Annotated in this window: 40 protein-coding genes and 1 pseudogene; 18 read left to right on the top strand and 23 right to left on the bottom strand. The window is 60.8% G+C overall.

All coding sequences use genetic code 11. The annotated features are described in order from the left end of the window. Positions 1 to 306: 306 nt before the first annotated feature. The 3 genes from ACIP8I_RS25395 to ACIP8I_RS25405 all read right to left on the bottom strand — a co-directional run bounded on the left by ACIP8I_RS25395 (position 307) and on the right by ACIP8I_RS25405 (position 6,294). Entirely contained in the window at positions 307 to 5,109 is a 4,803-nt protein-coding gene (locus ACIP8I_RS25395) for an Ig-like domain repeat protein (protein WP_400764648.1), read from the bottom strand. A gap of 191 nt (positions 5,110 to 5,300) precedes the next feature. Further along, entirely contained in the window at positions 5,301 to 5,696 is a 396-nt protein-coding gene (locus tag ACIP8I_RS25400) for a YbaN family protein (RefSeq protein WP_400764649.1), read from the bottom strand. Between the two features lie 10 nt (positions 5,697 to 5,706). Beyond that, on the bottom strand, positions 5,707 to 6,294 hold the full coding sequence (locus ACIP8I_RS25405; protein WP_007962155.1) for a YecA family protein: 588 nt from the start codon (positions 6,292 to 6,294) through the stop codon (positions 5,707 to 5,709). Between the two features lie 420 nt (positions 6,295 to 6,714). Between ACIP8I_RS25405 and recQ the strand changes: the two genes are divergently transcribed. The 3 genes from recQ to ACIP8I_RS25420 all read left to right on the top strand — a co-directional run bounded on the left by recQ (position 6,715) and on the right by ACIP8I_RS25420 (position 11,309). Continuing rightward, on the top strand, positions 6,715 to 8,844 hold the full coding sequence (recQ, locus tag ACIP8I_RS25410) for a DNA helicase RecQ (protein WP_400764650.1): 2,130 nt from the start codon (positions 6,715 to 6,717) through the stop codon (positions 8,842 to 8,844). 133 nt (positions 8,845 to 8,977) lie between these two features. Next, a complete protein-coding gene (locus tag ACIP8I_RS25415; protein ID WP_007962151.1) occupies positions 8,978 to 9,412 on the top strand; it encodes a MarR family transcriptional regulator in 435 nt (144 codons plus the stop codon). A gap of 127 nt (positions 9,413 to 9,539) precedes the next feature. Continuing rightward, positions 9,540 to 11,309, top strand: coding sequence for a FimV/HubP family polar landmark protein (locus ACIP8I_RS25420; RefSeq protein ID WP_400764653.1), 1,770 nt, complete (start codon positions 9,540 to 9,542; stop codon positions 11,307 to 11,309). A gap of 141 nt (positions 11,310 to 11,450) precedes the next feature. Here the strand turns inward: ACIP8I_RS25420 and ACIP8I_RS25425 are convergent, their stop codons facing one another. Next, the gene (locus tag ACIP8I_RS25425) at positions 11,451 to 13,652 is read right to left on the bottom strand and encodes a patatin-like phospholipase family protein (RefSeq protein ID WP_400764654.1); all 2,202 of its coding nucleotides are present in this window, start codon (positions 13,650 to 13,652) and stop codon (positions 11,451 to 11,453) included. A gap of 71 nt (positions 13,653 to 13,723) precedes the next feature. Between ACIP8I_RS25425 and ACIP8I_RS25430 the strand changes: the two genes are divergently transcribed. Beyond that, positions 13,724 to 14,011 carry a SelT/SelW/SelH family protein gene (locus ACIP8I_RS25430; RefSeq protein ID WP_367083761.1) on the top strand — a complete coding sequence of 96 codons (288 nt, stop codon included), beginning with the start codon at positions 13,724 to 13,726 and terminating at the stop codon, positions 14,009 to 14,011. Here ACIP8I_RS25430 and ACIP8I_RS25435 read toward each other — a convergent pair. Beyond that, complete coding sequence (locus tag ACIP8I_RS25435; RefSeq protein WP_400764656.1) at positions 14,005 to 14,898, bottom strand: DMT family transporter; 894 nt, start codon at positions 14,896 to 14,898, stop codon at positions 14,005 to 14,007. The genes ACIP8I_RS25430 and ACIP8I_RS25435 overlap by 7 nt on opposite strands. A 157-nt stretch (positions 14,899 to 15,055) precedes the next feature. Next, positions 15,056 to 15,820 carry an AraC family transcriptional regulator gene (locus ACIP8I_RS25440; protein ID WP_400764658.1) on the bottom strand — a complete coding sequence of 255 codons (765 nt, stop codon included), beginning with the start codon at positions 15,818 to 15,820 and terminating at the stop codon, positions 15,056 to 15,058. A 136-nt stretch (positions 15,821 to 15,956) separates the two neighbouring features. Between ACIP8I_RS25440 and ACIP8I_RS25445 the strand changes: the two genes are divergently transcribed. Then, positions 15,957 to 16,772, top strand: a complete 816-nt coding sequence (locus ACIP8I_RS25445) for a UDP-2,3-diacylglucosamine diphosphatase (RefSeq protein WP_041073087.1) — start codon at positions 15,957 to 15,959, stop codon at positions 16,770 to 16,772. 110 nt (positions 16,773 to 16,882) lie between these two features. Here the strand turns inward: ACIP8I_RS25445 and ACIP8I_RS25450 are convergent, their stop codons facing one another. Together ACIP8I_RS25450 and ACIP8I_RS25455 are read right to left on the bottom strand one after the other, a co-directional pair. Continuing rightward, the gene (locus tag ACIP8I_RS25450; protein WP_400764660.1) at positions 16,883 to 17,473 is read right to left on the bottom strand and encodes an HD domain-containing protein; all 591 of its coding nucleotides are present in this window, start codon (positions 17,471 to 17,473) and stop codon (positions 16,883 to 16,885) included. 26 nt (positions 17,474 to 17,499) lie between these two features. Further along, positions 17,500 to 17,811: an Mpo1-like protein gene (locus ACIP8I_RS25455; protein WP_400764662.1), complete on the bottom strand. Its 312-nt coding sequence runs from the start codon at positions 17,809 to 17,811 to the stop codon at positions 17,500 to 17,502. A 164-nt stretch (positions 17,812 to 17,975) separates the two neighbouring features. Here ACIP8I_RS25455 and ACIP8I_RS25460 point away from each other — a divergent pair, with 164 nt between their 5' ends. Beyond that, positions 17,976 to 19,031, top strand: a complete 1,056-nt coding sequence (locus ACIP8I_RS25460) for an AraC family transcriptional regulator (RefSeq protein ID WP_202962693.1) — start codon at positions 17,976 to 17,978, stop codon at positions 19,029 to 19,031. Here the strand turns inward: ACIP8I_RS25460 and ACIP8I_RS25465 are convergent. Further along, entirely contained in the window at positions 18,988 to 20,442 is a 1,455-nt protein-coding gene (locus ACIP8I_RS25465; protein WP_400764663.1) for a TrkH family potassium uptake protein, read from the bottom strand. The two genes, ACIP8I_RS25460 and ACIP8I_RS25465, sit on opposite strands and share 44 nt — an antisense overlap. A 121-nt stretch (positions 20,443 to 20,563) precedes the next feature. On the opposite strand from ACIP8I_RS25465, the gene ACIP8I_RS25470 reads away from it, so the two are divergent. Continuing rightward, positions 20,564 to 21,130 (top strand): nitroreductase family protein, encoded by a 567-nt coding sequence (locus ACIP8I_RS25470; RefSeq protein WP_400764664.1) that lies wholly within the window; start codon positions 20,564 to 20,566, stop codon positions 21,128 to 21,130. A 191-nt stretch (positions 21,131 to 21,321) separates the two neighbouring features. Here the strand turns inward: ACIP8I_RS25470 and ACIP8I_RS25475 are convergent, their stop codons facing one another. The 6 genes from ACIP8I_RS25475 to ACIP8I_RS25500 form a co-directional block, all read right to left on the bottom strand. After that, positions 21,322 to 22,662, bottom strand: coding sequence for an ATP-binding protein (locus ACIP8I_RS25475; RefSeq protein ID WP_400764666.1), 1,341 nt, complete (start codon positions 22,660 to 22,662; stop codon positions 21,322 to 21,324). Between the two features lie 170 nt (positions 22,663 to 22,832). After that, positions 22,833 to 23,282, bottom strand: a complete 450-nt coding sequence (locus tag ACIP8I_RS25480) for a Spy/CpxP family protein refolding chaperone (protein WP_400764668.1) — start codon at positions 23,280 to 23,282, stop codon at positions 22,833 to 22,835. Between the two features lie 276 nt (positions 23,283 to 23,558). Continuing rightward, positions 23,559 to 24,236, bottom strand: coding sequence for a response regulator transcription factor (locus tag ACIP8I_RS25485; RefSeq protein WP_108591185.1), 678 nt, complete (start codon positions 24,234 to 24,236; stop codon positions 23,559 to 23,561). A gap of 7 nt (positions 24,237 to 24,243) precedes the next feature. Beyond that, on the bottom strand, positions 24,244 to 24,654 hold the full coding sequence (locus ACIP8I_RS25490; protein ID WP_086794537.1) for a translation initiation factor 2: 411 nt from the start codon (positions 24,652 to 24,654) through the stop codon (positions 24,244 to 24,246). 279 nt (positions 24,655 to 24,933) lie between these two features. Beyond that, positions 24,934 to 25,233 carry a YciI family protein gene (locus ACIP8I_RS25495; protein ID WP_127652342.1) on the bottom strand — a complete coding sequence of 100 codons (300 nt, stop codon included), beginning with the start codon at positions 25,231 to 25,233 and terminating at the stop codon, positions 24,934 to 24,936. 1 nt (position 25,234) lies between these two features. Then, entirely contained in the window at positions 25,235 to 25,831 is a 597-nt protein-coding gene (locus tag ACIP8I_RS25500) for a septation protein A (RefSeq protein WP_007966018.1), read from the bottom strand. A gap of 87 nt (positions 25,832 to 25,918) precedes the next feature. On the opposite strand from ACIP8I_RS25500, the gene ACIP8I_RS25505 reads away from it, so the two are divergent. The 6 genes from ACIP8I_RS25505 to rluB all read left to right on the top strand — a co-directional run bounded on the left by ACIP8I_RS25505 (position 25,919) and on the right by rluB (position 30,936). Continuing rightward, positions 25,919 to 26,782, top strand: a complete 864-nt coding sequence (locus tag ACIP8I_RS25505; protein ID WP_400764670.1) for a PHP domain-containing protein — start codon at positions 25,919 to 25,921, stop codon at positions 26,780 to 26,782. Positions 26,783 to 26,795: 13 nt separating this feature from the next. Continuing rightward, positions 26,796 to 27,425, top strand: a complete 630-nt coding sequence (locus ACIP8I_RS25510; protein ID WP_007966016.1) for an L-threonylcarbamoyladenylate synthase — start codon at positions 26,796 to 26,798, stop codon at positions 27,423 to 27,425. A gap of 123 nt (positions 27,426 to 27,548) precedes the next feature. Next, positions 27,549 to 28,247 (top strand): ScpA family protein, encoded by a 699-nt coding sequence (locus ACIP8I_RS25515; RefSeq protein WP_171061841.1) that lies wholly within the window; start codon positions 27,549 to 27,551, stop codon positions 28,245 to 28,247. Between the two features lie 11 nt (positions 28,248 to 28,258). Continuing rightward, complete coding sequence (scpB, locus tag ACIP8I_RS25520; protein ID WP_400764671.1) at positions 28,259 to 29,236, top strand: SMC-Scp complex subunit ScpB; 978 nt, start codon at positions 28,259 to 28,261, stop codon at positions 29,234 to 29,236. Positions 29,237 to 29,381: 145 nt separating this feature from the next. Next, positions 29,382 to 29,573: a DUF1289 domain-containing protein gene (locus ACIP8I_RS25525; protein ID WP_003222773.1), complete on the top strand. Its 192-nt coding sequence runs from the start codon at positions 29,382 to 29,384 to the stop codon at positions 29,571 to 29,573. 142 nt (positions 29,574 to 29,715) lie between these two features. Then, positions 29,716 to 30,936 carry a 23S rRNA pseudouridine(2605) synthase RluB gene (rluB, locus tag ACIP8I_RS25530; RefSeq protein WP_095139335.1) on the top strand — a complete coding sequence of 407 codons (1,221 nt, stop codon included), beginning with the start codon at positions 29,716 to 29,718 and terminating at the stop codon, positions 30,934 to 30,936. A gap of 232 nt (positions 30,937 to 31,168) precedes the next feature. On the opposite strand, the gene ACIP8I_RS25535 is transcribed toward rluB, so the two are convergent. Continuing rightward, the gene (locus tag ACIP8I_RS25535; protein WP_027613969.1) at positions 31,169 to 32,134 is read right to left on the bottom strand and encodes a leucyl aminopeptidase (aminopeptidase T); all 966 of its coding nucleotides are present in this window, start codon (positions 32,132 to 32,134) and stop codon (positions 31,169 to 31,171) included. A gap of 71 nt (positions 32,135 to 32,205) precedes the next feature. After that, complete coding sequence (locus ACIP8I_RS25540; protein ID WP_003222780.1) at positions 32,206 to 32,343, bottom strand: hypothetical protein; 138 nt, start codon at positions 32,341 to 32,343, stop codon at positions 32,206 to 32,208. An 893-nt stretch (positions 32,344 to 33,236) separates the two neighbouring features. On the opposite strand from ACIP8I_RS25540, the gene ACIP8I_RS25545 reads away from it, so the two are divergent. Together ACIP8I_RS25545 and arfB are read left to right on the top strand one after the other, a co-directional pair. Next, the gene (locus tag ACIP8I_RS25545) at positions 33,237 to 34,655 is read left to right on the top strand and encodes an amino acid permease (RefSeq protein ID WP_400764672.1); all 1,419 of its coding nucleotides are present in this window, start codon (positions 33,237 to 33,239) and stop codon (positions 34,653 to 34,655) included. A gap of 183 nt (positions 34,656 to 34,838) precedes the next feature. After that, the gene (arfB, locus tag ACIP8I_RS25550) at positions 34,839 to 35,252 is read left to right on the top strand and encodes an alternative ribosome rescue aminoacyl-tRNA hydrolase ArfB (protein ID WP_007965520.1); all 414 of its coding nucleotides are present in this window, start codon (positions 34,839 to 34,841) and stop codon (positions 35,250 to 35,252) included. On the opposite strand, the gene ACIP8I_RS25555 is transcribed toward arfB, so the two are convergent. From ACIP8I_RS25555 to phhA, 6 genes are all read right to left on the bottom strand, one after another. After that, a complete protein-coding gene (locus tag ACIP8I_RS25555; RefSeq protein WP_400764679.1) occupies positions 35,249 to 36,436 on the bottom strand; it encodes an MFS transporter in 1,188 nt (395 codons plus the stop codon). The genes arfB and ACIP8I_RS25555 overlap by 4 nt on opposite strands. A 115-nt stretch (positions 36,437 to 36,551) precedes the next feature. Further along, positions 36,552 to 36,734, bottom strand: a complete 183-nt coding sequence (locus ACIP8I_RS25560; RefSeq protein WP_400764674.1) for a hypothetical protein — start codon at positions 36,732 to 36,734, stop codon at positions 36,552 to 36,554. A 69-nt stretch (positions 36,735 to 36,803) separates the two neighbouring features. Beyond that, positions 36,804 to 36,935, bottom strand: a complete 132-nt coding sequence (locus tag ACIP8I_RS25565; RefSeq protein ID WP_400764675.1) for a hypothetical protein — start codon at positions 36,933 to 36,935, stop codon at positions 36,804 to 36,806. Between the two features lie 269 nt (positions 36,936 to 37,204). After that, positions 37,205 to 38,398, bottom strand: a complete 1,194-nt coding sequence (locus ACIP8I_RS25570) for an amino acid aminotransferase (protein WP_400764676.1) — start codon at positions 38,396 to 38,398, stop codon at positions 37,205 to 37,207. Continuing rightward, positions 38,398 to 38,754 carry a 4a-hydroxytetrahydrobiopterin dehydratase gene (locus ACIP8I_RS25575; RefSeq protein WP_003222798.1) on the bottom strand — a complete coding sequence of 119 codons (357 nt, stop codon included), beginning with the start codon at positions 38,752 to 38,754 and terminating at the stop codon, positions 38,398 to 38,400. The genes ACIP8I_RS25570 and ACIP8I_RS25575 overlap by 1 nt, the downstream gene beginning before the upstream one ends. Before the next feature lie 118 nt (positions 38,755 to 38,872). Then, on the bottom strand, positions 38,873 to 39,664 hold the full coding sequence (gene phhA / locus ACIP8I_RS25580) for a phenylalanine 4-monooxygenase (protein ID WP_007965510.1): 792 nt from the start codon (positions 39,662 to 39,664) through the stop codon (positions 38,873 to 38,875). 389 nt (positions 39,665 to 40,053) lie between these two features. On the opposite strand from phhA, the gene ACIP8I_RS25585 reads away from it, so the two are divergent. The 3 genes and pseudogenes from ACIP8I_RS25585 to flgG form a co-directional block, all read left to right on the top strand. Further along, positions 40,054 to 41,616: a sigma-54-dependent transcriptional regulator gene (locus tag ACIP8I_RS25585; RefSeq protein ID WP_367083798.1), complete on the top strand. Its 1,563-nt coding sequence runs from the start codon at positions 40,054 to 40,056 to the stop codon at positions 41,614 to 41,616. Positions 41,617 to 41,968: 352 nt separating this feature from the next. Continuing rightward, positions 41,969 to 42,709, top strand: a complete 741-nt coding sequence (locus tag ACIP8I_RS25590; RefSeq protein WP_007965507.1) for a flagellar basal body rod protein FlgF — start codon at positions 41,969 to 41,971, stop codon at positions 42,707 to 42,709. 45 nt (positions 42,710 to 42,754) lie between these two features. Then, positions 42,755 to 42,898, top strand: a pseudogene (gene flgG, locus ACIP8I_RS25595) (flagellar basal body rod protein FlgG); the annotation flags it as partial. Positions 42,899 to 42,928 lie beyond the last annotated feature (30 nt).

Raw genomic sequence — 42,928 nt, forward strand, 5'->3', positions numbered from 1 at the left:
AAAATTGAGCAGTGCGGCGGCGCGGTTGATGGCCCACTTGCCGTCCGGTAGCAACTTGGCGCCGGGGATTTCGGGGTCGAGCAGCGCGCGTGTACTGATGGCCTTTTTGGGTTGGACGAGCATGACGGGAACTCCTGCCGAACGGTGTGGGCGGTGGAGTGATTGAGCGATCAGACGGGGGATTTGGCTACTGTCAGATCTGACAGGTGAGTAGGGATTTTCGACCAGCGGTCACACCCTTGGATTCGCTTTACGGTGTTTCTCAGCCAAAAAGACAACGGCCAGCGAAGGCCGTTGTCCCCTTCATCAGCGAATGCCTACAACGTTAGAATAACCACCCCCTGTTGTGGCGGATCCTTCACCTCCTGAAACCAGATACCTGGTTTTTTTTGCCGGATATGGCCACCAATAGTTACTGTCATCGGTTGACCAGTAATGATGATTTCCCATGGGCCACCGACTTCCATAAGCCACATGTATTTCGTACAACTCCGCCATGCTGGGGATCCGAGCGCCTGCCGACGCGGCCGATGAGTTGGCTTGCCCCCAGGTTGCATTCCCTAAGCCTATGCAGTGGATTACGTTCGTCACCGTCACGTTGTAGCTCTTGGACTGGTTGGCGCTGTCTCGGGCGGTGATGGTCGCTACCCCCCTGCCGCGCACGGTCACTAACCCGGTTCCATCGACTACCGCTACTCCCGTGTTGCTTGAGACATAGGTATAACCTGGCAGGCCACCGGAGGCCTGATGTCGCACCGAGTTACCAGAGTCGAAAGCAGGAAGAACTTCGGGGTTGCCCGGAATGATGTAAGTCTTGCCACCCAACGTGACCGGGCTGGTATTGAAGTTCAACGGTGCCAACGGATTTTCCCGAATAAAACTGCGCGATGCGGTCTGTTGATTGTTGGCTACCGACTTCGCGTACACCGTGTTCGAGCCCAGATGAATGCCGAGGCTGAGTGACCAGTCACCGCTGCCGTTGGCAGGCACGATTTGCCCCGCCACGTTGTTGAGAAAAACCTGCACGCTGTACAGCGGCGTTGCTGCTCCGCTCACGACCACCGAGGTATCGGTGGTTGTCCCGTCCGGGCCCAGTTCGCCGCCTGAATGCCGGACCGAAGTCAGCGTAGTGGTGCGGTGGGCCCTGACGGTAAATGAGTGAAGGGGTGACTCAAGCTGACCTCCATAGAGTGCTTTGGCTTTGAGGGTGTAGGTGGTGTTCTGACTGAGGCTGGCAAGTCGAATGCTGCCGCTGCCATTGAGGCCCAGTGGTATCGGCGCACCAATGGGTGCTGCACCGTTGTATAGCTGGACACGCTGATTGCTGTCCGCACTGACGGTTACCGTGACCTCGCTTTCGTAAGTCGTGCCATTGTGGCCAATGGGGCCTTTGACGTCGGTGACGGAAACGATACGAGGAGTCGTAGAAACTGCCACGGTAAAGGCACGAGTCGCAGATTCCGGTTGCGTACCGTACAAAGCCCTGGCCTTGATGGTATGGGTGATGGCGCTCAGACCGGTCAGTGTTTTGGTCCAATTACCACTGGAATCTACAGGTGTGACGGGAGCGATAGCCGTGTTGTTATCGTAGATTTGCACGCTCTGGCCGTTACTCGCAGTGCCGGTAACCGTCACCGTGGCGTCGAACGTTGTGCCATTGGGAGGGATTTCTCCCTTTGAATCACTGATCAGGGAAATGATTGGAGCCAACGCTTCCAGCACAGTGAAAACTCTAACCGCAGATTCTGGCTGACTACCGTACAGTCCCTTTGCCAGGATTCGGTAGACGGACGGGGTCAGGTTGGTCAGCGTCTTGGTCCAGTCCCGATTGTTGTCGACGGGTGTGTCGGGTGCAATGGGCGTCGTGCCGTTGTAAATCTGGATACGCTGGTTGGCGACGGCAGTGCCTATGATGGTCACGCCGGTTTCGAACGTCGTGCCATTGTTGCTGATATCACCTTTTGAGTCGCGCACCCAAGATATGGCTGGCGCCGTAGCTTGCGCCACTTTAAATGTCCGGACTGTCGACTCCAGTTGATCGCCATAGGTTGCCTTGGCTTTGATCGGGTAAGTCCTTGGCGTCAGATTCTGCAGCCGGGTGCTTCCTTCGCCATTGCCGCCAAGTGTTATCGGGTTTCCGATTGCCGTTGCCCCGTCGTAAAGCTGCACCACCTGATGACTGTCCGCGTGAACCGATACGGTGACCTCAGTGAAATAGGTCGTGTCGTTGTCATCAACGGGACCGTTGGCGTCCGTAACGGCGGTAATGCTTGGCTTCGTAGCGACAGCAATCGTGAAGGTTCGCGGCTCGCTGATTTTGTCATCGACGTCGTATAGGGCAATTGCCTCCACCCGTTGCAAACCCTCAATCAAATCCACCGTCAATGTCCATTTGCTGCTGGCATCCACGCTTGGCATGCCTTTGGATACGCCATTGATCTGGACATCGACTTCTTCGGCCCGCGTGGCTGTCCCTTCGATCGTCACACGTTTGTCATAGGTCTGGCCCGCTTCGGGAATGACCGTGCCTTGTGCCGTCTTCACGGTGGTGATGACGGGTGTGACGTACTCGTAGTGCTGGTGAATGATCAGCGGCAGTTTCGGGAAAACGATCGCGGCATCTTCATCCGTGCCGTTATCGAAAATGACTTTGCAAACCACGATGGCGTTGGAGCCGTGAAGCAATTTCAGCAGTTCCGTCTTGAGCAGGGTTTCATTCAGACCTTGAGTGAGTTGCGTTGAGTTCACTTCATGCGCGCTGAGCAGATCGATTCGATAAGCGCCCGTGCTGGCCAGGCCCTCGATGTACAGCCAGACCCGTTGCTTCAAGGTAATAAACGGCCATGCCTTGACCAGTACGTTCGCGTTCCCGCTGAGCTCCATTACCAGTAACTCACCTGCGGTCGACTGTGGAACCTCGGGTCTTGGCAGCTCCGTTTCAGGGTCTTGAAAAGTGAGAACTTTCAGCGGGAGGGTTTCCGAAGCGGTCCACAAGCCATAGCGCTGGACGTCGTAATTGACCGCAACCTCGCGATTGATATTGGCGCCGACAAACGAAGGTGGCAGGTGGAACCTCACGGTGCCGGTGGCCTCGGCGGGTTTCTCCAGGTCTTCCGAGGTCCCGGCGCCTGGCGTGCCCCGCCATTTCAATCCGAGTGTGTCGAGCAAGGTGTCCATGGTCGCGTAGCTGCAATCGATGTCCACGCCATTACGTGCGTCCATCGGATTCAGCATGCCGCCGGGGGCCTGGACAACCGTAGGTGGCGGTAATTTGCCCAGAGGGATGCCGACCATCACCTCCAGAGGCGCGGAATAGCTGTATTCCCCGGAGGCAGCGTGCAGCAACGTGTAGATGACGGTCACGTAGTAGCCGATATTGGCCGAGACATAGCGTTTGTCCACGCGGAACCTTACGGGTTGGCCGACTGTTGCCAGGGTGATCGGCACGCTTGCGGTGGTGCTGCCGTAAAGGGTGACCCCGATCCAGTGGTAAGTCAGCGTATCGCCCTTGACCCAGTCCACCGGTCTGACCAGCACATGCACCAGTTTGTCTGTTTGAGACGGATCGAGAATGTCATCCGGTGCTTCTTCGACCTTGGGCGCTGGAAGCGTTGCTTGCCATGTGCCCACGCTGACCCGCAGAAACTCGGACTCACTGGTTCCATACTGGCCGGTAGCATCGTTGAATACCCGGTATTGCAGTTTGAGGCTGCCGTTGTCCAGCGCTAAAACGTGCTCGCTGCTGACGTAAATCGTCACCTCGCCGGCTTTCTGCTCTTCACCTGAGACGGTGTGCTCTTCTTCGTGCAGGTAGGCATCGTCGTTGGACTTTTTGCCCAGCCAGATCAACGTCAGGTGATCGCCATTGCGGATACCCGGGTACCTGACCACCACGGATGCCGCCATTACCGTGACCGGCAAAATGTTCCCGACCACCTCGTTGATGGTCGGAGCCGGCAGCAAAGACGGATTACCGATCACGGTAGCGAAGGTGCGCCTGGAATAAAGCGTCGGGCTGCCATCCTGCTTGCGCAATGCATAGGAGGCGTCGAGGGTGCCTTGGGCAAAGAGTTTCACGAACTCGTAGGCAACCGGGATTTCATGCAAATAGGGCGGGTTGCGGACGATGGCTTCAACGCTGAATGTCTGAGGTGGTCTGCCGGGAATCGGCGTGCCGACTACAGTGATCACGAGCGTGTCACCGGCAGTGAAGACGTCGTTGGGTTTGATCAGGATCTGCAGGGTGACCGGGTTGGCATCCAGGTCCGCAAGGATGATTTTCCCGTCATCCGCTTCCTTGATGATGAGCGCATCGAGACGTGATACCCCGGCATCAACTTGCACGAAGGTAGCTTCTGACCACTTCACACTCCAGTTGTAAACCACATCGCAAACATCGTAGTGGATCTTCATTGCCGCACTGTCACCGGCCGTGAGGATATCTTCGGGCCGGGCCATGACGACAATGTCGACGGTGCCTTCCACTTCTGCCTCTGTCAGCACATGTGGCAGAAGAAAAACGCTACCCCACATTGCGAGAATGATGTCGCCCTCCGCGATATTCGGATAGCGCGTGATGGTCATTGGCACGCCCGTGTCGAGCCACGGCTTGGTCACACCGTTATCGATGACATCCTGCGGTAACCCGACCATCTTCAGCTCCGAATGCCAAGGCTCGAAGGGACGCTTGTCGTCACCGGCCGGGTCGTCGATTTCCAGCAACAGCGTCAATGTGGCCGATGGATAGTCGGGCACGGTTTCGCCGGCGCGGGTCAACAGGTAGTGGCAGGTGAATAATCCCGGTAGCAACCCGTCCTTGGGAGCGAAGAAGAACCATCGCTGATTGAGGTGTTCATCGCTGACCTTGAGTTCGGCGACCTTTTCGTCATTCAGGAAAACTTCCAGCAGATCATCGATCGCCATGCCTAGGTAGGGGTCGATAAGGGCAAACAGACCGTCAGGGAACGCCTCAAATGCTTTTTTGTTGATCCCTCCGTCAGCACCCGGCACCGGGATGACCATGTCGGCGAAGTAGGGTGGGTACAATCCTGACAACGGGGCGGGCAGTTCATTGCGACTGGGGAACAGGGACCGACGGAAAGTGAACATGATCAACTCCATCCAGATTGGTGCGCCCGTGAACTCAAGGATTTCTGCCTCTGAAAGTTCGAGCTGTGGATCAGGGGCAGGAGTGATTTAAGGCCTGACGGGGAGGGACTGGCTACTGTCAGAAATAACAGGTGGGCGGGTATATCCGATGAACGGTTGGTCGCTTTTACGAGAGTGAGAGCAGGGTGAAATCAGGGATTGCGCAAGGTTTTCTGTTTGAGGATATACACCGTCACCAACACTGCACTGGTCAGCATGAACCCCCGCGCCCACGGCAGGGGCACCAGGTAGCACGAGAACAGAATGCTCGCCCACATCAGGCCGATCGCGTAGACCTTGCCCTTGAGCGGAATGCCGTTGCCATCGAGGTAGTCGCGGATCCATGGCCCGAGCTTCGGATGCTCGACCAGCCATTGATAGAAACGTGGAGAGCTGCGCGCGAAGCAGGCTGCGGCGAGCAGCAGGAAAGGAGTGGTGGGCAGAACCGGCAGGAAAATCCCGATCACTCCCAATGCCACGCTGAGCCAGCCGATGGCCAGCAGCAAGTAGCGCAACATCAGGGGGCGGTTGCCTATGGGGTTGTCCATAGGCCGGATCTTAGTGATGGCGTGGCTTGAGGATCGCCGGTTTTTCGTCCGGGGCCTGGCACAGCAGGTACAGCGCGGTCAGGGCTTCCGGGATCTGCACGATCATGTCGTCCATCAGGTTGGCATCCTTGGCGATGTCTTCGAACTCTGGCTGCTCGTCGAACAGGCCGGAACCGACCATGATCGGCAGGAGCATTTCGCTGACTTCTTCTTCGGCGGTCTCGAACCAGGCCGCTTCACGCAGGAACACGCCTTCCATGAAGCCGATGCACCAGCCGCGCAGTTCGGAGTCGTCCGGCTCGTCGCCCAGGTCCAGGTCGCACGGCAGTTCGAATTCTTCGTCGGACGCCAGTTGACGGGCGATGTGCGCCTTGAGGCCGATCAGCGTGGCTTCGATCTCTTCGCGCTGGGCCTCGCTGCTGTAATGCGGCTCTTCGGCGAACAGGGCGTCGATCCACTCACGCTCCGGTACATCTTCTGCACAGATCGACAGGGCGGTCAGGTAACCGTGGGCGGCCACGTAATCCAGCGCCTCTTCGTGCAGCTCGTCGGCGTCGAGAAAGACTTGCAGGCGGGTTAGTTGCTCAGCGAAGGACATTACGGGGCTACCTTGGGGGAATAAACAATGCGGGAATTCTAGGCCTTCTTGCGCGCTCAAGCCAGCCGCACGGCAGATTTGCCCCGCCACGGCCCGCAGATCCACCGCCCATCCCTGTAGGAGCTGCCGAAGGCTGCGATCTTTTAATTTTGTTTTTCAAGATCCAGATCAAGATCAAAAGATCGTCCGAACGCGGCCCGAGCCTTCGGCAGCTCCTACATGGGAAAGCGAGGCAGTGTGGCGGAATGAGTCTTCTCAGCGGCACCCCCTGCCGGGGAGGGCTCGGGTATACTGCCGCGTTTTGCGCTCCCTGCTCGTATTGCGGTGGTCTGGCAATGCGCTCTTACGTTTTGTTTAAGCAGCTGTGGCTGTCCTGAACCAGCCTGTGCAGGGATGTTTCGGTAGATTTTTGGAGTTTTTATGCTCGAACAGGCTCAACGCGTCCTCAAGGACATCTTCGGCTACGACAGTTTCCGTGGCCGTCAGGGTGCAATCATTGAGCGCGTGGCCAGCGGCGGTGATGCGCTGGTGCTGATGCCTACCGGTGGCGGCAAATCCCTGTGCTTCCAGGTCCCGGCGCTGCTGCGCGAAGGCCTGGCGGTGGTAGTGTCGCCGTTGATCGCCCTGATGGACGATCAGGTCGCCACCCTCGAAGAGCTGGGCGTGGCTGCCGCTGCACTGAACTCCACCTTGAGCGCCGAACAGCAGCGCGATCTGGCGGCGCGGATCAAGCGCGGCGAGGTGAAGATGCTGTATCTGGCGCCCGAGCGTCTGGTGCAGCCGCGCATGCTGTCGTTCCTGCAGGGCTTGAACATTGCCTTGTTCGCCATCGACGAAGCGCACTGCGTGTCGCAATGGGGCCACGACTTCCGGCCGGAATACCTGCAATTGGGCCAGTTGGCGGAAATGTTCCCCGACGTGCCGCGCATCGCCCTGACCGCCACCGCCGACAAGCGCACCCGCGAAGAAATCGTCACCCGCCTGCACCTGCAGAACGCCGAGCGCTTTCTGTCGAGCTTCGACCGGCCCAACATCTTTTACCGCATCGTGCCCAAGGAGCAGCCGCGCAAGCAGTTGCTGGCGTTCCTTGCCGAGCGGCGCAGCGATGCCGGCATCGTCTATTGCCTGTCGCGCAAGAAGGTTGAAGAAGTCGCCGCGTTCCTCAGCGAGCAGGGCTTCCCGGCGCTGCCGTATCACGCCGGTTTGCCCAATGATCTGCGCGCCTACCACCAGAAGCGCTTCCTCAACGAGGAAGGCCTGATCATGGTCGCCACCGTGGCGTTCGGCATGGGCATCGACAAGCCCAACGTGCGTTTCGTCGCGCACCTCGACCTGCCGAAATCCCTTGAGGCCTATTACCAGGAAACCGGGCGCGGCGGCCGTGATGGCCTGCCGGCGGACGCGTGGATGGCCTACGGTTTGCAGGACGTGGTGATGCTCAAGCAGATGCTGCAGAACTCCGAAGGCGATGAGCGTCACAAGCGTCTGGAGCAGCACAAGCTCGACGCCATGCTCTCGCTCTGCGAAGAAACCCGCTGCCGCCGGCAGACCCTGCTGGCGTACTTCGACGAAGACATGCCCGAGCCGTGCGGCCACTGCGACAATTGCGTCGACGGTGTGCAGACCTGGGACGCCACCGAGCCGGCGCGCCAGGCGCTGTCGGCGATTTATCGCACCGGCCAGCGCTATGGCGTCGGCCACTTGGTGGACGTGTTGCTGGGCAAGGACAACGAGAAGGTGCGCAGCTTCGGCCATCAGCATCTGTCGGTGTACGGCGTCGGCAAGGCGCTGAGCGAGAGCGAATGGCGCTCGTTGTTCCGGCAACTGGTGGCGCGTGGTCTGGCCGACGTCGATCATGAAGGCTACGGTGGCCTGCGCCTGAGCGACACCTGCCGGCCATTGCTCAAGGGCGAAGTGTCCCTGGAACTGCGCCGCGACCTCAAACCGCAGGTCACCGCCAAGACCGCCAGCAAGAGCCCGGCCAGTCAGCTGGTGCGTGGCGAAGAGCGCGAACAGTGGGAAGCCCTGCGTGCGCTGCGGCGCAAACTCGCCGAGGAGCATGGTGTGCCGCCGTACGTTATCTTCCCCGACTCGACCCTGCTGGAAATGCTCCGCAGCCAGCCGACCTCGCTGGCCGACATGGCCCGGGTCAGCGGCGTCGGTGCACGCAAGCTGGAGCGTTACGGCGAGGCTTTCCTCGAAGTACTTGGCGGCGAGGCCGAAGCGCCGAAAGCGGTGGCCGACGTGCGCCACGAACTGATCACCCTGGCCCGCGCTGGCATGACCCCGATGCAGATCGCCGGGCAACTGCAGTGCTCGGAAAAGAACGTCTACACCATGCTCGCCGAGGCCATTGGCAAACAGCAGTTGTCGCTGGAGCAGGCCTTGGACTTGCCGGAAGAACTGATGGGCGAAGTGCAGGACGCGTTCCTCGACGGCGAGGGCGAGTTACCGTCGGTCGCCGAAGTGGCCGAACTGTTCGCCGGTCGCGTGCCGGAGGGCGTTCTTTACTGCGTAAGGGCTGCGTTGCAATCCGAGTTTGAAATGTAAGAGGGCGTTTGCGCCAACCGTCAGGCAGTTGTAACGATTCAGTACAGGTCGGCTCTTGCCTATAGCCAAAGGTCATGCTTAGCTGACTAATAATTAGTTTTTCTCTATTTGTCAGTCTACTCATGAGTGTTTTATGCCGTTAACCGATCAACACCGCTTTGGCATGCAATTGGCCCAGATGTCCCGAGGCTGGCGTGCCGAACTGGATCGCCGCTTGGCCGGTCTGGGCTTGTCCCAGGCACGCTGGCTGGTGCTGCTGCACCTGGCACGTTTCGAAGACGCGCCGACCCAACGCGAGCTGGCGCAAAGCGTCGGTGTCGAAGGGCCGACCCTCGCGCGTTTGCTCGACAGCCTGGAAAGCCAGGGCCTGGTGCAACGTCAGTCGGTGATGGAAGACCGCCGGGCAAAAAAAATCGTGCTCTGCGCCCCGGCACTGCCGCTGATCGAACAAATCGAAACCATCGCTACACAGTTGCGTCACGAATTGTTCGAAGGCGTCGACGAGGCCGATTTGAAGGTGTGCATGCGCGTTCACGGGCATATTCTGGCCAACCTGGAAAAATCTTGAGGCATAACCGCGCGCAGGTTTTTTGAGGGATCGCGCAGAGCAGACTATAAGAACTACTGGGCAATATCGTGTTCGTACCGGATGTGCGAACGCATAGAAACCGGTTTTGCTTATTTAAGGGATGCTCATGCTCGCAAGTCGGCACGTTGTACTGCGCGGTGGCGCCAGATGGCTGCTGGTCGCTGGTGTATTCAGCTATTCGACCTGGTCGATGGCACTGGGGCTGGGCGACATCACCGTCCACTCGGCCCTCAATCAGCCGCTCAAGGCCGACATCGCGCTGGTGGATGCCGTTGGCCTGAGTGCCGGCGACCTCTCGGCCAGCCTCGCCACGGCCGATGAATTCGCCCGGGCCGGGGTCGAGCGGGTGTTTTTCCTCAATGACCTCAAGTTCACCCCGATCCTGCATGGCAATCGCCAGATGATCCGGGTGACCTCGCGCAAACCGGTCAATGAACCCTTTCTGAATTTTCTGGTGCAGCTCAATCAGCCCAATGGTCGCCTGCTGCGCGAGTACACGCTGCTGATCGATCCGCCCGGATCACCGAGCATCGTGCCGGCCACCGACGAACCCGATCCACGTCCGCAATCCTCTGAATTCCCCACCGTCGAACCCGCCACGACGGCGCCTCAGGCTGCCCAGGGCAAACGCGACGCCGCCCCTTCAGCGCCTGCCCCTCCGGCTGCTGCGCCAGCCAACGATGCCGTGGCCGAGCAATTGGCGGCCAGCGTGTTGCTCAATCAGCAACTGCAAAAGACCGTCGACGAACTCAACGCCAGACTGCAGGCGCAGGATGTGCAGATTGCCGACGGCAAAAAGCAGATCAGTGATCTGCAAACGCGATTGAGCGAACTGCAACAGCCACCGGTGCCAGCCATCACGCCGCCAATACCCGCGCCAGTCACCACCGCGCCTGAAGCTGCCGACGATGGCCTCAACTGGCCGCTGCTCGGTGGCTTGCTGGTGCTGTTGGGATTGTTGGGTGCCGGGCTTTTCGTCCGACGTCGCCGGCAACTGGCGGAGGTCACGGCACCACTGGCAGCTCTGCCCGCCGTTCGGCAAACAGATCCTGAAGACCCGCCAGCCACACAATCCGCCAGCCTTCGAACCTCCACCGAACACCGCGAAGAACCGGCGGCCGGCGATGTGCTGGAGGCGGTGGGGATCTATCTGGCCTATGGGCGTTTGAGTGAGGCGGTCGGGCTGTTGCGCAATGCCATGGACAAGGAGCCAGAGCGTACGGAGCTGGGTGTGCAATTGCTCGAAGTGTTGGGGCGGCAAGGGGACAGCGCAGCTTATGAACAACAGGAACACCGCCTGCGTGATGCCGGGGTGGATCCGCAGCAGCTGGCCGCGATCCGTGAGCGGCATCCAAAATTGACCGGCGCTGCGCCGATAACCCCGGCGGTGTCGATGGTCGCAGCCACAGCGGTGGCGCCTGAGCCATCGGCGCCCGAGGATGATTTCGAATTGAATCTGGGTGAGCTGTCGATGGCGTCCAGTTGGGATCTTGAAGACAGTCGTTCAACACCTGAGCCGCCCGCAGAACGGACTGCATCGAACTCCGATCTTGAAATCCTGCCGCCGGACTTCGAGCTGCCCGAAACGGTGGCCAGCGAAGAGGCGGAGCTGGAGTGGATCCCCGAACCGGACGCACAGCCGCTGGACGATGACTTTCTTAACGAGTTCGGTGATCCGGGCGAGTCGCTGGCACTGGAACCGCTGGAGCTTGGGGGCACTGAGCCGGAACACGGTTCCGAGAAGCTCGAACAGGCGCAGACCTGCATTGATGACGGGGATATCGACAGCGCGATTGCCTTGCTCAATGAGTTGCTCAAGGAAGGGGACGAGCCCCTCAAGCAAACGGCGCGGACGTTATTGGCAGGTATCCGCTGATCTGAGTGCCATTGGCTGATGCGGTGCCTGTACTGACGCCTTCGCGAGCAAGCTCGCTCCCACAGTTGGAATGCGTTTCATTGTGGGAGCGAGCTTGCTCGCGAAGGCGTCAGCGCCGACAACATCAATCCACCTGAGTACTCAGAACGTCTGCCCCAGATTCAGATAAACCGCCTGCTCATTCGCATCATTCAAGCCATAGGTGAAGTTCAGCGGCCCCAGCGGCGTATCGAAACCGATAAACACACTGGCGGCATTGATGTAGCCGCTGTCGAATTCATTGTCGTTGTTCCACGCCCGCCCACGTTCCAGCGAAGCCCCGGCGTACAGCGGGAAGTCCAGTGGCAGGTAGGAGCGCGGCGTCAACCGGCGGTAATACACCGCGCGCATCAGGCTGACGTTCTGCCCGGAAATCGAATCCTCGCGAAAGCCTGATAACTGCCGCGCACCACCGAGCAGGAAACTCGACGTCACCACATTGGCATCGTCCAGCGTTCGGCCATAACGGCCGCCGAGAATCAGCGTATCCGGGCCATGGCTCATGGCTTTGTCCAGCTTGAATTCCCATTGTCGGTAGCGTGTGTCCGAACCCAGACCCGGTTCGAATTGCATCAGGGTCAGGCTCACGTCCTTGCCCTCGTGGGGGAAGTAGACGTTGTCCAGCGAGTCGAACGAGTACTTCAGCGAGTAGAAACCTTCAGTGAAGTTTTCCCTCGGCAGATCCTGATCGCCGATTCGCACATCCGCTTTGCCCCAGGCCTCGCCGACGCCGAAACGGATTTCGCCGTTGTTGCCGATCTGCCGACCGAAATTGAGGCCGAAACCATAGCGCTCGACGCGGTATTGAGCGATCGGATCGTTGTCGAGTATTGAATCGACGTTCTGCGCTTCAAACGCGGCATACGGGGCGACGAAGTAGCGCGAGCCGACGTCCAGTGGCTGATAGAACTCGGTATACAGTTCCTGCTTGTCACCGATCTGCGCCCGGGTCAGCCATTCCGCGCCGAGGCGGTTGATCCCGTTGATGCGGTAGCTGGCGCCGAGGTTGAAGGCGCTGTCACCACGCATGTCGTCCGACAGGTTCAGGCCGACCCGCAGGTAATCGGTGCCGCTGCGTTTGCCCCGGGCGCTGATCACCAGGGTGTGATCCTGGCCCTTGTGCACCACGCGGTATTGCACCTGTTCGAAGTAATCGAGGCCGTACAGCGTGCCCATGTCCGAGTGCAATCGACCGAGGTCCAGCGGCTCGCCGATCGGCTGACGGATGTAATAGCGGATCACTTCGTCGCCGACTTTCGAGTCGTTCTCGACCCTGATCGCGGTGATGATCGGCGTGCGCTGGCCCGGGGCACGGGCTGCGTTCAGTTCGGCGTCCTGAGATTCGTGAGGTTTGAGTTGAGCGAGGCGGGCGTCGAGAATCCGCGTGGCGCGGTAACCGGCGTCGATCATCTCTTGGGCTTTACCGAAATCGGTGACGCCGAATGCCGCCAGCGCCGGCTGGATCAGCACATCGGTGGGTTTGAGGGCGGCCAGTTGTTCTTCGGAGTTGCGCCGGGTCATCAGGGTGATCGACTGGTTCAGCACATCGACCACGGTGGTCAATTGCTTGCGGTTGCGCAGCGGGGTGCCGATGTCGACCACGATTGCCACGTCGACGCCCATTTCCCGCGCGACGTCGAGCGGGATGTTGTCAGTCATGCCACCGTCCACCAGCAGCCGCCCGTCGAGTTCGACCGGGGCAAACACCGCCGGAATCGACATGCTGGCGCGGATCACCTGCGGCAAATGACCTTTGCGGAACACCACTTTTTCGCCGTTGGCGATGTCGGTGGCCACGGCGCGGAACGGGATCGGCAGCTTGTCGAAGTCGCGGGTGTCACTGGTGTGCGCCAACAGGCTCTCCAGCATCAGCGCCAGGTTCTGGCCCTGAATCACCCCCAGTGGCAGGCCGAGGCTGCCATCATCGCGAAAACTCAGTTGCTGTTTCACCAGAAAGTCACGGTCGTCCTGCTTGCGTCGAAACGGCACGTCTTCGCGGGGCGGTGCGTCGGACAGCGCCTGCTGCCAGTCGATGTTCAGCGCGAGTTTTTCCAGTTCGTCGATCTTGTAGCCCGAGGCATACAGGCCGCCAACCACCGCGCCCATGCTGGTGCCGGCAATCGCATCGATCTTGATCCCTTGTTCCTCGAGGGCCTTGAGCACGCCGATGTGCGCCAGGCCACGTGCGGCACCACCGGACAGCACCAGGCCGACTTTCGGGCGGGGGGCTTCGGCGGCATGCACGGTGACATTAGCAAAGAGGGGTAGAAAGCCAAGCAGCAGGCAGAACAGCAAACGGCGCATGGTGAGTCTCGGGGCAAGCGATAAAGCCGGCTATTATAGCGGCGCCCTCTGTCTCAGGAGTTTCAGCGAACATGTCTGCTGCAAAACCGGAAATCGTCATCACTTATTGCACCCAATGCCAGTGGCTGCTGCGCGCCGCGTGGCTGGCGCAGGAGCTGCTCAGCACCTTCGGCGACGACCTCGGCAAGGTCTCGCTGGTGCCGGGCACCGGCGGGGTATTTCACATCAGCTGCGACGACGTGCAAATCTGGGAGCGCAAGGCCGACGGCGGTTTTCCCGAGGCCAAGGTGCTCAAGCAGCGAGTGCGCGATCAGATCGATCCTGACCGCGACCTCGGTCACAACGACCGCACTCAGTGAGACGCGGCTTCGGCAGCCACGGTTTTCTTGTCGGCGCTGCCTGACATCCGCGCCGAGACCACGATGGCGACGATGATCAGCGCGCCGCCGAGCAGCATGCGCAGCGTCGGGTTTTCATTGAACAGCAGCCAGGCGATGGTGATGCCGTAAACCGGTTCCATGGCGAACACCACGGCGGCAGTGCGTGCCTTGATCACCGCGAGGCTGGCGACGAACAGGCTGTGGGCGACGCCGGTGCAGAACACCCCGAGCAGGGCGATCCACAGCCAGTCCAATGCACGTACTTCGCTCAGTTGCGGGGCCGCGACCGGCAGCAGACACAGCGCCACCACCACGTTCTGGCACAGCGCGGCCTGCACCGCCGGGATGCGTCCGGAACTGGCACGATTGGTCAGCGACAGCAGGGCGAACAGCAGACCCGACAGCACCGCCCAGAGCAACCCGGTGGTGGCGCCGCTGGCCAGATCGAACGCCGGCGTCACCAGCACCAGACCGACGCTGACCAGCACCACCAGCACGATTTCATTGGCGCGGATGCGTTCGCGGAAGATCAGCCCTTCGAGAATCACGGTGAACGCTGGGAAACTGGCAAAACCCAAGGTCGCGATGGCGACGCCAGCGATCTTCACCGCGATGAAAAAACTCACCCAGTGCCCGGCCAGCAACACGCCGCTGAGCGCCAGGCGCCGCCAGTCGACCGCCTGCAGTTTCCGCCAGCCGTGCTGACTGGCGAAGCGGGCGAAAAAGGCCAGGGCGAGCACGGCAAATGCAGCGCGTCCGAAGACGATCACCGCCGGCGAGGCAGCCGCGAGTTTGCCGAACACACCGGTCAGGCCGAACATCAAAGCGCCAATATGCAGGGCGCCGAGGGCGGTACGCGGAGTCATTGCAATCCTTAATCCGAACACGTTTTCAAATGTAGGAGCTGCCGCAGGCTGCGATCTTTTGATCTTGAAAAGCCAAAGTCAAAAGATCGCAGCTTGCGGCAGCTCCTACAGGTGAAGCACATTGAAGCGTGTTACGGCGCAGAAGTCTGTCGGCGAACTAGCGTTTTTTGTCGCTGGAGTCGCGGCGCAACTGGCCGGGTGAGGCGCCGAACTCTCGCAGCACGGCGGCCGAGAAGGCACTTTGCGAGCTGTAACCGACCCGACTGGCGATTTCGCCGATCGGCAACGCGGTCTCGCGCAGCAAGCCTACTGCCTTGTGCAGGCGTCGGCTGCGAATGTAGTCCATCGGCGTTTGCCCGCATTCGGCCATGAACCGCGCGTGCAGGCGAGCGCTGGACAGCCCGGCGATCTGCGCCAGATCGGCCACTTGCAGCGGGTAGGCGGCGTGTTGCTCGATGTGCGCATCCAGCGCCGCGTAGGGCAGGCGCCGTGCCGAGAGTTCGCCAGGTCTGGCGTGATTCAGGCTGGCCAGCAGCAAGACTGCGCCTTGTTGCGCAATCAACGGATCACTGACCGGACTGTTCGCCAGCCAGCTGACCAATTGGCTTTGTCCCGCATCAAGAGACAACCGCGCAGGCTGGTCGAGCAAACGCTGGCTGGCATCGGCATGCTCACCCAGCGACTCGTTCAGCCATTGCCCGTCGGGCACGTCCAGCACCAGACAACGACTGCCATCGGGGCTGCCGCAAGCGTGATGTGCGCCACCGGGGACGACCACGAAACTCTGCTGGCGCACCTGGCTGCCCTGACCCTCGACTTCGAAATCCAGCGCGCCGGACAAACCGAACACCAGTTGCGCGTGGTCGTGGCTGTGGACGATCAGGTCGTGGGTGTATTGGCGCAGGGTGAGGATCGGGCGCATGGCAGAGGTCTCCGAAGTGAGCGCCAGTCTACACCGGGGCGACGGGCTTGCGCGCTGTCACACGACTGACGCCTGCCTGTCATGGTCGATTCACCCGGCACGTGCACAGTGGCGAAAACATCGCAGAGGGTTGCCCATGACCAGCGCCGAGCTCGCCAGACCCAGCCGCAAACAACGGGTGCGTACCTTGTGGATTTCCGACGTGCACCTGGGCACGCGGGATTGCCAGGCCGAGCACTTGTCGCAATTTCTCAAGGGCTACCACGCCGACAAGATCTACCTGGTCGGTGACATCATCGACGGCTGGAAGCTGCGCGGCGGCATGTACTGGCCGCAAGCCCACACCAACGTGATCCGCCGCCTGCTGACCATGAGCAAGCGCGGCACCGAGGTGATCTACGTCACCGGCAATCATGATGAGTTCCTGCGCCGCTATTCGAAGCTGATTCTCGGCAACATCCAGTTGGTCGACGAGGCCGTGCATGTCACGGCGGATGGCCGGCACCTGCTGGTGATCCATGGCGACCAGTTCGACGTGATCACCCGCTACCACCGCTGGCTGGCCTTTCTCGGCGACTCGGCCTACGAATTCACCCTGACCCTCAATCGTTGGCTCAATCACTGGCGTGCCCGTTATGGCTACGGTTACTGGTCGTTGTCGGCCTACCTGAAACACAAGGTGAAGACGGCGGTGAGTTTCATCAGCGACTTCGAAGAAGCCATCGCCCACGAATGCGTGAAGCGTGAATTGCACGGCGTGGTCTGCGGGCACATTCACCATGCCGAGATCCGCAAGGTCGGCGAGGTGGACTACCTCAATTGCGGCGATTGGGTCGAGTCGTGCACGGCGCTGATCGAACACTGGGACGGCACGATCGAGTTGTATCGGCTGGCCGATGCGCAAGCGCGGGAGGCGCAGCTCAAGGCGGCCAAGGTCGCTGAGATCGCCTGAGTGTTGGGTTGTCAGGGAAGGCCTCATCGCGAGCAGGCTCACTCCTACAGTTGGAACGCGGTCAACTGTAGGAGTGAGCCTGCTCGCGATGAACCGCGCAGCGGTTCGCCTTACGCCGGGGAGTGCTCTTCCATCGCTGCCTTGTAGATCGAGTGCTTGGGCTGCGCAAACAGCCGCTCCAGCATCGGCTCGAAGAAGCTCAGCGGCAGGGTTTCATAGGCCGGGTCGAACGCCGCTGCATCGTACCTGGCGCAGAATTCCGCCGTCGCCTGATACTGCGGATGCGCGGCGAATTGCTCGCGCAAATGCCGATCCATGCCCAGATGATGGAAGAAGTAGTAACCCTGAAAGATCCCGTGCTTCTCGACCATCCACAGGTTCTCGGCGCTGACGAACGGCTTGAGAATCGCCGCCGCGATGTCCGGGTGGTTGTAGGAGCCGAGGGTGTCGCCAATGTCATGCAGCAGCGCACAGACCACGTATTCCTCGTCACGCCCGTCGCGATAGGCGCGGGTCGCGGTTTGCAGCGAGTGGGTCAGGCGATCCACCGGGAAACCGCCGAAATCACCTTCCAGCAATTTCAGGTGCGCGACGATCCGCGACGGCAATTGCCGGGCGTAGGCGCTGAAGTCGGCGGCGATGATCGCCCAGTCTTCCGGGGTGCCGTCCTGCATGTGGGTGAAGCGGGCATTGGCGTTCATCGGCAAGCCTCCGGGTGTGTCGGGTTTCAGAACGCCACGCGGCCGAGGATCATGTCGCGGTACATGACGAAATCGCCGAGCAGGCTGTACAGCGGATGCTGGAAAGTCGCCGGACGGTTCTTTTCAAAGAAGAAATGCCCGATCCAGGCAAAGCTGTAACCGGCCAGCGGCAGGGCCAGCAACAACAGCCATGCGCCCTTGGCGATGGTCATGGCCAGGATGAAAAACACCAGCGTGGTGCCGATGAAATGCAATCGTCGGCAGGTGCTGTTGGCGTGTTCGCTGAGGTAATACGGATAGAACTCGGCGAAGGTATTGAATTGCTTGATGTTTTCCACGACCGCGATCTCTGTGGTTATTGTTCTGACGGCAAGTTGTTCGGCGGGTAGCTTATTTGAGTCTAGAGTGAACACTGGCATCAGCCAGTGACAATGGGCGCCACTTTAGTATCCTTCGCAAATCGGGTCGTAACATGCGATCCATCATGTAAAAGAATAACGCCATGAGCGAACGAACGACTTCTGCAAGCTGGGCGATGGGGATTGTCAAAGCATTGGAGATGGACGGCCTGGATTGCCGGGTACTGTTCAAGCAACTGGGGCTCGATTACGCCGCCCTGAATGATCCGGATGCGCGCTTCCCGCAAGATTCCATGACCCGCCTCTGGCAACGGGCGGTCGAGCTGTCCGGCAACCCGGCGATCGGCCTGAACATGGGCAAGGTGGTGCGCCCGGCCTCGTTCCACGTTGCCGGCTACGCCTTGATGTCGAGCAACACCCTGGCCGAAGGCTTTCAACGCCTGGTGCGTTATCAGCGGATTATCGCCGAGAGCGCCGACCTGAGTTTTCGTCTGCTCGAAGAAGGCTATGCGCTGATTCTGACGGTGCATGGCGATCACCTGCCGCCAACCCGGCAGAGCGCCGAAGCCTCGCTGGCCTGTGCGCTTGGCCTGTGCGGCTGGTTGACCGGGCGCACCCTGCACCCGGTCAAAGTGCTGTTTCAGGGTGACGAACCCGCAGACCTGCAACCCTACCGACAAGCCTTCCACGCGCCGCTGATGTTCAACGCGCCGTACGATGCGCTGATTTTCGAACGCGCCGATATGGAAGCACCGCTGCCCACCGCCAACGAAGCCATGGCGCTGCTGCACGACCGGTTTGCCGGGGAATACCTGGCGCGATTCTCTGAAAGTCGCGTGACCCACAAGGCGCGCCAGGTGTTGTGCCGTTTACTGCCGCAGGGCGAGCCCAAGCGCGATACGGTGGCGCAGACCCTGCATCTGTCGCAGCGCACCTTGCAGCGCCGGTTGCAGGAGGAGGGCACCAGTTTTCAGCAGTTGCTCGACGACACTCGCCGCGAACTGGCCGAGCAGTACCTGGCGCAGCCGAGCATGACCTTGCTGGAGATTGCCTATCTGTTGGGTTTTGCCGATCCGAGCAACTTCTTCCGCGCGTTCCGTCGCTGGTTCGACACCACGCCCGGCGATTACCGGGCGCGACTGTTGCAGGCGCCGATCAATGACGCCAAAAGGCCGGAATACACAGCACAAACACCGTAATGATCTCCAGTCGGCCAAGCAGCATGCCGAACGACAGGATCCACTTGGCCGCATCCGGCAGGGTGGCGAAGTTGCCTGCCGGGCCGATGGTTTCGCCCAGACCCGGGCCGACGCCGGACACGGTGCTGGCGGCGCCGGTCAGTGCGGTCATCCAGTCCACGCCGAGCAGCGACAGCAGCAGGGCGATCACGCAGATGGTGATGGCGAAGAAGAACGAAAAGGTCAGGATCGAACGCACGATCTCTTCGTCGAGCCGGTGGCCGTTGTATTTCTGCTTGATCACCGCACGCGGGTGAATCAGCTGGTTAAGGTTGGCCTTGAGCAGGATATAGGCGACCTGAAAACGGAAGATCTTGATCCCGCCCGCCGTCGAGCCGGAGCAGCCACCGACAAAGCCCAGATAGAAAAACAGCATCAGCGAGAAGTTGCCCCACAGGCTGTAGTCGCCGAGGGCAAAACCGGTGGTGGTGACCACCGAGGTCACGTTCAGCGCCACGTGCCGCAGCGCTTCCAGCCAATGCAGTTTGGTGGTCCACCAATACCAGGTGCCGAGCACCAGCCAGGTCACCAGCAACATGCCGAGCAAACCCTGCACCTGCTGATCCTTGATCAGCGCCCTGCGATTGCCGCGCATGGTCGCGACGTACAGGGTGAACGGCAGGCTGCCGAGGATCATGATGACCACCGCCACCCAGTGCACCGCCGGTTGCGTCCACTTCGCCAGCGACTGGTCGGAGGTCGAGAAACCGCCGGTGGAGATCGCCGACATCGCGTGATTGATCGCATCGAACGGGCTCATCCCGGCCCACCAGAACGCCAGGCTGCCGAGGATGGTGATGCCGACGTAAGCCGCCACGATCAGACGCGCCACCATGTGCGAGCGCGGCATGACCTTTTCCGAGCGGTCGGAGGATTCGGTCTGGAACAGGCGCATGCCACCGATGCGCAGCAACGGCAGAATCGCCACCGCCATGCCGATGAAGCCGATCCCGCCGAGCCAGTGCAGCAGCGAGCGCCACATCAGAATCCCCGGCGACATGGTGTCGAGCCCGCTGAGCACGGTCGAGCCGGTGGCGGTGATACCGGACATGCTTTCGAAGAACGAGTCGGTGTAGCTGATGTGCTGGGTCAGCAAGAACGGCAGCGCGGCGAAAATGCACACCACCAGCCAGCTGCTGACGGTCAGCAGATACATGTCGCGCGGGCGCAGGTGGATGTGTTCGGGGCGGCCGGGAATCACCAGCGCGAGGCCGGCGACGAAGGTGATCATGCTCGCCCAGAGAAACGACGGCAGATCGCCGGTGCGCTCGAAAATCACCAGGGTGGCCATGGGCACGACCATGGCGATGGCCAGGGTGATCAGGAAGATGCCGATGATGAAACCAATGATCCGTAAGGTCGGCAACGCCATGAAGTCCGCTCGGGCTGAAGGAGGAAGGGCGCCATTCTACCCGTGGGGCAGGGCATGTAAACCGGCACCCTGTTGCCGGATACCGCTAGAATAGCCGCACATTTTTCTCTGGAGGTGGCCGATGCAGGCTCTCGACGCGTTGCTCAACCGTGTTTCCGTTCCACGCCTGGTCGAACCGGCCCCTACTGCCGAGCAGCGCGAAGCTCTGTTTGGTGCAGCCCTGCGTGCCCCTGATCACGGCCACTTGCAGCCGTACCGTTTCCTCACCGTCGAAGGCGCGGCACGTGAGCAAATGGGCGAGTTGCTGGCCGAAGCGGCGCAGATGCAGGAAGGCGAAGTCACTGAAGCGATGATCGACAAGGCGCGCAACGGCCCGCTGCGGGCACCGCTAGTGGTGGTGGTGATCGCGAAACTGCAGGACCACGTCAAATATCCGAAGGCCGAGCAGTTGCTGGCGGCGGGGTGTGCGGCCCACGGGATTCTGCTGGCGGCGTATGCGCAGGGGATTGGTGCGGTGTGGCGTACTGGTGAACTGGCGTATTCGAAACATGTGGCCCAAGGGTTGGGGCTGGCGGAAGGCGAAGAGGTGATCGCGTTCCTGTACCTCGGCACGCCACAGAAGGAGCCGCGTGTGGCCGAGAAGGTTGATCTGGCCGAATTCGTCAGCGCCTGGCCGTCCAAGGCTTGAAGATCAAAAGCCCCTCACCCTAACCCTCTCCCGGAGGGAGAGGGGACTGATTGGGGAATGCTCCAGGGATGCGCCGAGCGGAGCGATCTTCGCTGAATCCATAGTCGACACGGCTTGCCAGGTCGATGCAATTCGCATAACACCTCGGTCGGCTCCCTCTCCCTCCGGGAGAGGGCTGGGGTGAGGGGCTTTTAAGGCTGGACAATTGCCCCAGGTACCAACGGCAATTCCAGACTGGCGACAAACCCGCCCTCGGGATGATTGGCCAGCAGCAGACTCCCGCCATGCCGCTCCGCCGCGCGTCTGGCAATCGCCAGGCCCAGGCCATGTCCCGGCGCCGTCTGCCCCGGCGCCCGGTAGAACGGCTCGCCCAACTGGCTCAGATGCTCGGTCTGCACGCCCGGCCCGTGGTCGCGCACGCTCACCACAATCCGCTCGCCCTGACGCGTGGCCTGCATCTCGATTGCCTGATCCACCGGGTTGAAGCGTTGGGCGTTGCGCAAAAGGTTATCGACGGCGCGCTCGATCATGGTCGGCCAACCGGTCAGCGTCAGGTGTGGTTCGGCATCCAGGCGCACGGTCTGCTCCGGCGAGCCAAGTTGCGCGTCCTTCTGCAGTGTGCCGAGCAGCGCATTCAGGTCTACTTCTTCAGCACTGGCGTTGTCGGCATCGACTCGCGCCAGCACCAGAATCTCGCTGATCAGCGCTTCGAGGCGATCACATTCGCGGGTCAGGCGTGGCCAGAGCTTTTCCCGTTCTTCCGGATTGGCCCGTTCCGCCAGTGCCAGCGCAATCCGCAGTCGCGCCAGAGGTGAGCGCAGTTCGTGGGACACGTCGCGCAGCAACTGACGCTGACTGCCGATCAGGCTTTGCAGGCGCGCGCCCATGCGGTTGAAGTCGTTGGCCAGCACGCCGAACTCATCGCGGCGGTTGGCCAGTTTCGCCAGGCTGTTCTGTTGATAGGTGGTCTGCCCCAGATCATGCACCGCGCCGCGCAAACGGCTGAGCGGGCGGGTGATGGAGAAGGTCACCAGCAGGCTGAACAGGGTCAGCACCACCAGCGCAATGCCCAGCGCACTGAGCGGCCAGAGCAGGCTTTCGCGGTGCCAGGCGTCGAGCTCCGGGTGCGGGATGCGGAAGATGAACAGGTAGGTGTCGCCGGTTTTGTCGCTGGTGAATTCGTCGGTCAGACGCCGCCAGGGCAGGCGTCGGTCATCGTTGTTCTGCCGGGCCTCAAACGCCGCGGCGCGGCGCGGGAAGGTGCCGCGCACCACGGGGTCGCCGCTTTCGTTCAGCACCTGGACGTCAATGTGATATTGGCGCTTGCGCTGTTCGAGGATGTCCTGCGCGGCGTCTTCGCCCTGGGCTTCGTAGGTTTGTGTCCATTCGGCGGCCAGGGTGTTGAGGCCCGGATGGCGGCTGAGGATCCACGCGTCCTGATTGAGCATGTGCCCGAGCAAGATCGACAGCCCCGCCACCAGAGCGATGGCCAGCCAGAAGCTCGCGAGAATACGCCAGAACAATGAACGCACAGAAAATCCTCAATCAAACGCGTAACCCCTGTAGGAGCTGCGGCACGCTGCGATCTTTTGATCTTATTTTTCATAAGCAAAATCAAAAGATCGCAGCGTGCCGCAGCTCCTACAGAGGGCGGATGTGAACAGGCCCGACGTGGTTAGCCGTCGGGCCTGTGATTAGAACATTATTGCGCCTTTTGCGGCTGTTGCGCTTTCCACGCCTTGAACTCGGCCCATTCGGCGCGGCGTTCAGCCTGTTTCTTCTGGATCTCGTCGAATTTCTTCTGTTGATCCGGTTTCAGCAGGTTACGTACGTCAGCTTCGGCTTTCTTGTGGTTGGCGGCCATCTCGTCTTTCATGGCTTTCTGGTCGGCCGGGGAGAGTTTTTCCAGGTACTTCTCGACCACCTGGCGACGCTCGTGCATCTGCTCGCCCATGATCTTGCGGATCTGATCGCGCTGTTCGCGGGTCAGGTCGAGTTGGCTGTACGGGCCTTTGCCGTGTTCGCCGTGCATCTGACCGCCGTGGCGTGGGCCGTCGAGCGGGCCACCCATCGGGCCGCCATCCTGTGGCACAGCCATGGCGACGGTTGGCAGAGCGGCAGCGAACATCAGAGCGATAAGAGTCTTGCGCATGGTGTATCTCCTTGTCTCGTTCCCGGTACGTTCCGGATGAGTTCAGATTACGGAGATCAAGGTCAGCGGCGGTCAGCGCTGCGTAAAGCTTGGGTAAAGACGCTTCGTACCCTGCCTGACAAATATCACTGGCACTCCGCCTGTGGCGAGGGAGCTTGCTCCCGCTGGACTGCGCAGCAGTCCCTCTTTTTTGATTTGAAAAACGAGGGCCGCTTCGCTGCCCAGCGGGAGCAAGCTCCCTCGCCACATATAGCATTCAGGCAGGTCTTTCCCGATTTACAGGCTGTAGTAGTAACCACGGCTGCGCAGGGCGACGATCCGCGGGCGGCCGTCGGGGTGGGGGCCGATCTTCTTGCGCAGGTTGCTGACGTGCATGTCGAGGCTGCGGTCGTACAGGGTCAGCTTGCGGCCGAGGGCCAGTTGCGCCAGTTCCTGTTTGTCCAGCGGCTCGCCGGGCTGCTTGAGCAATGCTTCGAGCAAACGACTTTCGGACACGGTGAGGGTCAGTTCTTTCTCGTCGATGCTGACCACGCCACGCACCGGGCTGAAGCTCAGGTCGCCGAGTTCGAGCTGGGTCGACACAGCGGCCGGATGGCTGCGGCGCAGCACGGCGCGCAGGCGCGCGGTGAGTTCACGCGGATCGCAGGGTTTGGCCAGGTAATCGTCGGCGCCCAATTCCAGACCGAGGATGCGGTCCAGCGGTTCGCCGCGGGCCGAGAGCATCAGCACCGGCAGGTCGGCGTGATCGCTGCGCAATTGCTTGAGCAGTTCCAGACCGCTGCCGTCGGGCAGCATCACGTCCAGCACCACCGCCGCCGGGGCGGATTCGGCCAACGCTTTGCGCGCGCTCTGGCCATCGTGGCAGGCGCGTACCTGGAAGCCTTCCTGGCTCAACCAGCTACTCAGGAGTTCGCACAACTCCTGGTCATCATCAATCAGTAACAGCTCGCTCATGACTCACTCAATTTAGCCATTGCCGACGTTTTCGGCTTGCTCCACTGGCAAAGATACCGCACAGCAGCGCCAATAGCGCTACCCCGGCGCCGGTGACGAACCATTGCTGCTGTTCGGTCAACAGACGTGGCAAGGGACTGGCCTGGGCTTCCTTGAGTTGCAGCTTCAGGCGCTGATTCTCCTGGCGCAACCGGGCAAGCAGGGCGCTTTCGCGGGTGTTGTCGGCATTTTGCAGTTGTTTGCTCAATTCTTCCCGCTGCTGCTCGCTGGCCTTCAGGCGCTGCTGCAGTTCGGTAATCTGACTGCCGGCACTTAACGACAATGGCGTGGAGCTGCCGCTTTCGGTGGTTTCCTCACCATGGGCGGGTGCCATGATCGTCAACGTGACCCACATCAGACACAACGGACCTTTGCGCATTGCGATTCCTGCTTGCAAATGGATATTGGGCAGGTTGTCGGCAGGCAAACGAGAATAATGAGCGATTGAGAGCGGTGAGAATAAGGAAGGTTCAGTGCCAGAAGCAATGTCGAGCGTGGTGAGTTGAACAATTTGAGCTTGGGGAGTCATTGTGGCGAGGGAGCTTGCTCCCGCTGGGGCGCGAAGCGCCCCCCGCTTTCCAGCTCATAGGCAATGGGACTGCTGCGCAGTCCAGCGGGAGCAAGCTCCCTCGCCACAAAGTCCCTCGATATTCCTTGGTTACGGCAAGACTTGCTTGAACGGCTTGACGATCACGTTGGCGTACACGCCGGCGGCGACGTACGGATCGGCGTCGGCCCAGGCTTGGGCGGCGCTCAGGGAGTCGAATTCGGCGACGATCAGGCTGCCGGTGAAACCCGCAGCGCCCGGATCATTGCTGTCGACCGCCGGGTGCGGGCCGGCCAGTACGATGCGGCCTTCGCCCTTGAGCACTTGCAGGCGTTCGAGGTGGGCCGGGCGCGCGGCGAGGCGGGCTTCGAGCGAGTTGGCGACGTCGGTGGCAATGATTGCGTAAAGCATGTCAGTCCTCGGTTTTTGGCGTTGTGGTATCGGCGTCATGCAGATGGCGAGACAGGTAGATGCCCTGACCGACCAGGAACAGCACGGTCATGCCCAGGCTGCCGAACACCTTGAAGTCGACCCAGATGCTCTGGAAGGTGAACGCCACGAACAGGTTGGCAGCGCCGCAGAACAGGAAAAAGGCGATCCAGGCGATGTTCAGGCGGGTCCAGACCGGATCCGGCAGGGTCAGCGCGTGGCCCATGATGCGTTTGATCAGCAAGCGGTCACCGATGAAGTGGCTGCCGATGAAGGCCAGGGCGAACAGCCAGTTGACCACCGGGGCTTTCCATTTGAGGAAGGTCTCGCTGTGGAAGGCCAGGGTCAGGCTGCCGAACACCAGGCAGGCGATCAGGGTCAGCCATTGGCTCTTCTCCAGCTTGCGCTGTTTGATGAACAACGCGCCGTAGACCACCAGGGAGCTGATGATCAGCATCGCCGTGGCGCTGTAGATACCGCCTACAGTCACTTGATGGCCAGCGATGTCGACGACCCGTGGATCCAGTTTGTAAACGATGAAAAACAGCAGAAGCGGGATGAAATCGATGAATTGTTTCACAGTGAGAGCCAGAAGCTGGATGTGGCGGCATAATAACAAACATATGGGCGTGCGATAGCGCCAGCTGATTTGAGGTTACAACTCCCCGTGAATGTTGATTTGCACTGCCACAGCACGGCCTCCGATGGCGCCTTGGCGCCTGCGGTTCTGGTTGCGCGTGCGTTCGAAAACGGCGTGCGAGTCCTGGCGTTGACCGATCACGACACCCTCGAAGGCCTCGCCGAAGCGCGCACGGCTGCCGAGGCGCTGGGCATGCAACTGGTCAATGGCGTCGAGCTGTCATGCACCTGGGGCGGCGCGACCATCCATGTGCTGGGCTACGGTTTCGACGTCAACGCCGCGCCACTGGTCGAGGCGATCGCCCGATTGCACGATGGCCGCTGGCTGCGGTCGGAAGAAATAAGCCGCAAGCTCGGCCTCAAAGGTATGCCCGGTGCCCTCGACGGCGCCCGGCAGATCCAGCAGGAACTGGGCGACAGCGGCAACGCCCCGGCCCGTCCGCATTTCGCCGACTGGATGGTGCGCGAAGGTTTTGTAAAGGATCGCGCCGAGGCGTTCCGCAAATGGCTCGGCGCCGGCAAGTTGGGTGACGTCAAGCAGCACTGGCCGACCCTGGAAGACACCGTCGGCACCCTGCGTGCCGCCGGGGCGTGGGTCAGTCTGGCGCATCCCTGGCATTACGATTTCACTCGCAGCAAGCGCCGAAAGCTGATTGCCGACTATATTCAAGCAGGCGGGCACGCCATTGAAGTGGTCAATGGCCACCAGCCTGCGGAACAGGTCGGCAGCCTGGCAATCCTTGCCCGCGAGTTCGGTCTGCTGGTCAGCGCCGGCAGTGATTTCCATGGCCCTGGAGGCTGGTCCGAAATTGGCCAGTACCGGCCGGTTCCCGAGGACCTTCCACCCCTGTGGTGTCGGTTCAAACATGACACAGTTATTGCCGCCGTCTGAACAGGTAGAAAACGTGAGTCAATTTTTCCAGATCCATCCGGAAAACCCGCAAGCGCGCCTGATCAAACAGGCGGTCGAGATCATCCGCAAAGGCGGGGTGGTGATTTATCCCACGGACTCTTCCTACGCCATCGGTTGCCAGATCGGCGACAAGACCGCGATCGAGCGCGTGCGCCGTCTGCGTCAGCTCGACGAGAAGCATAACTTCGCGCTGATCTGCAGTGACCTGTCGCAATTGGGCAACTACGCCAAGATCGACACCGGCACTTTCCGCATTCTCAAGGCGCATCTGCCGGGGCCTTACACCTTTATCCTCAACGCCACCCGCGAAGTGCCACGGCTGTTGCTGCATCCAAAAAAACGCACCATCGGCCTGCGGGTGCCGAGCCATCCGATTGCCCTGGCGTTGCTGGCCGAACTCGGCGAGCCGCTGATGAGCGTGACCTTGATCATGCCCGGCGACGAAGACCCGCTGAGTGATCCGTACGAAATGCGTCAATTGCTCGAACATCAGGTAGACCTGATCATCGACGGCGGTTTCGGCGGGATCAAGGCGTCCACCGTGATTGACCTGACCGGCGACGACCCGGAAGTGATCCGCGTCGGTTGCGGCGACCCCGCGCCGTTCATGGTCGAGGCCTGAATGTCCGCAGTGGAAACCGTTGTCGATCCCCAGGCCGGCGCCCAGCAGGAACTGCCGTTTGCCATGGTCTATGGCCAGGCGGTCACGGAAATGCCGCTGGACCTGTACATCCCGCCGGATGCGCTGGAAGTGTTTCTCGAAGCCTTCGAAGGCCCGCTTGACCTGCTGCTGTACCTGATCCGCAAACAGAACATCAACATCCTCGACATCCCGGTAGCGGAAATCACCCGCCAGTACATGGGCTATGTCGAGTTGATGCAGTCGGTGCGCCTGGAACTGGCCGCCGAGTACCTGGTAATGGCCGCGATGTTGGCCGAGATCAAGTCGCGGATGCTCCTGCCACGCGCCGAAACCGTCGAAGACGAAGAGGACGACCCGCGCGCCGAACTGATCCGTCGCCTGCAGGAATACGAGCGCTTCAAGGCTGCCGCCGAAGGCATCGACGGCCTGAGCCGGGTCGGTCGCGACGTGGTCGTGCCCAAGCTTGACGCCCCCGAAGCCCGGGCGCGCAAGCTGCTGCCGGACGTGGCGCTGGAAGAGATTTTGATGTCCATGGCCGAAGTGCTGCGCCGGGGCGATATGTTCGAGAGCCACCAGGTCAGCCGCGAGGCACTGTCGACCCGCGAGCGCATGAGCGATGTGCTGGAACGGCTCAAGGGCGGTGGTTTTGTGCCATTCGTCGAGCTGTTCACCGCCGAGGAAGGTCGCCTCGGTGTGGTGGTGACCTTTATGGCGATCCTTGAGCTGGTCAAGGAATCCTTGGTCGAGCTGGTGCAGAATGAGCCGTTCGCCGCGATCCACGTGCGAGCCCGAGCCGAATAACGAGTCGAAACATGAACCTGACTGAACCCCGCGAGCTGGCACCCCTGCTTGAAGCCTTTCTGTTGGCCTCGGGAAAACCGCAATCGCTTGAACGCCTCTACGAACTGTTCGAAGAGGGCGAGCGCCCCGAACCGCCGGTCTTCAAGAAAGCCCTGAGCCTGCTGGCCAAGTCCTGCGAGGGCCGCGCGTTCGAGCTCAAGGAAGTCGCCTCCGGCTACCGCTTGCAGATTCGCGAGAAGTTTTCGCCGTGGGTCGGCCGCTTGTGGGAAGAGCGTCCGCAACGCTATTCCCGTGCGCTGCTGGAAACCATGGCGCTGATCGCCTATCGCCAGCCGATCACTCGCGGCGAGATCGAAGACGTGCGGGGCGTGGCGGTCAACACCAACATCGTCAAGACGCTGATCGAGCGCGAGTGGATCCGCATCGTCGGTTACCGCGACGTGCCGGGCAAACCGGCGATGTTCGCCACCACCAAGGCCTTTCTCGATCACTTCAACCTGAAGAACCTCGAAGACCTGCCGCCGCTGGCCGAACTGCGCGAGATGGAAACCGAGCCAGTCCTCGATTTCGACGACGCGCCAGTGCCGCAGGGCCTGCAGGAACAGGCCGACGCCAGTGCCGAACCGGAAGAGCCGAAGGAGGAAACCAGTTTCCATACGCTGTTGCTGGAACTGGACAGCATGGAGGAGGGGATCAAGACCGACTTCGATGACTTGCTGCGGGATGCGGCTGATGGCGAAGCGCGGCCGCCTGAGCCTGAAACCGAGACCGTCGAGCCGACGAGTGAAGTTGAACCTGAGGCCGAGCCTGAAGCCGAACCTGAAGAAGACATTCTTGGCGTCGCCGAAGCCCGGGCAAAACTCTTGGCCGCTGTCGCCGCGCTCGAACAACCGGCGCCGGAGCCTGAACCCGAGCTGAGCGAAGAAGAAGCCGAAGCCCGCGCGCTGGCGGAAGCCATCGAAGCCGAACGCCGCGAGTTCGAGGACTGACAATCAAATTTTCTGAACACTGACGAACCCTGTGGGAGCGGGCTTGCCCGCGATTGCGGTGCATCAGACACAAATATGCTGGCTGACGCTCCGTCATCGCGGGCAAGCCCGCTCCCACAGGGATCAATGTGTTCTGGAGAAAGGTATGAGCTCGACAAAAGACCCCTGCATCAGCCTCTGCAAATTCACCGACGACATCTGCCTCGGCTGTGGCCGCAGCAAGCGCGAGATCCGTGCCTGGAAGAAACTCGACAAGGACGACAAGCGCACGGTACTGGCCGAAGCCGCGCTGCGCCTGATCAAACTCGGTGGCGCCGGTCGGCGGAAAAAGAAATAAGTCGCCCACCATCAGCTAGTCTCTGATGCGCGATGGCGCACATCCGCGTATGATTCGCGACCCTTCGGCGATCCCTTCGCCCGAAAACCAGATTTCAATGCTTCAGGCGCCGCCTGAACAGACCACACCGGGAGGTGCCCAGATGAGTGACATCAATCAGCAAGACGACCAGGAAATCGGCCCAGCAGGCGAAAAACTGCAGAAAGTCCTCGCCCGTATCGGCGTCGGCTCGCGCCGTGACGTCGAAGCCTGGATCAGCCAGGGCCGGATCAAGGTCAATGGCAAAGACGCCACCCTCGGCCTGCGCGTCGACATGCACGACGCCATCACCATCGATGGCAAGGTGATCAAGCGCGAAGAGGCTGCCGAGTCGGTGCGGCGCGTGATCATGTACAACAAGCCCGATGGCGAGATCTGCACCCGTGACGACCCGGAAGGCCGTCCGACCGTGTTCGACAAGCTGCCGCGTCCGAAAGAAGGTCGCTGGATCAACATCGGTCGTCTCGACATCAACACCACCGGTCTGCTGATGTTCACCACCGACGGTGAACTGGCCAACCGTCTGATGCACCCGTCCTACGAAATGGACCGTGAGTACGCCGTGCGTGTACGCGGTGAAGTCGACGACGAAATGATCGAGCGCCTGAAGGCCGGCGTGGTACTGGAAGACGGCCCGGCGCGTTTCACCGATATTCAGCAGGCGCCGGGTGGCGAAGGCTTCAACCACTGGTATCACTGCGTGGTGATGGAAGGTCGTAACCGTGAGGTTCGTCGTCTGTGGGAATCCCAGGGCCTGGTGGTCAGCCGCCTGAAGCGCGTGCGTTTCGGTCCGGTGTTCCTCAACTCTGATCTGCCGATGGGCCGCTGGCGCGAAATGAGCCAGTACGAAGTCGACGTGCTCAGCGCCGAAGTCGGCCTGACCCCGGTGGCGATGCCGCAACTCAACGCCAAGAGCAAGGACAAGCTGGAGCGTATGCAGCGCAAATCGTCGCGGCCGATGGCCAAGACCGAGCGCGTGCGTACCCTGCGTCCAGCCGCTGGCGCGCCGACCGGTCCGCGTCCGAGCCGTGAGCCGCAGATCGAAGGCGAGCGTCCTGGCCGCAAGCCGGTTGCCCGTGATGGCGAACGCGCACCGCGTCCGGCCAACGGTCGTACCGAGCGTGGCGAAGGTCGTGCGCCGGCCGGTCGTGGTACGCCAGTGGCGGATCGTCCTGCCGACACCACCAACAAGCGTCCGGCCAAGCCTGCACCGAAGCGTCCGGGGATCAAACTGGTCGACGGTGACAAGCCATCGGGCAAGCGCCGTGGCGCCCCGGCCGGTTCCGGCCAGCGTCCGGGCTTCGGTCGCAAGAAGCCGGAATAAGGCAGCTGTGAGCTTTGAGCGGCAAGCTTCGAGCTAACACAAAAACGCCAACCGCAGGGTTGGCGTTTTTTTTCGTCTGGCGAAAGGTATGTGGTGCTTTTGAGGGCCTCATCGCTGGCAAGCCAGCTCCCACATGGATCTGCGGTGTTCACAGGATTTATGCAGCGCAACAAAAACCTGTGGGAGCTGGCTTGCCAGCGATGACGCCAATGCAGCCACCTAATATGCAGGATCAGAACACAAACCGCCCGTCAAACACCGGCTTGTCATCCAGCGCCAAAACGCCGCCAGAAAAGATCAGGTCCAGGTGATGACTGCCTTTCGCGCCACCGCCGAGGCCCAGGTGCAGGCCGCAATGGCGCTCCTCGAACCCGGCGTTGCGCGCGTACAGATCTTTCACCCCTTCGTTGGTACCAATCCCCAGCTCCTCGATGCGCCGGTTCGACGGGTTGGCGTCCAGGTACTTGTTGAAGTCATGCTCCAGCCCCGGAACATCGGTGGCGATGCGGCTGATGGTCGAGTTCTCGATCCACAGTTCCAGCGGCGACTCCAGCACGCCGTACTTGCGCGCAAACGGGATGGTGCTGAGGAACGTGCCCTTGAATTTCACATGACCGTTGATGGCTTCGCTGTGGGTGGCGATTTCGCCGGGGGCCAGGTCGAAGTTGCCGACGCCGTTGATGTCGGTCCACTTCTTGATGCTGCTCAGCGGTGTTTCGAACCGCGAACCATGTTCGTCGGTAAAGCTTAGTGTGGTGGCCTGGGACATGCGCTGGATCAAGTGGCTGTTGAGCCCGGCGATACGCTGCGGGGTGACGCTGAAGGTGTCGTAGAAATAGTCGCCGTAATCCTTGAACAGCAGCGACTTCTTCCAGTTTTCCGCCATCACGCCCTGCAGGGCGCGAACGAACTCCGGGCCGTCGGGGCGCGGGTTGGGCAGGGTGGAAGAGTCGTAGAAGAAAATGTACAGATCGCTGTCGGCAATCGCCGCGGTCAGCGTGGCGGTGCTTTCCAGATCAAGGCGTCTGGCGCTGAAGGTGAAGCGGGGATGATCGCCGGCCTGTTCGGCGATGGCGCCGGTCAGGGCTTCGTAATCGGCGGTGTGGCCGAGCAGTACCTTCGCCGAATCGAGACCGGCAAGGGCAGGGTGATGTTCGAGGTAGTAAAGGAAATGCGAGATCGCGCGGGGCTTATCCATGAGTCCTCCCTGACTGACCGTGAAGAAAGCGGCAGGCACGACCGGCCGGATCGTGCCTGCCCGGGGATGTCTTACAGAGGCCACATCGCCGTGCCGAACGGAACCACCGCGTCGGCTTGCATCATTTCCACGGCGGCCTCATGGGTTGGTGCTTCAAACCATTCGTCCAGTTGCAGTTCGGTATCCAAGTCTTTTTCCAGTGCTTGCATGGTCGATCTCCTAGATGACTTTCGCGGTTATGACTGGCCGGTCGAGTTGGCCGGCAAGACGTGAAGAACCTAGTTCAGGGTGTTTTGTAATGCAAAAAATTATTTATTTAAAATTTAAATAAACTTTTTATTCTGTTTTCAAGCGGCAATTTTCTTATTTGAAAACAAAAAACTAAGCGGCAACTTTCATTAGCAAGCTTGCTACCGTCAATTTGCAGACGTCCTACAGAATTTTCCGAAATGGAAAATCTGCGTTACGCCTCGTAAAGAAAAGTTTACGAAAACACCGGTAAAGCCCAGTGGATTTACCCCTTTGCCGACGCTGTAAGGAAAACCTGCCGAAGCCCGGCTGCAAAGGCGTCGCGCAGGGCTCTGGCGCGCTTGTTTCAGCGCTGTTTGCAGGGTGAGATGCGCCTCATGCCTGTCGTGCAGGTGCATAACAAGAAGGAGGCGCAATGAACGCCGAGATTGATCTTCACTTCTCTCCGTGGGGCGGTTTTTCGCTCGTCCCCGTCGATGGCCTGCAAAGGCCTGACTCAATTTTTGCAGCCGCCCGGGCATCTCGAGGCGGACCCACGCAATCCCGGCAAGCGCCACGCTGATCCAGCGGGGTCTGGCAGCAGGGGGTTGGCGGTGTACAATGCGCCGCGTTTTAACTGTGACCCTCTGCGTAATCGCGTAAACCTCAAGGTTATCCGCCTTGTTCACTCCGCCGCGTCACAAGCGTGTCGGGTTCGATTTCGTCACAGATAAAAACAAACAGGTGACGCATGACCGTTGTAAAAAAACTGAATTCCTGGTGCTTGCGCTGGGGTTTGATCAAGGTTGTCTGAAATCGCAACCTTGCAGCAACGTCTACTGAACATCATCAAACCTTGCGTGGGACCTTTTTCATGAGTGGACAAAACTCGCAATCAGGCGAGCTGAAACGCGGCCTGAAAAATCGCCATATTCAACTGATCGCCCTCGGTGGCGCGATCGGTACCGGATTGTTCCTCGGCTCGGCCGGGGTGCTGAAATCCGCCGGCCCGTCGATGATCCTCGGCTACGCCATCTGCGGCTTCATCGCCTTCATGATCATGCGCCAGCTCGGCGAGATGATTGTCGAAGAGCCAGTGGCCGGTTCCTTCAGCCACTTCGCGCACAAGTACTGGGGCGGTTTTGCCGGTTTCCTGTCGGGCTGGAACTGCTGGATTCTGTACATTCTGGTGGGCATGTCGGAGCTGACCGCGGTCGGCAAGTACATCCACTACTGGGCGCCGGACATCCCGACCTGGGTCACCGCCGCCGCCTTCTTCGTGCTGATCAACGCGATCAACCTGGCCAACGTCAAAGTCTTCGGGGAGGCCGAATTCTGGTTCGCGATCATCAAAGTCGTGGCGATCGTCGGCATGATCGCGCTGGGCAGCTACCTGCTGGTCAGCGGCCATGGCGGCCCGCAGGCCTCGGTCAGCAACCTGTGGTCGCACGGCGGGTTCTTCCCCAACGGCGTCAGCGGTCTGGTGATGGCGATGGCGATCATCATGTTCTCCTTCGGCGGTCTGGAAATGCTCGGTTTCACCGCAGCCGAAGCCGACAAGCCGAAGACCGTGATCCCGAAAGCGATCAACCAGGTGATCTACCGCATCCTGATTTTCTACATCGGCGCGCTGGTGATCCTGCTGTCGCTGACTCCTTGGGACAGCCTGCTGGCAACCCTCAATGCGTCCGGCGATTCGTACAGCGGCAGCCCGTTCGTGCAGGTGTTCTCGATGCTCGGTAGCAACACCGCCGCGCACATCCTCAACTTCGTGGTGCTGACCGCGGCGCTGTCGGTGTACAACAGCGGCACCTACTGCAACAGCCGCATGCTGCTGGGCATGGCCGAGCAGGGCGATGCGCCGAAAGGTCTGGCGAAAATCGACAAGCGCGGCGTGCCGGTGCGTTCGATCCTCGCGTCCGCGGCTGTCACGCTGGTGGCGGTGCTGCTCAACTATCTGATCCCGCAGCAGGCGCTGGAACTGCTGATGTCGCTGGTGGTTGCAACGCTGGTAATCAACTGGGCGATGATCAGTTTCTCGCACTTCAAGTTCCGCCAGCACATGAACAAGACGCGGCAGACGCCACTGTTCAAGGCGCTGTGGTATCCGTACGGCAACTACATCTGCCTGGCGTTCGTCGCGTTCATCCTTGGCGTGATGCTGCTGATCCCGGGCATCCAGATCTCGGTGTACGCGATTCCGGTGTGGGTCGTGTTCATGTGGGTCTGCTACGTGATCAAGAACAAGCGCGGTGCGCAGCAGGCGCTGCACGCGGCGAGTGCCTCCAAGTAAGCGCTGAGGCAACAAACGACAAACCCGGCCAATGTGCCGGGTTTTTTATTGCCCCTGTAGGAGCTGCCGAAGGCTGCGATCTTTTGATCTTGATCTTTAAAACAGATCAAAAGATCGCAGCCTTCGGCAGCTCCTACAGGGTTGATGGCGTATCCTGCGGGTTCTGATTACGGATGCTTTTCCATGCTGGTGATTTCCAACAACGTGCATCTGCCGGATGCCGAGATCGAATTGACGGCCATTCGCGCGCAAGGCGCCGGTGGACAGAACGTCAACAAAGTCTCCAGCGCCGTGCACCTGCGCTTCGACATTCCGGCCTCGTCCTTGCCCGAGTTCTACAAGGAGCGACTGCTGGCGCTGCGTGACAGTCGCATCACCAGCGACGGCGTGCTAATCATCAAGGCTCAGCAGTACCGCACGCAGGAAGCCAATCGCGCCGATGCGCTGGAGCGTCTGGTCGAGCTGATCCTCAGCGCTACCAAAGTCGAAAAGAAACGCCGCCCGACCAAGCCGACCCTCGGCTCGAAGAAGCGCCGGCTCGAATCCAAGACCAAGCGGGGCAACATCAAGGCCGGGCGTGGCAAGGTGGATTTCTAGTCTTCGCGGTACTTCGCCGTGTGCTTGTACAGATACACGCTCAACGCCAGACCGCTCAGTGCAGCGAGGGCGGCGAACAGGAAGATCGAAGCAAAACCGAAGCCCGACGCAATCGCCCCGGCCAACGGCCCGGTGATCCCCAGCGACAAGTCGATGAACAATGAATAGGCGCCGACCGCTGCACCACGGCTGGAGGCTGGCACCAGATTCACCGCCTCCACGCCCAGTGCCGGGAACACCAGCGAGAAGCCGAAACCGCTCAACGCCGCGCCGGCCAGCGCCCAATGCGCATCCGGTGCCAGCCACAGCAGCAACAGCCCAAGGGTTTCCACCGACAGGCAGGCAATCGCCACGCGAAAGCCGCCGAGACGGTTGATCAGGTTGCCGAACAGCAGCCGCGCGCCGATGAAGCTGGCGCCGAACAGGCTCAGGCACAGCACCGCGTTATCCCAGTGCCGGGTGGCGTAATACAGGGTGATGAAGGTGGCGATGGTACCGAACCCGATCGAGCCTAGCGCCAGGCCGCAGCCGTGCGGAAAGACGCGACCGAGCACATGCATGAACGGCAGGCGCTCACCGGCGACAATCGGCGCCGCGGTTTTCGGCCACGCCAACAGCAGGCCCAGCGCCGCCAGCAGGATGATGCTGACGCCCATGCTCCACAGTCCCAACTGGCCGACCAGCCACACACCGAACGGCGCGCCGACCGCCAGCGCACCGTAACTGGCGATGCCGTTCCACGAGATGACTTTGGCGGTGTTCGCCGCGCCGACCCGGCCGATGCCCCAGCCGATCGATCCGGAGCCGACCAGGCTTTCCGCGCTGCCCAGCACCAGACGACCGATCAACAGGCTGATCAGGCTGAGCATCGGCAGGTTCGGTGTCCAGGCCGAAATCAGCATGAACACGCCGCTCAAGCCGCAACCGGCCAGGCCGATCATCACCGCGCGCTTGCTGCCCTGGTTGTCGATGATCTTGCCGGCGTACGGGCGGCTGAGCAGGGTGGCAAGGTATTGCACGCTGATCACCAGCCCGGCGATCACCGCGCCAAAGCCCAGATCACTATGGACGTAACCCGGCAGCACCGCGAGCGGAATGCCGATGTTCAGATAGCCGATAAAGGTGAAGAGAACGATAGAGACGACTTGCAGCGTGACTGCCAGGGGTCGCTGGGGTTGTGGCATAGAGGACGACATGGGTAACGATCCACGGCAAAGCAGGATTAGATAGGCTGCTTATGATACCGGCGCTAACGAGTCAGGGGCGGGGAAAAGTAAAACTATTTACCGGGCGCTGGCTTCAGGGTTTGGCCGGGGCGACCAGTTGTGTGGTGACCAGAGCGGCGAGAGCGTTTTCTTCGCTGCCGAAACGGGCGAGCAGGGTGGCCTGCTTTTCCGGGGAGAGGCGCTGCCAGATCTCGATCATTTTCTCGGTGGCGCCGATCAGGACGGCGGCTTGGCTTTCAGAGAATTCGTCGGTCATGGCGGGCTCGGTTTCAGGCAGTGTGGAAAGCGCATCTTAGCGCTTTCCACACGGTCTGTACGGCGGGTTTTACTCTTCGTTGTCGGCCTTGCGGCTCTCGACGGTTTCTTTCGGCTCGGGCTGTTGGGCACCGGCTTGTTGCGTGGTCGTCTGCTCAGGTACGTGCAGGCTTGGGAAGGGGAGATTAGGAATCTCGTGCATGGTTGCGCTCCTCGCTAAGTCTGTTGATAGATCTGGTAGATCCGCGCTTCTTGAAAGCCTGCGCAGGATACAGCAGGAAAAATGACAATCAGACTTTTAATTGAAAATAATGCGACAGATGGCCGCAGGGGGAGGCGCAATAACAAAGGTTGCCGCAAAAACAACTGTAGGAGTGAGCCTGCTCGCGATGGCGGTGTGTCAGTCAACTCATATGCTGGCTGATACACCGCTATCGCGAGCAGGCTCACTCCTACAGGGGTATTGCGGGGTTACTTGCTGACGTTGGCGATGGCCTCGGCCAGCAGTGCCAAGCGCGTGGCATCGATCCCGGCGACGTTGGCGCGGCCTGAGCTGACCATGTACACGCTGTGCTGCTCACGCAGCTGTTTGACCTGCTCCGGTGACAGCCCGGTGTAGGAGAACATGCCGCGTTGCACGCCAATGTGCGCAAAGCGCTCGCGCAAGCCGTGCGGTTCCAGCGCTTCGACCAGACCGCTACGCAACTGGGCAATGCGCAGGCGCATGGCTTCCACTTCGTCGGCCCAGCGGGCTTTCAGCTCCGGATCGGCGAGGATGGTCGCGACCACGGCCGCACCGTGATCCGGTGGCGTTGACCACAGGTTGCGGGCGATGTTGGCCAGTTGACTGCGAATGTCGGTCAGCTTGTCGGCGGTTTTCGCGCAGACAATCAATGCGCCGGTGCGGTCGCGATACAGGCCGAAGTTCTTCGAGCAGGAACTGGTGATCAGCAGCTCAGGCACCTCGGCGGCGAACAGCCGGGTCGACCACGCGTCCTGCTCCAGACCATCGCCAAAGCCCTGGTAGGCAAAGTCGATCAGCGGCAGCAGGTCACGGCGACGCACGACGTCGAGCACGCGCTGCCAGTCGTCATGGTTCAGGTCGAAACCGGTCGGGTTGTGGCAGCACGCATGCAGCAGCACCACGTCGCCTTGCGGCACTTCGTTGAGCACGGCGAGCATCGCATCGACGTCGAGGCGGTTATCGCTGCCCACGTACGGGTAGTGACTGATCTTGATTCCGGCTGCGGCGAAAATCGTCTCGTGGATCGGCCAGGTCGGGTTGCTCAACCACACGCCCTTGCCCGGCAGGCACTGGGCGATAAAGTCAGCCGCCAGACGCAGGGCGCCAGTGCCGCCCGGGGTCTGGGTGGCGCCGGCGCGCTGTTCGGTGATCAGCTTCGAGTCGGCGCCGAGCACCAGCTCATTGATCAGCTTGCCGAACAGCGGGTTACCGTGCCCGCCGATGTAGGTCTTGGTGTCCTGGCTTTCGACCAGTCGCGCCTCGGCGATTTTCACCGCCTCGGGGATCGGCGTCAGGCCCTGGGCATCCTTGTAGACGCCAACGCCGAGGTCGAACTTGCGCGGGTTGGTGTCCTGCGCATAGGCCTCCATCAAACCGAGGATCGGGTCGCCGGGTACCCGGCCGATGGCGTCGAAGTGCATTACTTGCGTCCTTCTGCGGTCTTGGCCACTTCGTCAGTGCGTGCGGCCATGATGAAGTCGTTGCGGTGCAGGCCTTTGATCGAGTGGCTCCACCAGGTCACGGTGACTTTGCCCCACTCGGTCAGCAGACCCGGGTGGTGACCTTCGGCCTCGGAGATCTCGCCGACGGCGTTGGTGAAGGCCAGTGCGTGTTTGAAGTTCTTGAACAGGAAGACTTTCTCCAGCTGCATGATGCTGTCGCGTACTTCGATGTTCCAGTCCGGGATCTGCTTGATCAGGATCGGCAGTTCTTCGTCGCTGACTTGTGGCGCATCGGCACGGCAGGCTTCGCAGTGGGCTTGGTTCAAAGTGGACATGGTGTGATTCCTGAAATCGAGTGTGTTTTTTTTATAGAAGCTATCGGCCCGTCAATGCCGTCACGCTAAACCAAAGTGGCGGCGACTGACAGACTCAATTCTCAGCAAAAGTCGCGGATCACGCGGCTTTCGGTTTTGGCGGAAATTTCGGTGCGTGCAACCCCAGCTGCATGCCTTGGCGAACCATGGCCATGATGTCTTCATGGGCAACGTCGAACAGGCGCTTGAGGTTGGGCAGGACAAAGTACAGCGGCTGCAGGATATCGATGCGATACGGTGTGCGCATGGCTTCCAGCGGATCGAAGGCCTGATGCTCGGGCTCGTCCGACAGCGAGTAAACGGTCTCCTTCGGCGAGGACAGGATGCCGCCGCCGTAGATGCGTTTGCCTTGAGGGGTATCGACCAGGCCGAACTCGATGGTCATCCAGTACAGGCGCGCCAGGTACACGCGCTCTTCCTTGGTGGCCTGCAGGCCGAGCTTGCCGTAGGTGTGAGTGAATTCGGCGAACCACGGGTTGGTCAGCAGCGGGCAGTGACCAAAGATCTCGTGAAAAATGTCCGGCTCTTGCAGGTAGTCCAGTTCTTCGCGGGTACGAATGAACGTGGCCACCGGAAACTGTTTGCTGGCGAGCAATTCGAAGAAGGTCTGGAAGGGGATCAGTGCCGGGACGCGGGCAACCTGCCAGCCGGTGGTCTCACCGAGCACCTTGTTGATCTCGCCGAGCTGCGGAATGCGGTCGTGGGGCAGACCGAGTTTTTCGATACCGTCCAGGTATTCCTGGCACGCACGGCCCTCGATCACTTTCAACTGGCGGGTAATCAGCGTGTTCCACACCGCGTGTTCTTCGGCGGGGTAGTCGATAAAACCTTGCGCATCGGGCTCGCGGGCCACGTATTGCGTCTGCTTCATACTGCTCTCCTGCTAGGGGAATTCGTTCTTGTTATGTCCAGCGATGGCTTCAGGATTACCTGAGAGCGGGGTGGATGCAGCAGGTTGAATGTGCTTCTTGTAGGAAAAGCCGCTGGATTTCGTAAAAAAATCGTTACGCTTTGGCGCGTATCTCGCGTTTGCGGTGATTTGCAGGTTTGAAAACGGCGGTTGCTGTCACATAATCTTGACAACAATCTGCGCGCCTCGACAGAAAAATGGGTTCCGGGCGCACCGCAATACCCTGTGGGAGCGAGCTTGCTCGCGAATGCGCTAGGTCTGACACATCAATGTTGGATGTGCTGACGCCTTCGCGAGCAAGCTCGCTCCCACAGGAGTTGTGTTCAATCCCAATTTTTCGGGTCATTCATATGCGTATCAAAGTCCACTGCCAGAACCGCATCGGCATCCTGCGCGACATCCTCAACTTGTTGGTGGAGTACGGGATCAACGTGGCGCGCGGCGAGGTCGGCGGTGAGCACGGCAATGCGATCTACCTGCACTGCCCGAACCTGATCAACATTCAGTTCCAGGCGCTGCGGCCCAAATTCGAGGCGATTGCCGGGGTGTTTGGCGTCAAGCGCGTCGGGCTGATGCCCAGCGAGCGTCGGCACATGGAGCTGAACGCGTTGCTCGGCGCGCTGGAATTCCCGGTGCTGTCGATCGACATGGGCGGCTCGATCGTTGCTGCCAACCGCGCGGCGGCGCAGTTGCTCGGGGTGCGGGTGGATGAGGTGCCGGGGATTCCACTGTCGCGCTACGCCGAGGATTTCGACCTGCCGGAACTGGTGCGCGCCAACAAGTCGCGAATCAACGGCATGCGCGTCAAGGTCAAGGGCGACATCTTTCTCGCCGACATCGCGCCGCTGCAATCGGAACATGACGACAGTGAGGCCATGGCCGGTGCGGTACTGACCTTGCACCGCGCCGATCGCGTCGGCGAGCGCATCTATAACGTGCGCAAACAGGAATTGCGCGGCTTCGACAGCATCTTTCAGAGTTCAAAAGTCATGGCGGCGGTGGTGCGTGAGGCACGGCGCATGGCGCCACTGGATGCGCCGCTATTGATCGAAGGCGAAACCGGCACCGGCAAAGAGTTGCTCGCCCGTGCCTGCCACCTCGCCAGTCCGCGCGGGCAATCGCCGCTGATGGCGCTCAATTGCGCGGGGCTGCCGGAGTCGATGGCCGAGACCGAGCTGTTCGGCTACGGCCCCGGCGCGTTCGAAGGCGCGCGCGCCGAAGGCAAGCTCGGCCTGCTGGAGCTGACGGCGGGCGGTACGCTATTCCTCGATGGCGTCGGCGAAATGAGCCCGCGCTTGCAGGTGAAATTGCTGCGCTTTCTGCAGGACGGTTGCTTCCGTCGGGTCGGCAGTGATGAAGAGGTCTATCTGGATGTGCGGGTGATCTGCGCGACCCAGGTCGACCTGTCCGAATTGTGCGCCCGTGGCGAGTTTCGGCAGGATCTTTATCACCGCTTGAACGTGTTGTCGCTGCACATTCCGCCGCTGCGCGAATGCCTCGACGGTTTGACCCCGCTGGTCGAGCATTTCCTCGATCAGGCCAGCCGCCAGATCGGCTGCTCGCTGCCGAAACTGGCGCCGGCGGCGATGGATCGCCTCAGCCATTACCACTGGCCGGGCAACGTGCGACAGCTGGAAAACGTACTGTTTCAGGCGGTTTCGCTGTGTGACGGCGGCACGGTCAAGGTCGAACATATTCGCTTGCCGGACTACGGCGTGCGTCAGCCGCTTGGCGATTTCTCGCTGGAGGGCGGGCTGGACGAGATCGTCGGGCGCTTTGAAAAAGCGGTGCTGGAGCGCTTGTATTCCGAGCACCCGAGCAGTCGGCAACTGGGGAAGCGGTTGGGGGTTTCGCACACCACCATTGCCAACAAGCTGCGTGAATACGAAGTCGGTAAAGATTCTGCCGAGTAACCATTGTGGCGAGGGAGCTTGCTCCCGCTCGGCTGCGCAGCAGTCGTAAACCGGATCAATGCGGTTTGTCTGATACACCGTATTGAATGGGTTTGGGGTTGCTACGCAACCCAGCGGGAGCAAGCTCCCTCGCCACAGGTTCTTTTTCTATCTGCACAAAATCGGGATTGCCGCCAAGCGGCATAACACCGCCGGTTTTTCGACTTCGATACATTTCCAGTTCCCCCGCAAAACCCCTCAAGTCCTTTGTTTACCGGGCCGCAAGCCGCCAGAAAAAAGTTGGTCTGCAAATTGCTTATGGCTCAGCAGTACAGCGGTGGGCGGCAAACGTCCGGCATGCAGAGGAAAGAGTGTGGACAAGTACCTTTATGTGGCAATGACCGGCGCCAGTCAGAACGCACTGGCGCAAAAGGCCCATGCCAACAACCTGGCGAACATCTCCACCAATGGTTTTCAGCGCGACCTGGAGCAGGCGCGTTCGATGCCGGTGTTCGGTGACAGCTTTCCGGCGCGTGCGTTTGCCATGAGCGAACGGCCCGCCACCGACTTCACCGCCGGTTCGCTGGTGCAGACCGGGCGTGATCTCGACGTGGCCGTGACCGGCAACGGTTTTATTGCCGTGCAGAACCCCAACGGTGGTGAAAGCTACGTGCGCACCGGCAGCCTCAACATCGACGCCCTCGGCGTATTGCGCGCCGGCAACGGCATGCCGGTACTCGGCAATGGCGGTCCGATCGCCGTGCCGCCGGAGCAGCAGGTCGAAGTCGGTGAAGACGGCACCATCAGTATTCGTGCGATGGGCGAAGGCCCGCGCGTCATGGCGGAAGTCGACCGGATCAAGCTGGTCAACCCGGACATCAAGAACCTCAACAAAGGCCTCGATGGCTCGATCTACACCAAGGACGGCCAGCCGGCGCCGGCCGATGCCAACGTCAAACTGGTGTCGGGTTTCCTCGAATCGAGCAACGTCAACGCCGTGGAAGAAATGACCTCGGTGCTGGCCCTGGCCAAGCAGTTCGAGTTGCACGTCAAGATGATGAACACCGCCAAAGACGACGACCAGGCCATGGCTCGGGTCTTGCAGATCAGCTAATTATCAGAACGTCGCGCCGTAAAACAGGCGCACGAGGAGACTCGACTGCTTCCGGCTCTATGTGTTGCCAAAACTGGTCTGTCCGCCCAGGACACCTTCATGTTGAAGATTTCGAACTACCTGGTGAACGTCTCGACGACGGGTTTCATAGTTGTCCGTGAAGTTTTGCAGGAGCTGGTGTATGAGATCTAGAGGGAGGTATGCGCGGTGTAGAACGAG

Source organism: Pseudomonas sp. NPDC088414 (assembly GCF_044753325.1).
Taxonomy (GTDB): domain Bacteria; phylum Pseudomonadota; class Gammaproteobacteria; order Pseudomonadales; family Pseudomonadaceae; genus Aquipseudomonas.

Coding starts and splice junctions, on each gene's coding strand:
- ACIP8I_RS25395 (WP_400764648.1), bottom strand. CDS start 5,109: ATGTTCACTTTCCGTCGGTCCCTGTTCCCCAGTCGCAATGAACTGCCC.
- ACIP8I_RS25400 (WP_400764649.1), bottom strand. CDS start 5,696: ATGGACAACCCCATAGGCAACCGCCCCCTGATGTTGCGCTACTTGCTG.
- ACIP8I_RS25405 (WP_007962155.1), bottom strand. CDS start 6,294: ATGTCCTTCGCTGAGCAACTAACCCGCCTGCAAGTCTTTCTCGACGCC.
- recQ (WP_400764650.1), top strand. CDS start 6,715: ATGCTCGAACAGGCTCAACGCGTCCTCAAGGACATCTTCGGCTACGAC.
- ACIP8I_RS25415 (WP_007962151.1), top strand. CDS start 8,978: ATGCCGTTAACCGATCAACACCGCTTTGGCATGCAATTGGCCCAGATG.
- ACIP8I_RS25420 (WP_400764653.1), top strand. CDS start 9,540: ATGCTCGCAAGTCGGCACGTTGTACTGCGCGGTGGCGCCAGATGGCTG.
- ACIP8I_RS25425 (WP_400764654.1), bottom strand. CDS start 13,652: ATGCGCCGTTTGCTGTTCTGCCTGCTGCTTGGCTTTCTACCCCTCTTT.
- ACIP8I_RS25430 (WP_367083761.1), top strand. CDS start 13,724: ATGTCTGCTGCAAAACCGGAAATCGTCATCACTTATTGCACCCAATGC.
- ACIP8I_RS25435 (WP_400764656.1), bottom strand. CDS start 14,898: ATGACTCCGCGTACCGCCCTCGGCGCCCTGCATATTGGCGCTTTGATG.
- ACIP8I_RS25440 (WP_400764658.1), bottom strand. CDS start 15,820: ATGCGCCCGATCCTCACCCTGCGCCAATACACCCACGACCTGATCGTC.
- ACIP8I_RS25445 (WP_041073087.1), top strand. CDS start 15,957: ATGACCAGCGCCGAGCTCGCCAGACCCAGCCGCAAACAACGGGTGCGT.
- ACIP8I_RS25450 (WP_400764660.1), bottom strand. CDS start 17,473: ATGAACGCCAATGCCCGCTTCACCCACATGCAGGACGGCACCCCGGAA.
- ACIP8I_RS25460 (WP_202962693.1), top strand. CDS start 17,976: ATGAGCGAACGAACGACTTCTGCAAGCTGGGCGATGGGGATTGTCAAA.
- ACIP8I_RS25465 (WP_400764663.1), bottom strand. CDS start 20,442: ATGGCGTTGCCGACCTTACGGATCATTGGTTTCATCATCGGCATCTTC.
- ACIP8I_RS25470 (WP_400764664.1), top strand. CDS start 20,564: ATGCAGGCTCTCGACGCGTTGCTCAACCGTGTTTCCGTTCCACGCCTG.
- ACIP8I_RS25480 (WP_400764668.1), bottom strand. CDS start 23,282: ATGCGCAAGACTCTTATCGCTCTGATGTTCGCTGCCGCTCTGCCAACC.
- ACIP8I_RS25485 (WP_108591185.1), bottom strand. CDS start 24,236: ATGAGCGAGCTGTTACTGATTGATGATGACCAGGAGTTGTGCGAACTC.
- ACIP8I_RS25490 (WP_086794537.1), bottom strand. CDS start 24,654: ATGCGCAAAGGTCCGTTGTGTCTGATGTGGGTCACGTTGACGATCATG.
- ACIP8I_RS25495 (WP_127652342.1), bottom strand. CDS start 25,233: ATGCTTTACGCAATCATTGCCACCGACGTCGCCAACTCGCTCGAAGCC.
- scpB (WP_400764671.1), top strand. CDS start 28,259: ATGAACCTGACTGAACCCCGCGAGCTGGCACCCCTGCTTGAAGCCTTT.
- ACIP8I_RS25525 (WP_003222773.1), top strand. CDS start 29,382: ATGAGCTCGACAAAAGACCCCTGCATCAGCCTCTGCAAATTCACCGAC.
- rluB (WP_095139335.1), top strand. CDS start 29,716: ATGAGTGACATCAATCAGCAAGACGACCAGGAAATCGGCCCAGCAGGC.
- ACIP8I_RS25535 (WP_027613969.1), bottom strand. CDS start 32,134: ATGGATAAGCCCCGCGCGATCTCGCATTTCCTTTACTACCTCGAACAT.
- ACIP8I_RS25540 (WP_003222780.1), bottom strand. CDS start 32,343: ATGCAAGCACTGGAAAAAGACTTGGATACCGAACTGCAACTGGACGAA.
- ACIP8I_RS25545 (WP_400764672.1), top strand. CDS start 33,237: ATGAGTGGACAAAACTCGCAATCAGGCGAGCTGAAACGCGGCCTGAAA.
- arfB (WP_007965520.1), top strand. CDS start 34,839: ATGCTGGTGATTTCCAACAACGTGCATCTGCCGGATGCCGAGATCGAA.
- ACIP8I_RS25555 (WP_400764679.1), bottom strand. CDS start 36,436: ATGCCACAACCCCAGCGACCCCTGGCAGTCACGCTGCAAGTCGTCTCT.
- ACIP8I_RS25560 (WP_400764674.1), bottom strand. CDS start 36,734: ATGACCGACGAATTCTCTGAAAGCCAAGCCGCCGTCCTGATCGGCGCC.
- ACIP8I_RS25565 (WP_400764675.1), bottom strand. CDS start 36,935: ATGCACGAGATTCCTAATCTCCCCTTCCCAAGCCTGCACGTACCTGAG.
- ACIP8I_RS25570 (WP_400764676.1), bottom strand. CDS start 38,398: ATGCACTTCGACGCCATCGGCCGGGTACCCGGCGACCCGATCCTCGGT.
- ACIP8I_RS25575 (WP_003222798.1), bottom strand. CDS start 38,754: ATGTCCACTTTGAACCAAGCCCACTGCGAAGCCTGCCGTGCCGATGCG.
- phhA (WP_007965510.1), bottom strand. CDS start 39,664: ATGAAGCAGACGCAATACGTGGCCCGCGAGCCCGATGCGCAAGGTTTT.
- ACIP8I_RS25585 (WP_367083798.1), top strand. CDS start 40,054: ATGCGTATCAAAGTCCACTGCCAGAACCGCATCGGCATCCTGCGCGAC.